The sequence below is a fragment of the Bacillus sp. V3-13 genome, assembly GCF_002860165.1.
Classification (GTDB): Bacteria; Bacillota; Bacilli; order Bacillales; family Cytobacillaceae; genus Bacillus_BJ.
Window position 1 is genome coordinate 1 of sequence record NZ_PGUZ01000056.1, and the last position, 57,671, is coordinate 57,671.

Annotated in this window: 55 protein-coding genes and 2 pseudogenes (1 of these 57 running past the window's edge); 43 read left to right on the plus strand and 14 right to left on the minus strand. The window is 41.9% G+C overall.

Annotated features, from left to right (window positions below; translation table 11 throughout):
- Positions 1-101 precede the first annotated feature (101 nt).
- The 18 genes and pseudogenes from CU633_RS17940 to CU633_RS18020 all read left to right on the plus strand — a co-directional run bounded on the left by CU633_RS17940 (position 102) and on the right by CU633_RS18020 (position 18,344).
- Positions 102-2,045 (plus strand): annotated as a pseudogene (locus CU633_RS17940) (DNA/RNA helicase domain-containing protein).
- A gap of 197 nt (positions 2,046-2,242) precedes the next feature.
- Positions 2,243-3,451, plus strand: a complete 1,209-nt coding sequence (locus tag CU633_RS17945; RefSeq protein ID WP_257959020.1) for a thermonuclease family protein — start codon at positions 2,243-2,245, stop codon at positions 3,449-3,451.
- A gap of 94 nt (positions 3,452-3,545) precedes the next feature.
- A pseudogene (locus tag CU633_RS23680) lies at positions 3,546-3,635 on the plus strand (YHYH domain-containing protein); the annotation flags it as partial.
- Positions 3,636-3,827: 192 nt separating this feature from the next.
- Positions 3,828-4,721 carry a hypothetical protein gene (locus CU633_RS17950; protein WP_257959022.1) on the plus strand — a complete coding sequence of 298 codons (894 nt, stop codon included), beginning with the start codon at positions 3,828-3,830 and terminating at the stop codon, positions 4,719-4,721.
- 15 nt (positions 4,722-4,736) lie between these two features.
- Positions 4,737-5,408 carry a PH domain-containing protein gene (locus tag CU633_RS17955; protein WP_101661953.1) on the plus strand — a complete coding sequence of 224 codons (672 nt, stop codon included), beginning with the start codon at positions 4,737-4,739 and terminating at the stop codon, positions 5,406-5,408.
- A gap of 929 nt (positions 5,409-6,337) precedes the next feature.
- Positions 6,338-8,188, plus strand: a complete 1,851-nt coding sequence (locus CU633_RS17960; RefSeq protein WP_101661954.1) for a BglG family transcription antiterminator — start codon at positions 6,338-6,340, stop codon at positions 8,186-8,188.
- Between the two features lie 4 nt (positions 8,189-8,192).
- A complete protein-coding gene (locus CU633_RS17965) occupies positions 8,193-9,350 on the plus strand; it encodes an amidohydrolase/deacetylase family metallohydrolase (protein WP_101577483.1) in 1,158 nt (385 codons plus the stop codon).
- Entirely contained in the window at positions 9,322-9,651 is a 330-nt protein-coding gene (locus CU633_RS17970) for a PRD domain-containing protein (protein ID WP_101661955.1), read from the plus strand. The genes CU633_RS17965 and CU633_RS17970 overlap by 29 nt, the downstream gene beginning before the upstream one ends.
- 14 nt (positions 9,652-9,665) lie before the next feature.
- Entirely contained in the window at positions 9,666-10,025 is a 360-nt protein-coding gene (locus tag CU633_RS17975) for a glycine-rich SFCGS family protein (RefSeq protein ID WP_101577485.1), read from the plus strand.
- 5 nt (positions 10,026-10,030) lie between these two features.
- Positions 10,031-10,384: a DUF4312 family protein gene (locus CU633_RS17980; RefSeq protein ID WP_101577486.1), complete on the plus strand. Its 354-nt coding sequence runs from the start codon at positions 10,031-10,033 to the stop codon at positions 10,382-10,384.
- Between the two features lie 10 nt (positions 10,385-10,394).
- Positions 10,395-11,180: a DUF4311 domain-containing protein gene (locus CU633_RS17985; protein WP_101577487.1), complete on the plus strand. Its 786-nt coding sequence runs from the start codon at positions 10,395-10,397 to the stop codon at positions 11,178-11,180.
- Positions 11,181-11,239: 59 nt separating this feature from the next.
- Entirely contained in the window at positions 11,240-11,878 is a 639-nt protein-coding gene (locus tag CU633_RS17990) for a DUF4310 family protein (protein WP_101661956.1), read from the plus strand.
- Between the two features lie 11 nt (positions 11,879-11,889).
- Positions 11,890-13,002: a DgaE family pyridoxal phosphate-dependent ammonia lyase gene (locus CU633_RS17995; protein ID WP_101661957.1), complete on the plus strand. Its 1,113-nt coding sequence runs from the start codon at positions 11,890-11,892 to the stop codon at positions 13,000-13,002.
- Entirely contained in the window at positions 12,999-13,721 is a 723-nt protein-coding gene (locus CU633_RS18000) for a KDGP aldolase (RefSeq protein ID WP_101661958.1), read from the plus strand. Before CU633_RS17995 ends, CU633_RS18000 begins: the two co-directional genes overlap by 4 nt.
- 59 nt (positions 13,722-13,780) lie before the next feature.
- Entirely contained in the window at positions 13,781-14,443 is a 663-nt protein-coding gene (locus CU633_RS18005) for an HAD family hydrolase (RefSeq protein ID WP_101661959.1), read from the plus strand.
- Positions 14,444-14,786: 343 nt separating this feature from the next.
- Positions 14,787-15,173: a MerR family transcriptional regulator gene (locus CU633_RS18010; protein ID WP_101662006.1), complete on the plus strand. Its 387-nt coding sequence runs from the start codon at positions 14,787-14,789 to the stop codon at positions 15,171-15,173.
- On the plus strand, positions 15,166-16,671 hold the full coding sequence (locus CU633_RS18015) for a class I adenylate-forming enzyme family protein (RefSeq protein ID WP_101661960.1): 1,506 nt from the start codon (positions 15,166-15,168) through the stop codon (positions 16,669-16,671). Before CU633_RS18010 ends, CU633_RS18015 begins: the two co-directional genes overlap by 8 nt.
- Entirely contained in the window at positions 16,668-18,344 is a 1,677-nt protein-coding gene (locus tag CU633_RS18020; protein ID WP_101661961.1) for an acyl-CoA dehydrogenase family protein, read from the plus strand. Before CU633_RS18015 ends, CU633_RS18020 begins: the two co-directional genes overlap by 4 nt.
- Positions 18,345-18,538: 194 nt before the next feature.
- Here CU633_RS18020 and CU633_RS18025 read toward each other — a convergent pair whose 3' ends face one another.
- A complete protein-coding gene (locus CU633_RS18025) occupies positions 18,539-18,898 on the minus strand; it encodes an STAS/SEC14 domain-containing protein (RefSeq protein ID WP_101661962.1) in 360 nt (119 codons plus the stop codon).
- A 363-nt stretch (positions 18,899-19,261) separates the two neighbouring features.
- Here CU633_RS18025 and CU633_RS18030 point away from each other — a divergent pair, with 363 nt between their 5' ends.
- The 4 genes from CU633_RS18030 (at position 19,262) to CU633_RS18055 (ending at position 24,265) form a co-directional block, all read left to right on the plus strand.
- On the plus strand, positions 19,262-20,512 hold the full coding sequence (locus CU633_RS18030) for an MFS transporter (RefSeq protein ID WP_101662007.1): 1,251 nt from the start codon (positions 19,262-19,264) through the stop codon (positions 20,510-20,512).
- Positions 20,513-21,272: 760 nt separating this feature from the next.
- A complete protein-coding gene (locus CU633_RS23685; protein WP_101662008.1) occupies positions 21,273-21,341 on the plus strand; it encodes an SEC-C metal-binding domain-containing protein in 69 nt (22 codons plus the stop codon).
- An 85-nt stretch (positions 21,342-21,426) separates the two neighbouring features.
- Positions 21,427-22,452 carry a DUF7309 domain-containing protein gene (locus tag CU633_RS18045; protein WP_101661964.1) on the plus strand — a complete coding sequence of 342 codons (1,026 nt, stop codon included), beginning with the start codon at positions 21,427-21,429 and terminating at the stop codon, positions 22,450-22,452.
- Positions 22,453-23,728: 1,276 nt separating this feature from the next.
- On the plus strand, positions 23,729-24,265 hold the full coding sequence (locus tag CU633_RS18055) for a CDP-alcohol phosphatidyltransferase family protein (protein WP_101661966.1): 537 nt from the start codon (positions 23,729-23,731) through the stop codon (positions 24,263-24,265).
- Positions 24,266-24,614: 349 nt separating this feature from the next.
- Here the strand turns inward: CU633_RS18055 and CU633_RS18060 are convergent, their stop codons facing one another.
- A complete protein-coding gene (locus tag CU633_RS18060; RefSeq protein WP_101661967.1) occupies positions 24,615-25,952 on the minus strand; it encodes an APC family permease in 1,338 nt (445 codons plus the stop codon).
- A gap of 397 nt (positions 25,953-26,349) precedes the next feature.
- Here CU633_RS18060 and CU633_RS18065 point away from each other — a divergent pair, with 397 nt between their 5' ends.
- Entirely contained in the window at positions 26,350-26,607 is a 258-nt protein-coding gene (locus CU633_RS18065; RefSeq protein ID WP_101661968.1) for a hypothetical protein, read from the plus strand.
- A 258-nt stretch (positions 26,608-26,865) separates the two neighbouring features.
- Here the strand turns inward: CU633_RS18065 and CU633_RS18070 are convergent, their stop codons facing one another.
- Both CU633_RS18070 and CU633_RS18075 read right to left on the minus strand, forming a co-directional pair.
- Positions 26,866-27,222: a spore coat protein gene (locus tag CU633_RS18070; protein WP_101661969.1), complete on the minus strand. Its 357-nt coding sequence runs from the start codon at positions 27,220-27,222 to the stop codon at positions 26,866-26,868.
- A gap of 17 nt (positions 27,223-27,239) precedes the next feature.
- Positions 27,240-27,521, minus strand: a complete 282-nt coding sequence (locus CU633_RS18075; RefSeq protein WP_101662009.1) for a hypothetical protein — start codon at positions 27,519-27,521, stop codon at positions 27,240-27,242.
- Between the two features lie 306 nt (positions 27,522-27,827).
- Here CU633_RS18075 and CU633_RS18080 point away from each other — a divergent pair, with 306 nt between their 5' ends.
- Together CU633_RS18080 and CU633_RS18085 are read left to right on the plus strand one after the other, a co-directional pair.
- Positions 27,828-29,840 carry a tetratricopeptide repeat protein gene (locus tag CU633_RS18080; protein ID WP_101661970.1) on the plus strand — a complete coding sequence of 671 codons (2,013 nt, stop codon included), beginning with the start codon at positions 27,828-27,830 and terminating at the stop codon, positions 29,838-29,840.
- Between the two features lie 580 nt (positions 29,841-30,420).
- Entirely contained in the window at positions 30,421-30,774 is a 354-nt protein-coding gene (locus tag CU633_RS18085; protein ID WP_101661971.1) for a hypothetical protein, read from the plus strand.
- Between the two features lie 345 nt (positions 30,775-31,119).
- Here CU633_RS18085 and CU633_RS18090 read toward each other — a convergent pair whose 3' ends face one another.
- Entirely contained in the window at positions 31,120-31,992 is an 873-nt protein-coding gene (locus tag CU633_RS18090; protein WP_101661972.1) for an SDR family oxidoreductase, read from the minus strand.
- A 226-nt stretch (positions 31,993-32,218) separates the two neighbouring features.
- On the opposite strand from CU633_RS18090, the gene CU633_RS18095 reads away from it, so the two are divergent.
- The 5 genes from CU633_RS18095 to CU633_RS18115 all read left to right on the plus strand — a co-directional run bounded on the left by CU633_RS18095 (position 32,219) and on the right by CU633_RS18115 (position 35,875).
- Positions 32,219-32,671: an Rrf2 family transcriptional regulator gene (locus tag CU633_RS18095; protein ID WP_101661973.1), complete on the plus strand. Its 453-nt coding sequence runs from the start codon at positions 32,219-32,221 to the stop codon at positions 32,669-32,671.
- Positions 32,672-33,092: 421 nt separating this feature from the next.
- Positions 33,093-33,653 (plus strand): Uma2 family endonuclease, encoded by a 561-nt coding sequence (locus CU633_RS18100; protein WP_101661974.1) that lies wholly within the window; start codon positions 33,093-33,095, stop codon positions 33,651-33,653.
- A gap of 88 nt (positions 33,654-33,741) precedes the next feature.
- Complete coding sequence (aroD, locus tag CU633_RS18105; protein ID WP_101661975.1) at positions 33,742-34,506, plus strand: type I 3-dehydroquinate dehydratase; 765 nt, start codon at positions 33,742-33,744, stop codon at positions 34,504-34,506.
- A gap of 150 nt (positions 34,507-34,656) precedes the next feature.
- Positions 34,657-34,869, plus strand: a complete 213-nt coding sequence (locus CU633_RS18110; protein WP_101661976.1) for a TM2 domain-containing protein — start codon at positions 34,657-34,659, stop codon at positions 34,867-34,869.
- A gap of 502 nt (positions 34,870-35,371) precedes the next feature.
- Positions 35,372-35,875, plus strand: a complete 504-nt coding sequence (locus tag CU633_RS18115) for a DoxX family protein (protein ID WP_101661977.1) — start codon at positions 35,372-35,374, stop codon at positions 35,873-35,875.
- 47 nt (positions 35,876-35,922) lie between these two features.
- Here CU633_RS18115 and CU633_RS18120 read toward each other — a convergent pair whose 3' ends face one another.
- From CU633_RS18120 to CU633_RS18130, 3 genes are all read right to left on the minus strand, one after another.
- Positions 35,923-36,093, minus strand: coding sequence for a YfhD family protein (locus CU633_RS18120; RefSeq protein ID WP_101661978.1), 171 nt, complete (start codon positions 36,091-36,093; stop codon positions 35,923-35,925).
- 95 nt (positions 36,094-36,188) lie between these two features.
- Positions 36,189-36,317 carry a YfhE family protein gene (locus tag CU633_RS18125; protein ID WP_101661979.1) on the minus strand — a complete coding sequence of 43 codons (129 nt, stop codon included), beginning with the start codon at positions 36,315-36,317 and terminating at the stop codon, positions 36,189-36,191.
- Positions 36,318-36,379: 62 nt separating this feature from the next.
- Entirely contained in the window at positions 36,380-37,288 is a 909-nt protein-coding gene (locus CU633_RS18130; RefSeq protein ID WP_101661980.1) for a TIGR01777 family oxidoreductase, read from the minus strand.
- 105 nt (positions 37,289-37,393) lie between these two features.
- On the opposite strand from CU633_RS18130, the gene recX reads away from it, so the two are divergent.
- On the plus strand, positions 37,394-38,203 hold the full coding sequence (recX, locus tag CU633_RS18135) for a recombination regulator RecX (protein ID WP_101661981.1): 810 nt from the start codon (positions 37,394-37,396) through the stop codon (positions 38,201-38,203).
- A 58-nt stretch (positions 38,204-38,261) separates the two neighbouring features.
- The gene (locus tag CU633_RS18140; protein WP_101661982.1) at positions 38,262-38,597 is read left to right on the plus strand and encodes a YfhH family protein; all 336 of its coding nucleotides are present in this window, start codon (positions 38,262-38,264) and stop codon (positions 38,595-38,597) included.
- 124 nt (positions 38,598-38,721) lie between these two features.
- Here the strand turns inward: CU633_RS18140 and CU633_RS18145 are convergent, their stop codons facing one another.
- A complete protein-coding gene (locus CU633_RS18145; protein WP_101661983.1) occupies positions 38,722-38,880 on the minus strand; it encodes a small, acid-soluble spore protein K in 159 nt (52 codons plus the stop codon).
- Positions 38,881-38,987: 107 nt separating this feature from the next.
- Here CU633_RS18145 and CU633_RS18150 point away from each other — a divergent pair, with 107 nt between their 5' ends.
- Positions 38,988-39,257: a YfhJ family protein gene (locus CU633_RS18150; protein WP_101661984.1), complete on the plus strand. Its 270-nt coding sequence runs from the start codon at positions 38,988-38,990 to the stop codon at positions 39,255-39,257.
- A 92-nt stretch (positions 39,258-39,349) separates the two neighbouring features.
- Here the strand turns inward: CU633_RS18150 and CU633_RS18155 are convergent, their stop codons facing one another.
- Positions 39,350-40,330 (minus strand): metal-dependent hydrolase, encoded by a 981-nt coding sequence (locus CU633_RS18155; RefSeq protein WP_101661985.1) that lies wholly within the window; start codon positions 40,328-40,330, stop codon positions 39,350-39,352.
- Between the two features lie 210 nt (positions 40,331-40,540).
- Between CU633_RS18155 and mutY the strand changes: the two genes are divergently transcribed.
- A complete protein-coding gene (mutY, locus tag CU633_RS18160) occupies positions 40,541-41,611 on the plus strand; it encodes an A/G-specific adenine glycosylase (RefSeq protein WP_101662010.1) in 1,071 nt (356 codons plus the stop codon).
- 35 nt (positions 41,612-41,646) lie between these two features.
- Here the strand turns inward: mutY and CU633_RS18165 are convergent, their stop codons facing one another.
- On the minus strand, positions 41,647-41,871 hold the full coding sequence (locus CU633_RS18165) for a hypothetical protein (RefSeq protein ID WP_101661986.1): 225 nt from the start codon (positions 41,869-41,871) through the stop codon (positions 41,647-41,649).
- A 123-nt stretch (positions 41,872-41,994) separates the two neighbouring features.
- Between CU633_RS18165 and fabL the strand changes: the two genes are divergently transcribed.
- From fabL to CU633_RS18185, 4 genes are all read left to right on the plus strand, one after another.
- Positions 41,995-42,744 carry an enoyl-[acyl-carrier-protein] reductase FabL gene (gene fabL, locus CU633_RS18170; RefSeq protein ID WP_101661987.1) on the plus strand — a complete coding sequence of 250 codons (750 nt, stop codon included), beginning with the start codon at positions 41,995-41,997 and terminating at the stop codon, positions 42,742-42,744.
- Positions 42,745-42,834: 90 nt separating this feature from the next.
- A complete protein-coding gene (locus CU633_RS18175) occupies positions 42,835-43,338 on the plus strand; it encodes a gamma-type small acid-soluble spore protein (RefSeq protein ID WP_101661988.1) in 504 nt (167 codons plus the stop codon).
- Between the two features lie 326 nt (positions 43,339-43,664).
- On the plus strand, positions 43,665-44,195 hold the full coding sequence (ntdP, locus tag CU633_RS18180; protein WP_101661989.1) for a nucleoside tri-diphosphate phosphatase: 531 nt from the start codon (positions 43,665-43,667) through the stop codon (positions 44,193-44,195).
- A gap of 102 nt (positions 44,196-44,297) precedes the next feature.
- Positions 44,298-46,052: an ABC transporter ATP-binding protein gene (locus CU633_RS18185; RefSeq protein WP_101661990.1), complete on the plus strand. Its 1,755-nt coding sequence runs from the start codon at positions 44,298-44,300 to the stop codon at positions 46,050-46,052.
- A gap of 454 nt (positions 46,053-46,506) precedes the next feature.
- Here CU633_RS18185 and CU633_RS18190 read toward each other — a convergent pair whose 3' ends face one another.
- Positions 46,507-46,989: a tetratricopeptide repeat protein gene (locus tag CU633_RS18190; RefSeq protein ID WP_101661991.1), complete on the minus strand. Its 483-nt coding sequence runs from the start codon at positions 46,987-46,989 to the stop codon at positions 46,507-46,509.
- 268 nt (positions 46,990-47,257) lie between these two features.
- Between CU633_RS18190 and CU633_RS18195 the strand changes: the two genes are divergently transcribed.
- From CU633_RS18195 to CU633_RS18215, 5 genes are all read left to right on the plus strand, one after another.
- A complete protein-coding gene (locus CU633_RS18195; protein WP_101661992.1) occupies positions 47,258-48,253 on the plus strand; it encodes an ABC transporter ATP-binding protein in 996 nt (331 codons plus the stop codon).
- Complete coding sequence (locus CU633_RS18200; protein WP_101661993.1) at positions 48,246-49,232, plus strand: ABC transporter ATP-binding protein; 987 nt, start codon at positions 48,246-48,248, stop codon at positions 49,230-49,232. Before CU633_RS18195 ends, CU633_RS18200 begins: the two co-directional genes overlap by 8 nt.
- A gap of 94 nt (positions 49,233-49,326) precedes the next feature.
- Complete coding sequence (locus CU633_RS18205; protein ID WP_101662011.1) at positions 49,327-50,928, plus strand: ABC transporter substrate-binding protein; 1,602 nt, start codon at positions 49,327-49,329, stop codon at positions 50,926-50,928.
- Between the two features lie 83 nt (positions 50,929-51,011).
- Positions 51,012-52,016 (plus strand): ABC transporter permease, encoded by a 1,005-nt coding sequence (locus CU633_RS18210; RefSeq protein ID WP_101661994.1) that lies wholly within the window; start codon positions 51,012-51,014, stop codon positions 52,014-52,016.
- 14 nt (positions 52,017-52,030) lie between these two features.
- On the plus strand, positions 52,031-52,930 hold the full coding sequence (locus tag CU633_RS18215; RefSeq protein ID WP_101661995.1) for an ABC transporter permease: 900 nt from the start codon (positions 52,031-52,033) through the stop codon (positions 52,928-52,930).
- A 125-nt stretch (positions 52,931-53,055) separates the two neighbouring features.
- Here the strand turns inward: CU633_RS18215 and CU633_RS18220 are convergent, their stop codons facing one another.
- Both CU633_RS18220 and CU633_RS18225 read right to left on the minus strand, forming a co-directional pair.
- A complete protein-coding gene (locus tag CU633_RS18220; protein WP_101661996.1) occupies positions 53,056-54,138 on the minus strand; it encodes an FUSC family protein in 1,083 nt (360 codons plus the stop codon).
- A 193-nt stretch (positions 54,139-54,331) separates the two neighbouring features.
- Positions 54,332-57,671: the 3' portion of a glutamate synthase-related protein gene (locus CU633_RS18225; RefSeq protein ID WP_101661997.1), read on the minus strand. The gene runs 1,127 nt beyond the window's last position; the window shows 3,340 of its 4,467 coding nt (coding positions 1,128-4,467); its start codon lies beyond the right edge, outside the window; its stop codon occupies positions 54,332-54,334.

Consider the following 57,671-nt stretch of genomic DNA (forward strand, 5'->3'; position numbering starts at 1 on the left):
ACAAGAAAAGTGTCTTTTTTTCATTTATTTTACTGTATAAAACTGGTTAATCAACACGCCTGAAATAATAAAAGAAAACCATTAAACAGGGAATGAATAACATGATTGTATATGAAGCTACAAAATATGAGTTTCTTCAAGACGTCTTCCACGATGAGTTAGTCAATAATATCTGCAAAAATTATAATTCCAAGATCGGCAAGATTAATGAACGGGAAGTTCGTGCATGGGATAACTCTATGCAGTACATGTATAGGGTTTTGAGTGATAGCGATATTCCCGGTGATGCCGGTGTTGCGATTGAGTTTAAGATACCGCATACATCGAGACGAGTAGATTTTCTGATTTCAGGTAGAGATGCTGAGAATAATTCAATAGTTATTGTTGAGTTAAAGCAATGGGAGTCGGTTGAGGCTATCACAGGAAAAGAAGCGATTGTGAAGACGGCGATGAATCGGGGATTGGTGGAGACTACGCATCCCTCTTATCAGGCCTGGTCATATGCTTCTTTGATCAAGGATTACAACGAAAATGCGCAGAACGAAGATATGAGATTATATCCTTGTGCGTATTTACATAATTACTTAAATCAAGGTGAGCATGATCCATTAACGGATCCAATTTATGATTATTATATTGAAAAAGCACCTGTTTTTGTGAAAGGGCAGGCTAAGAAGCTGCGGGATTTTATCAAGCGTTACATACAGTTTGGCGACAATAAAGAAAATCTCTATAAGATTGAAAATGGGCGTATCAGACCGTCCAAGTCTTTACAGGATTCTCTCAATCTAATGCTGCAAGGTAACGATGAGTTTGTAATGATAGATGATCAAAAAGTTGTTTATGAGGAAGCCGTTCATTTGGCAAAAGAAGCGATTCGTACGGATACGAAACAGGTATTGATTGTGAAAGGTGGTCCTGGGACGGGGAAATCGGTGTTAGCTATCAATCTTTTAGTTTCCTTAACCAATCAAAGCTTGGTATGTCAGTATGTTACGAAGAATTCGGCACCGAGAAATATATATTCTGCGAAGCTGAAGCGTGATTTCAGAAAGGGACACATCGATAACCTTTTTAAAGGATCTGGCAGCTATATTAATGCTCCTAAGGATGAGTTTGATGTGCTTATTGTGGATGAAGCCCACAGATTGAATTTGAAGTCGGGGATGTTCAGTAATCTTGGAGAGAACCAAACGAAGGAAATAATCGAGGCTTCAAAGTTCTCAATCTTTTTTATCGATGAAAGACAGCGAGTGACATTTAAGGATGCCGGGAGCTTAAGTGAAATTGAAAGAATTGCAAAAGAAAACAATGCGAACCTGACTATTATGAACTTGGAATCGCAATTCCGCTGCAACGGCTCGGATGGATATTTGGCTTAGCTGGATGATGTTCTTCAAATTCGAGAGACAGCAAACTCGGACTATATCGGCAGTCAGTATGATTTCCGCGTATTTGATAATCCGAATGACATGCGAAAAGAAATTGAAAGCAAAAATGGTAACAACAAGTCGAGAATAGTTGCGGGATATTGCTGGAACTGGGATCAAGAAGGGAAAAGCAACCCTAATTATCATGACATTGTTCTTGAAAACTACGATTTTAAAATGAGCTGGAACCTTGGAAACTCGGATACGTGGGCAATTGACCCCGAATCTGTGAAGGAAGCAGGCTGTATTCATACATGCCAGGGGCTGGAGTTTGAATATGTTGGAGTCATCATTGGAGATGACATGCGGTACGAAGCTGGACAAGTTATCACAGATCATACAAAAAGAGCGAAGACGGATTCTTCACTAAAAGGTTTAAAGAAAATGATGAAGGAAGATCCGGAAAAGGCTAAGAAACTTGCAGATGATATCATCCGTAATACTTATAGAACCTTAATGACTCGAGGGCAAAAGGGCTGCTATGTTTATTGTACTGATCTAGAACTTGCCGCTTATCTTAAAGAGCGTTACCAGCAAAGCAATACGGTATATGAGCAAAATGAATTTTTTAGGAATGAATCCAAAGTTGCAGAATCCAATAGTGAATATTGGTAAGACAATAGATTTGTCCACGTAATTTATAAAGAAGGCAACATGACCAGTTTTGGTTTTGTTGCTTTCTTTTTTTTAAAAGTGAATTAGACTATTCCTTGAAAAATACAATTTTACTATTTTTACTGTTTTTATACTAATATCTGGGATAAGGTGATATAATCTGACTATATAGAGATAAATACTTTAGGGGGAATCATATGTTGAAATCGCATCAACTATTGCTGTTAACTTTCATCGTTCTTATAACGTCTTTTCTTATGCCTAATCAAACATTTGCCCATAATGGAGCAAGAGATGAACTGGGTGGTCATTTTCGTAGAGCAGACTGTGTTTACCTTATGCACAGTCCAACACCTTTAGCACAAACGGCAAATAATGTACAAGAACTCATTGCGCTAATCAAACAAAACAACACCAATAGTGCTTGTACTAGTACATTAAGTGCTAACACTATTGATCTTGAAGGATATTCTTTTCCTACAGGGGAACCTGCTGCAGAACCGGAAGCGGCCCCAGCTTCAGTACCTGCTCAAGCCCCGAAGTCCCAATCGCCTGCGGTTGCCGCACCAGCTGCTGCAGAATTGAAGACGGGAACTAAATATTCTGCGACTTTATCGAAATGTGTTGATGGGGATACAGCGCATTTCATTATTGACGGAAATACATATAAATCTCGTTTTCTATATATTGATACACCGGAAAGCACAAACGAAATCGAACCGTATGGACAGGAAGCCAGTGACTTTACTTGTTCTTTTCTGAATCAAGGAAACATAACCTTGGAGACAGATGGAAGCGAACTTTATGATAAGTATGATCGTTTATTAGTCTGGGTATGGGTGAACGATAAGCTTCATCAAGAGGAAATTACCAAGGCTGGATTGGTTGAAGATTTTTATGATTACGGTTCCTATAAATATGAAGCGGAAGTAAATGCCGCTATGCAATATGCAAAGTCAAACTATACAGGAATGTATGCCTCTTTAAAACCGGCAGAAGAAAGTAAACCTGCTTATGCAGAAACAAGCGCCCAAACAGAACAAGATTCACAGGCAATCGAAACAAATGAGGAATCAAGGAATGATTCTGATAAGTCTAAAGATAAACAGCAAGAATTAACTGTTGATGAAGAGGTTGATTCTGAAATGGCGGCTACGGAAGAAGAGGTAAGTGATGCATATGCCGTTACCGGTTTAATTGTAACTCTTTGCTTCTTTCTTTTACCGTGGATTAAGCGCAGTATTTTTGGAGTAAACCCCATAATTGCCCACAGGTTAAGAGCACGAAGATGGTTTATAAATGTATTTCTGTTTGTTCTGTACGCTTCCATGTGGTGGTTGGTATTGATCGTAATTTTTATTGAACTGATTCATTTGTTCAAAACCCGCAGAAGATTGGTTTCTTAACATGCCATTATAGATTTTTAAAATGATAGGGGGAACAAACATGTGGAAAAGAATTGGTATCTTTATTCTGTTATTTACTTTTTTCTCTGGAACAATGACTTATGCACACTCAGGCGGATTGGACGCGAGCGGTGGCCATAATTGCAGCGCAAAGTCTATTGCTAAGGGGCTATGTTCTGGATATCATTACCACAATGGAGGGGGATCATCGTTAGGAGGTTCATCCGGCGGTTCTTCCACTAGTACACCGGTTACCTCAAGCGATAAGGATTGCTCCGAATTTGCTTCATATGATGAGGTTGTACAATATTGGAACGCAAAGGGTTATTCTGCCACCTATGATCCGGAAAATCTTGACGGTTGGGGGAATGGCCAGGTGGATGACGGCATTCCTTGTGAACCGCCAAGCGGTTATGACAGAACCAAAATCAATAATAGCCCTGAACAAGTCCAATTTAATCAAGACCAGCAAGACAGAGCAAATGGTGAAAAAGAAGGATCTGCTAAAGGTTTAGAGGATGGATATCAGGAAGCGGCAAGCAATAGCATTGCAGGACGTGGATCTATTGCTTATCAAGAAGGTTATTCTGCCGGCTACACTAAAGGTTATGAAGAAGGAAAGAAAAAGATCGAAGCCGAGAAAACTGCTGCAACGAATGAAGGCTATTTACTAGGGCAAAAACAGAATGATATAGCTGTACCCGCTAACTATTCATCGCATGCAGGCCTGAAGAAAGCATTTGAAGATGGTTTTAATAAAGCTGTAGCAGAACGTGTCGAGGTTAAGAAAAAAGAATTTATCGAACTGGGATATACGGACGGCAAGAAAGATACTCATGCCCCTCCTAATGATGTGGAAGAAATATATATCACAGCATATGAAGAGGGTTATGAACAAGCTCAATCGGAGTTAAAAGAAGAGTATTTTAACCAGGGGTACGAGGCCGCATTTACAATGCTGGAATATAAAGAACCAAACCTGGCCAATGAAAAATTTAAGGAATGGTACAAAGAAGGTTTTGAATCAAATAAGGAAATAGTTGAAATTCAAAACGCAGGGCTTGCTTTAGGACAAAAAGGAGAAGAATTGGTTATTCCAGCCGAATATCGCAAAGGTGAACTTATCTTTAAAGAATTTTACGCGATGGGATTTAAAGAATTCGAGGAAAAGAAAACTGCCAATCAAACTGCGTCGGCCGGTGGTTTGGGTGCAATGGTTCTTATCTGGTTAGGAAGAAGATTTTATGTAGCTAAAAAGATGATAAGTTAACAGGAGGGATTAGATTTGGGTATTTACCGGACTGTTTGTCATAAGGTAGAGGACATTTTTGTCAAGGTGCTGGCTAAAAATCAAGACCCGGCTATGGTGAAAGAAAGAGTAGTTCAATATCGCGCTGAAAAAGAAAAGCTCAGTCAGGAACGAAAAGCATCTAAACAACAGAAGAGAGCCGAGCAGCAGCAACTCCAATTGCAAAGACGTGAGGAAAAAGAGGCTCAAAGGAGACAACAGGAAGAACGAGAGCGAAGAGAAGTGGAAGCGCTAATTTCCAAAGTGCTTGATAATAGCGGGCAGGGATATTCGCTATATGAATATAATGAAATTAAAAAAAATAAACCGTTCTTCTTATCGCTGGTGCAGCGAGTCTTTGAACCGAATGAAAAAGCTTTGACCTTTATTTTCTGCGAGTTTGATAAGTCGAGCAAAAAAGAAATCAAAGGATATTTAATTCCGACAAACAAAAGAGTTTTATTTTTGACGAAGGACCTAAATCACATGGATAAATTCCGCTACCAAACTGTGATTAACGTAAACTGGTTTAAAGATGGAATTCTGGAGCGCGGGCTGAAAATTCAATACGGGAAAAGAAAATTGGAATTTGACGAAATATATGATCAAGATCAAATGCAAAAAGTAGGTAACACCATTTTAAATCGTTCGACGAACAGAACTGTGTAATGCTAGTCCAAAAACACAGTAGTAGGTCACCGTATTAACATAAGCAGGAAAGTAGCACATATTATGTGTGTTCACTAATGGTATGTATTCAATATGAGTTTTGACAGGGGGCTGTCTAAAAAGTCCATATTAGAGTAAAATGCACTCAAATTAAAAACCCAAGAATGTTGATTTAACAGCATTCTTGGATTTTACTTTTTTTAAGGCTTCGGCTGAAATACCACTTTTAGGGCAGCCCCTATTTTTATTTCAGAGTTACACGGTGATCCTGATCTTAACAAGTGAGGGTTGCAATTTTTATGTAGACTTTTTCTATATAGTTGATACTTCAGAATGAGCGGGGGATTTATCTCGGTTGTCAAGACGTACGAATAGATAGGACGTAAGACTTGAGGCGCTAAGAGTTGATAATTACTTTCAACTGTGTTTATCCAGACACTTCATTGCACGTATAAGAATGCAATTTTGTTTAATATCGCCATACATAGCTAAATGACGTATGGTTCAACAACGATGGAATGGCCGTAAAAGCATTACCAACTAATGTTGCGACTTGTTTTTAAAAACACGAAACTCGACTAATTTACTAAGGATATTTTCTTCACAAAATGTCAAAACACGATTTCTCTCCATTCGTCCAACATCCCTTTGATGCTGTCAACATGATGACTCCTCAATCGTATCTTCTAAAAATCATCTAAAATAGTAGTTGAGCGTAGTGTCATCAACCTGGGGACTTTAACATCGGCTTAACTTTTTTTAATTTAGCAGTTATGTTCATTACGATAATAATATTTTTGAAAATTCTGATGAATTTTAATTTCACTAATGAAGGTGAAGTAATTTTGTCTGTTCGGTAGCGGAACCTTTTTTTATAATTAAAGTCATAATCGATTATACGCAACAACTACTAGTAGAGCGGTGAGGATATGTTAACGACAAGAACCTTTCAGCTGGCAAACAAGTTATTAATAGCTAAATCTCCATTGAGGATTAAGGATTTATCAGAGGAATATGGGGTTAGTACACGAACGATTAAGTATGATTTGGAAATTGTAAGAGAGTGGTTTAAAGCTCAGGAGCAAGAACTGCATTCACAAACAAATAAAGGGATTTGGATTGAGTGCAGCGATCATGACCGAATGAATTTGCGGACAATCCTTTCTCAGTTTGAACGCTCCAATATTTATCCAGACCAGTCGGTTCGCATAAGGAAAATTATCCTGACGTTGATATTAAGCAATGAGTATATTACTGCTGCCGAACTGTCTGATTCATTGGAAGTTAGCAGGAATACCATCTTGAGCGATTTGAATAATGTGGAAGAAATTCTTTGCTCGTGGGGGTTGATTCTTGAACGCAAACAAAGGACAGGATACAGACTATTAGGGGAAGAGCTTCAAATACGGTTGATGTTTGAATACGTGATTTATAGCGTGCTAGATGATTATGAGATTTATAAAATGACGACTCGTATCACAAAGAAAGACCGTGAAGTGGATGCTGGCCTCCCTATCGAAGATAAATTAAAGGATGTCTATATAGCAATTGAGAACCAAATGAGGGAGTTGTATAATCCTTCATTGGCTCCGTTAATTCGTCTCTCCGATTTGCTGAAGATACTGTTTCGCATTACTTTTTCGGTTGTTAGACTAAATATGGGCCATACCATCAGCAGCTATCGTATTCTAGATCAATCTGAGCTCAAGGATGATGGATCTTACTATGTGGCTTCTGTTATGGAAAAGGTTCTGGCAGATCAGCAGCTGCCATTATTGGAAGAGGAATTTCTCTATGTAACAGGCAGTCTCGAGAAAGAAACCGAACCGGTGGATGCTGTAGATGTAACAGGAAAAATCATCCAATACGTCAGCGATATTGAGGGAATAGATTATAAAAAAGATCCAAAGCTTTACAGCAATCTGCTTGCCCACTTGTCGTTAAGGTTCCACAACGGGTCCCTTTATTTAAAAGAAATTAATCCGATCGAGGACGAGATTAAAAGAAACAATCCCGAGCTTTTTAAAAACGTTCAAGAGGCGTGTCGTCGTTATATAAAACAGCATAATTTGCTTATCCAGGATTCTTTTATTTCCTTAATTGTCCTTCACTTTCTGGTATCTTATGAATGTACATTTAAGCCAAAGCGGAACGTAAGGGTTCTTTATGTATGCTCAACAGGAAGAGGAGTAGCCCGCCTGATAAAGAACCGGGTTGAAAAAGAAATTCCAGCAGTGGATATTGTCGCTTATTGTTCCCTTCTTGAAGTAGAAGAGATATGCGAACAGGAAAAGGTGGATATGATTGTAAGCGTTTTCCATATTGAAACAAGTATCCCTGTTGTAGTCGTAGAACCGCTTCCGGGAAAACGTGATATTGAGGCGATCAGAGAACAAATGAAGTCGCTCATTGGGGCGGAAGCAGACGAAATCAATCATCTTATTGAGAAGCGGGAGTTTCAGTCCAGCCACGATGATACGGAAACCATCAGCCAGGAGATTATTTTAAAGGGCTTTGAAGTAGCCCAGGCATTGCTAGAAGCTTTTCCAATTGAATCACAAGAAAATTGGAAAAATGCTTTTCAGATGCATGTGTTCTTAATGGTTCACCGGTATTATTTTGACAAGCAATATGATCAGTATTTCCACACCAACCATCCGGTATTAGACAGTGATGAGGAAATAATGATTAAGGTCCGAAGTATTTTGAAAGATAAAGACTTGCATGTCCATGATGCAGAAGTTCTTACTCTATTACAATACTTAAAAAAATGGAAGTGAATGTATGAATGAAGCAGTAATCATTCAAGATGGCTTTGTCATTGACCCAGAAGCCTTAACAATTACAAAAATGGATATCGGCATTCTAAACGGAAAATTTGCGTCTATTCAACAGGTGCAGACACAGGATCGCAAAGAGATTCAGTACATCAATGCATCTGGCTATTATGTTTCTCCGGGATTTATTGATTTACATGCTCATATCTTTAAGGATTACACAGAATTGGGCATTGAACCGGATACAGTAGGAGTAGAACAAGGAGTCACAACCATCGTGGATGCAGGCAGTTCTGGTTTTGACAATTACAGTTTGCTCAAGGAAGAGATTATCAACTCAAGCAAAACTGAGATCTTGACGTTGATAAATATTTCCCGAAAGGGGCTATGTCATGGACTTTCAGAACTTGCGAACTTGCGTGATTTGATGACTCTTGAGGAAGCCGAGCAAATCTTCAAAAGAGAGAAAAATATCGTTGGCTTAAAAGCCCGAATGAGCGGATCTGTTGTAAAGGAAAGTGGGATTCAGCCTCTAAAACATGCAAGAAACATTGCAGACCATTTACATAAACCGATCATGGTTCATATTGGGAATCCACCTCCATACTTACAGGAGATATTCCCACTTCTTAAAAAGGGGGATATTGTTACACATGCATTTCATGGGAAAAAACATGGAGTTTTAAATGAGGAGGGAGAATTGATTCCAGAAGCTTCAAGCGCTATTGGAAGAGGTGTCCGATTTGATATTGGCCATGGTACCTCGAGTTTTAGCTATAAAACGATGAGAAGGTTTAAGGAAAAATATGATATGGCTTTTACAATTAGCACAGATATCTACAGGAAGAATTTCTCTTATCCTGTTGGAAGTCTCATGGTTACCATGTCGAAGTTACTTGCGCTCGGGTATTCATTAACCGAGGTGGTGGAAGCCGTTACAAAGCGGGCTGCAGATACTCTTCTATTAACTGAACAAGGGACATTTACGCTTGGCACAAGAGCGGATGTGACAATCTTTGGCCTGGAAGAGGGGGAATCTCTTCTAGCTGATTCGGAAGGTGATGAATTGATATGCCATCAAATTCTTACTCCATATATGACCTTAAAGACTGGAAAGGTGGCATTCAAGAAGGACGATGGAATTAAGAACGCAAGAGCTTTATGAAAAAAGCGAGGAACCGAAATTATGTAAAGAAGTGATGCAATTCACAGAGCAGCTCATGTTACAAAAAAACATCAAGATGACAGAATCACAATTATTGTCTTTGTTATCCCATATTTCAGGGATGGTATACCGTTCCAAACACAGAGAATCGATTGAGCAGGTAGATCCATTGCTTTTTAAGGATGTTTCTGACGATTCCATTGATTTGGCAAAACAGGTCTGTGAGATTTTTTCAGACTTAGATGAAAGTGAGAAATACTTACTTTCGATACATTTTGAAGCAGCAAAAGTGAACAATTAGGAGGAAGAATGGCTATGACTCAAGTTGTTGTGGTAATCGGAGATCGTTTAGGTAAAGGGCAAAATGTAGCTAAAGGGGTAGAAGCAGCAGGCGGAAAGGCGATTGTGATTAATGGCGTTGGTGCAGATATGCGCCTTGGAGATATCATGAAAGAGGAAAATGCGGACTTGGGGATTTCCTTTTGCGGCAGTGGCGGTGCAGGAGCGATTACTGCACAAACAAAATATGGATATCCTGCCCATTACGGAATGCGTTCCATCGATGAGGGTGTTACAGCCGTAAAAGAAGGGAAACGCGTGTTGGGGTTCGGATTCATGGATGTTGAGGAATTAGGAAAGCGCATCACCGAAGCATATATGAAGGCTAGAGTGTAGCTACCATGGAAAAAGTGATTCAGCAAAAAGTCAGAGTGCAAGGAACCGGTAAGACTAAAGAGCATGCCGTCAATTTCGCCCTCGGACAAATACAAAAAAAAGTCCTGGACGAACATAAGGTCATGATGATTCGCATCGAACCGTTAGGGATAGAGGTAGTCAAAGCAATTGAACAGAGTTATATAGAACGGTTTATGCTCTTTTTCTTCCCGAGAAAAAGACAGACCTACAAAGTGGTATTAGACGTCACAGTTCAATGTACATTATTAAACATAAATGACATTGAATTTAAGCGAATAGATGAACCTGGTGGAGTGGTAAATGGTATTTTGAGAAAACAACAAATGACAGAGAAATAGGAGGGGGAACATGGAGGTATTGGAAATAGCTATAAAATCGATCATTATCGGTGCTCTTGTAGGTATAGGAGTTGGAGCGGGGGCTGCCAGAATGTTTCACGCACCGAAAGTGCAGGGGATGGGGGCATTCCGTACTTTAGGGGAGTTGAATGCTTGCGCCGGGGATGCTGCATCCCATTTTTCTTTCGGACTTGGATTCTTCTTTAATGCATGGGCATCTTCTGTTGGTGCCGGTGCTTTCACACAGGATGTGGACCACCGGATCATCCCGAATTGGGCGGCATCCGTTCTTATGCGCAAAGGAAGACGTCCTGAAGATACCCTGCATAATCCTAAAAAAATGGGTATTGCCGGTGCTATCATCGGAATTATTGTAGTTGCTTTCTTAAACCTTACAGCATCCGCAATTCCTGAATCTTTGCAGGCTATTGCTGTTAAAGTACTTGTACCTGCCGCCAATCTATTAATTAATCCGGTAATGCCTGTCATCTTCTGGCTTGCAGCATTGGATGCTGGAAAACGATCCGGTTTTTGGGGAACGATTTTTGGAGGTGCTGCTCATCTGATCATGGGGAATGCAGTTCCTGGTGTTGTATTAGGGATTTTAATAGGTAAAGGCGTGGATGACAGTGGATGGAATAAAGTCACGAAAACATTGATTACTTCTGTTATTCTACTATTTGTATTAAGTGCATTTTTCCGCGGATTCGATGTAAAGCTATTAGAAAGTATGTATATTAATACGCCAGAATGGCTGAAAGACTTGCATAGATTATTGGGATTAGAGGTGAAGTAAATGAGCTCACAAACTGCTCGCATTATGGAACATGAGATAAATAAAAAGGAGAAATTGATATGAACAAAAACTTTTGGTATGCGGACTGGTCCTTCCCGATTTTTGTCGCTCTTTTATCATCAGGAATCTTTGCCGGGACACATATGTACTATGTTTATAAAATCGGTGCTTTTAATGATGTTGCGATCGTTGCAATGCTAGAAGCAGGATTACAAGGGGCAGGCTATGGAGCTGCGGCTGCATTTGGAGCAAGTTTCCTGTTTGCCCGAATTTTAGAGGGTTCACTTGTAGGGATTCTCGACATTGGCGGTTCGCTGCAAACAGGTATTGGTATTGGAGTCCCTGCCATATTGCTGGCAGCAGGGATTACTGCTCCACTTGAAAATTTTATTCTTGCATTAATTACAGGAGCCCTGCTTGGAGTAATTGTGGGGTATGTCATTATTGGAATTCGAAAGTTCACGGTAAATCAATCTAATTCAACGTTTGGAGCAGACATTATGATGGGTGCGGGTAATACCTCCGGCCGTTTCCTGGGACCCCTTATAGTCATTTCAGCAGCAAGTGCATCCATCCCAATTGGAATCGGATCAATTATTGGTGCAGCCATATTCTATGTCTGGAAAAAACCTGTTGCGGGCGGAGCGATCTTAGGGGCCATGATCTTTGGAGCAATCTTCCCAATCTCTTTAGAATAGGTGTGAAAAAAATGAGTGTTTTTGAATCATTTGGATTACGCAAGGTCATTAATGCCAGTGGAAAAATGACGGCATTAGGAGCATCTGCTGTTAGTGACGAAGTGGCGGAGGCTATAAAGCAGGCATCTCAGGATTATGTGGATATAGATGAGATGATGAAATACGCTGGACAGGTCATTGCTGAATACACAGGAGCTGAAGACGGTTGCCCCACCTGCGGGGCAGCTGCAGGGATTGCCATTGCAGTTGCGTCCGTCATTACAGGTAATAATTTAACCTTGATTGAGAGAATGCCAGATTCCGAGGGGCTAAAGAATGAAATCATCATTCAAAAGGGCCAGCAAGTCCACTTTGGTGCAACCATTGGACAAATGATCCGGGTTGGGGGCGGAAAAGTGGTTGAAGTAGGAAGCGCCAATAAAGTGGAGGCCGACCATATTGAGGAGGCCATTACAGATAAAACGGCTGCTTTGTTCTATGTTAAGTCTCATCACGCGGTTCAAAAAGGAATGCAGCCCATCAAAACGATGATGGAAATCGCTAAAAACCACAGTATCCCGTTTATTATTGATGCAGCAGCTGAGGAAGACTTCCAGAAGTATATAAAAATGGGTGCTGACATTGTGATCTACAGCGGCGGAAAGGCCCTGGAAGGACCAACGTCCGGCTTTATCTGTGGAAAAAAAGAATGGATGGAAGTTTGCCGAAAGCAATATAAAGGAATTGGACGCCCAATGAAAATCGGAAAAGAAGGGGTGGCCGGCCTCATTACTGCATTAAAGCAATATCCATTTAAAGAAGACAATGCTGAAGAACAAATTGAACGGATGACAAAGCTATGCCAAGCCCTGGAGGAAGTCAAAGGCCTAAAATGCGCCATAAAGCAGGATGAAGCCGGCAGAGCAATTTATCGGGCACAAATCGAAGTTGATGCGGATTTGGCAGGGGCGACGGCAGAACAGCTGCTTCACCGTCTGGAAACCGGTAATCCGGCCATTTACTTGCGCCATCATTATGTCAATATAGGCATCTTAGCTGTGGATCCCCGCCCTCTACTTAAGGGACAGGAAGAAATTATTGCAAGTACAATTAAGAGCATACTGAAAGAGGAGCAGCTTACATGAAACATAGAGTTATTTTTAATGTATTAGCAAAGGATGTCAATAATGCAAAAGAGCTGGTTGATATAGCCGGAGATCGTGTTTTAGTAGGCATAATGGTGAAAAATTATCCCAATGACGAAGCTGCCATTGAACAAGTTGAATTTTTCAAAAGTAACAGCATTCCTGTTTCAGTAGGCTTGGGAGCAGGTGACCCTGCAATGTGGAAAAGGGTAGCTGATGTTTCAGCCAAGACCCACCCTGAACATATTAATCAAGTTTTTCCTGCGGCTGCTTATACTCTGGGTCGTATTTCACAGCTGAATTTTTCTAACACGATCGTGAATGCATTAATTGAACCATCCGGAACACCTGGGGAAGTAATAATTTCTACAGGACCAAACAGCTGCGAATACAAAGAAAAGGTTTCCTGCGAAATGGCAGCTACGATGCTCGCGGAAATCGGTGTACACTCAGTAAAGTTCTATCCAATTAACGGAGATGAGAGATTGGATGAGGTAGCAGCAATGGTAAAGGCTGCTACCCAGGCTGGTTTGAAGATTTTTGAACCAACAGGTGGAATTGATGTTAATAACGTATATCGAATTGTCCAAACTTGTCTTGAAAATGGGGCTGAGACGGTAATTCCCCATTTATACACTTCGTTAGTTAACAGCGAAACTGGCAAAACCGAATTAGATAAAATAGAACAGTTAATAAGCATGGAATGGAACGTGGATTAAAGAGAAAAGGGGCTTTCATTTGATAGCTCCTTTTTCTTTTAGAGGAGGATTACCAATAAGTGAGATCATTTGCAGTTATATTTGATATGGACGGTGTCATAGTAGATAGCGAACCCGTATTTAAGACACTAAATAAAGAGTTGTTTCAAAAGTTAAACATTATAGTTCCCGATGTAGTTCAATCACAGTTTATTGGCGGCAGTGCCAATCGCAAATGGGCATTAATAAAACAATTTTGTAATGTGACGCAGCCCTTAGATGAGCTTATAAAATACCAAAAAGATTTTTTTAACTCGAAAGAAGTCCGTTTTGATGAAATCTTAAGCCCGGGAGTACGGCCGCTATTGGAAACTCTGAAAAGAGAGGGTGTACCTGCTGCACTGGCTTCATCGTCAGATAGGGACCGAATTAATAACGTGATAGATCAATGTGATCTGCATGGATTTTTTCAGTTCGTAGTTAGTGGAGAAGAGTTTAATGAAAGCAAGCCAAATCCCGAGATTTTCCTTCACACCGCGGCTAAATTAGGAATGGAACCTAGAAAGTGTATCGTTATTGAAGATTCCTTAAATGGATTAACAGCTGCTGACCGGGCAGGAATGAAAAAGATAGGAATTAAACATAAACAGATTCCTATGGACTTATCTATCGCTGATTTTACGATCTCTTCTTTGGAGGAAATTGACGTTTTAATGTTGGAGAAAGTTTTGGAGGAAATGTAAGCAGTATAATATCATTGTGTAGATTTTGAACGGGACTATTACAAGTCCTTCTTTTTTTGTTTCAAAAACCTGTTATGTAACGTAAACATGGTATAGTTTGTCTGAATACAAAGACAAAGTTAATCACAAATCTAAACATCTTATGGTGAGTGATATCGGGACTATTATAAAATGAACTGAATAGGAAACAGGGTATAGTAGGGATGAGGTCAAACCTGCTCTTTTTCTGCTATTTACATTGTTTTTAGAACAGAACACTTATGATATTTCAGATTTTTATAAAAACCATTGAAATTAACGTTAACGTCAATTGTATAATGGGTTATATGCAGGGGGTGAGAAGCTGAAGACGATCACACAGGTAGCTGCACAGTTCGGTGTTTCGGCAAGGACGATCCGCTATTATGAGGAGTTGGGGCTTCTCAGTTCACAGCGCACGGAAGGCAACCATCGCGTTTATTCCAAAAAGGAATGTGCGAAGCTGAAGCTGATTTTTCGTGGGAAAAGGTATGGCTTTTCCCTGGAGGAGATCAAAGAGATGGTGTTGCTGTTTGACTATGACCGCACTGGGAAGGCACAGCTGGAAAGGACCATCCGTTATGGGGATCAACGCCTTCAGGAAATTGATATGAAAATTGCCGAGCTGACAGAAATGAAAACAGAGTTATTGCAGTTGAGGGAAGAGTTTTCTAAAAGATTGAGTAAGCTGGAGGAGGAGAGCGATGAATAGTTCCACTTTATTGTTGCGCAATGCCCGTAAGTACCCTAAGACAGAAGCGATCATCAGCCCACAGGGAAATTATACGTATGCAGAGCTTGATGAAAAGGTAAATCAGCTGGCTAATGCCTTGAGAGCGGAGGGGATTGGGGAAGGAGACCGTATATGTTTGTATATGCCGAACACACCCGAGTTTGTGATCAGTTATTTTGCTGTACAGAGAATCGGCGCAATTGTTGTTCCGGTCAATGCAAAGTTCACGCTCGAGGAAGTGCAGTTTGTCGTCAATCATTCCGAAGCGAAATGTCTGATTGCCCATGAATTGATATTCCCTGTCATCGAGGCGATCACGCAGGTCGATGTAAAAATCAAAACAGGAGAGCAGATAGGTGACTGGCGGAGCATGGAAGCGTTAATAAATAATGCTCCTAGTGCTGAAATCAAATGCACTCTTAAAGAAGATGATCTTTCCACAATCTTATATACATCCGGGACAACTGGCGATCCCAAAGGAGTTTTGTTTAACTACCGCAATATCCTTACAGTAGCGAATATGATTGCTGTTGAATTGGAAGTGAAGCCGGAGAGCAGGCTGCTGATCATGATGCCGCTGACTCATTCCGCACCGCTTCATCTGTTCCTGATGGCCGGCATGGTGGTCGGTTCCACGCATGTACTGACGCCGACATTTACACCGGAGTTACTTTTGAAAACGGTTTCAGAAACAAAGTCTACCCATTTCTTCGGTGCGCCGGTTGCCTACTTGCTGACGGCAGGGCATCCCGATATCGGCAAATACGATCTTTCTTCGATGAAATGGTGGGTGTATGGAGGTTCGCCATTATCGGCCGAACAGGTTGATCTTGTTTCTAAGGCCTTTCAGACAGACAAGCTAACCTGTGTTTACGGATTGACGGAAGCGGGGCCGAGCGGTACGATTTTACATTCGGAAGAGCATGGAGAAAAGACCGGGAGCATCGGTAAACGGGCACCTCTTCATACGGAACTGCGCATCGTTGATGAGAACGGCAATGATGTCGCGGATGGGGAAGTCGGTGAAATCGTCCTGTCCGGAGAAGGCAATATGGTCGGTTATTATAAAAACGATGATCTGACCAAGGCCACATTTATCGGGGAATGGCTCAGGACCGGGGATCTCGCCCGCCGGGATGAAGACGGCTATCTCTGGATTGTCGACCGCAAAAAGGATGTCATTATTTCAGGCGGTGTGAACATCTATCCAAAAGAAATTGAAGATGCGATTGTTAAATTCTCCGGCATCCGTGAGGCAGCCGTGATTGGTGTACCACATCCGGAGTGGGGAGAAACGGTCACCGCATTTTTTGCCGCTGCAGAACCGGTTGACCCCGAAGAGTTAAAACTGTTCCTAAGTCAGCATCTTGCCAAATTCAAAATTCCGCGTGAATTTGAGCAAGTCGAAATGCTGCCGAGGAATGCTTCAGGAAAAATCCTCAAAACTGTCCTAAAAAATAAGGTGGTGCAGGCATGAAAGTTTTAGCAGAGCCAGTGGCAAAGTGTCCATACGCCGATAATTTTTTCGCAGGGGATGAAACACTTCTGAAAATTCTAAAGCAGTATCTATCCACTGAGTTTTATGAATATGCTGTCGCGCAATTGACACAATACGGGCAAAAATGCGCGAATGAGATTGATGTACGCGCGAAGCATACCGACCGGGAAGGCCAACCGGTGCTCAATCGCTATGACAAATATGGCGAAGAAGTGTCGGAAGTATGGGTGAATGAAGGCTATAAGAAAACAGTTGCCGAGTCATATGGAACCGGCATTGTTGGGTATGTTCACAAGGAAATCCCCGAGCTTGGCCGCAAAGGCAATTATGTCTACAGCTACGCATTGGGCTATCTATTGTCCCAGGCAGATCCCGGGTTCTATTGTCCGGTCACCCTGACGATGGCAACCGCGTATTTGCTTGAACACTATGGAAGCGATGAGTTAAAGGAAAGATTTTTGCCACATGTTTGCTCCACAGGCGATGCGGAGTTATACGAAGGGGCGACCTTTTTAACCGAGCGGCAGGGAGGATCCGATGTGGGGGCCAATGTTGTCGAGGCAGTTAAAGATGGCGAGCATTACCGGCTTTACGGAGAAAAATACTTTGCTTCGAATGCTGGCCGGTGCGGTGTGGCAATGGTGCTGGCCAGACGGGAAGGTGCCCCGGAAGGATCGAAGGGCCTGACCTTGTTCGCGGTTCCCTGGAAGGGAGACGACGGGAAACTGAATGGACTGCGGATCCGGCGTTTGAAAGATAAGCTTGGCGTGCGGGCGGTTCCTTCCGGTGAAGTGGAGTTCGACGGGGCAAAAGCTTATGTGGTTGGTGAAGAGTCGAGAGGGTTCTATTACATGATGGAGGCTCTGAACCTATCGAGAATCTGCAACGCGGTCGCGTCCATCGGCATCATGAAGCGCGCTTATCAGGAGGCAAAACAGTATGCCAGCGCCCGTCATGCGTTCGGTAATAGTCTGCTGGAATATCCTATGGTCAAACAGACTCTGTCGAAACTTCAAGCCAAACTGCAGATTGAAGTCGCAGCTGTGTTTGACCTGATTGCCCTTTATGATAAGGTGATATCCGGCAAGGCAAGCGAGACAGAAGTACTGCTCCATCGCCTTTATATCGCAGTATTAAAGAAGGAAACAGCGGAAACGGCGATCCATTTTGCCCATGAATCAATCGAAATGCATGGCGGAAACGGTTATATCGAGGATTTCGTCACGCCAAGGCTTTTGCGCGATGCCCAAGTATTGACCGTATGGGAAGGAACCGCCAATATTTTGGCCCATGAGCTCATCCGCCTCGTCAATAAGTTTTCGGTCCATAAACTGTTTATCGATGGGATGAACAGCCGCCTGAGAGCCATCAAGCAAACGGAGCTCGTTATATTTGCAGAGGAAAAGCTGCATGAAATTGCCGGAGAGCTCCAGGTTTATGCTGCATCCGACCGGGTTACCCAGGAACTGGAGGCCAAACCGCTCATGCAAAAGCTTGCGTATCTATATGAAACGGTGGTCGCACTGGAATGGGCCGAGAAATATGGCAGCCCATATACAGCAATTGCTGAAGTCTACGCAGAAACTACCTGGGGTACAGCTCAATTCGGCAGGACACCTAAGGCAGTGGTGCTGGCGGATGAAATTATTTAAACAGCTTGGAGTTTTTCCAAGCTGTAATTTTCCATAGCAGAGTTTCTTATCTACCGCCGCTGATTAATATATTTTTCCCTTTTCCAAAAGGTTTTGCTCAAGTTCCGCTCATATAGTATTTCAATACGTTGACGTTTTGTTTTAACAAACTGAAAGACGGCAGAGAGTCAGTGCTCCTGCCGTCTAATAATATTTCAATTCGATTCTATCCAGCGCCGTGCCTCTTCAAGCTGACCCTTTGCAAAATGCTTTGCCTCAATTCCCGGCAAATAATTTCCCAGCATTGTTAATGCCGCCAGCCAGTCTTTTTCACTTACAACAGCGAATTTGTTAAACTGCCGCCAGCGTTTAGCATCAAATTTTACCCCGTCGACGACACCTTTTATCGTAGATCCGTCTATATCATGAATAATCGCTATGATGTTGAATTTTTGGTTGTCTGTAAAGTGGGTTTTTACATAGTTATCCAGCTTTTCTGCGTCTTCTTTTGTGGCCTTTCCATCGAACTCCAGAGTAATCGTTGATGAATTGTTGCTGGGCAGAAATGTGATCATAATGACTCCCTCCTAGATTCTTATTTTTAAACACTTACCCAGCAGTATTGCGTTAAAACAAAAGGGGGATTAACTCCTATATTAAAAAATGACTGGGTTATGCATCTTTATTTAATAAACAAGGGCTAGGTTATGAGGTGCAGTGCTTTATTGAGCGATACGTAATATGGATAATTCCACATTATGGATTGTTATATAATATAACCAAATAATATAATGTTTGTGACTGTGGAGAGAGAAATGCATATTCAGAGAAGACAAGAAAAATATAATGAGTTGCGGGGGTTTTATTGCTTTAGAATTGGAAACGCTGTATATTTGAATAAACAATCGAACTGGAATTTAGAAAAGGCAGTGATCTCAATGGACACAACAACTGAGCAATCGACAAGTAGTTGGAAAAAGAATATTGTTCTCTTTTTAAGCAGTCAGACGATATCTCTTTTCGGTTCGTCCTTAGTTCAATACGCGATCATGTGGTATATAACGCTTACTACAGAGTCGGGTGTGATGATGACTTTATACATCATTTGCGGTTTCATCCCTACTTTCATTTTATCTCCGATGGCAGGGGTATGGGCGGATCGCTACAACCGGAAAATGCTGATTATTTTGTCAGATGCACTGATTGCGATTGCAACACTGATACTCGCAATTGTATTCTTAATGGGCTATGATGCGATTTGGCTGCTCTTTGTTATGGCGGCGATTCGCGCAATCGGGACAGGAATTCAATTCCCGGCTGTCAGTGCTATTTTGCCGCAAATAGTGCCGAAGGATCAGCTGACAAGGGTAAACGGTATAAACGGAAGTATTCAAGCAATCATCATGTTCGTGTCACCCCTGGTTAGTGCAGCCTTATTGTCAATGGCATCAATAGAAGCGATCTTCTTTATTGATGTTATTACCGCTGCAATCGCAATCGTGACGCTCTTTGTCTTTTTTAATATACCGATCCATAAGAAGGCAAACGAAAAGCAAACATTTAGCTATTTCAGTGACCTTAAGCTGGGCTTAAAATACATTAACGAAAGCGATTTTCTAAAAAGATTCTTCCTTTTTTTCGCTTTTTTCTTTGTCTTGATGGCGCCTGCTGCATTTTTAACGCCACTGCAGGTTACACGCACGTTCGGCGATGATGTTTGGCGGTTAACAGCTATCGAAATCGCTTTTTCGATTGGCATGATGGCAGGCGGAGGAATTATCGCCTCTTGGGGAGGCTTTCAAAACAAAATTCATACGATGACATTTGCAAGTCTTTTAATGGGAGTTTGTACGTTTGCACTGGGGGTGGTTCCTGTCTTTTGGGTTTACTTAATTTTCATGGCTGTATTCGGAGTTGCGATACCAATTTTTAATACCCCAACAACGGTTTTAGTGCAGGAGAAAGTAGATGAAAACTATTTAGGCAGAATTTTTGGAGTGTTTGGGATGATCTCTACTTCGATGATGCCCCTCGGTATGCTCATTTTCGGTCCAATTGCAGATGTGATCAGAATTGAATGGCTACTTATCGGAACTGGGTTACTGATTCTTATACTCGCCATTTTCTTAGGTCGAAACAAAGTATTAATTGAAACGGGGAAGCCAGTAGCGGAGGAACCTGCAAATTAGGAAACTGATCACGTTGGCATCAAGGATTCCATCTTAGATAAACTTGGAACTTATAGTGTCACAGGTCACGGATTCAGGTACTATTTATGCTGAGTTGGTGTCGTACTAGAAGATGTAAAAAATAAAGGTAATGAATTAGCGCAAGGGACAACTTCGTTTGTAGAATGCGGACGTAATTATTCTATTGAGGATTTAAAAAAATAAAGGACCAAACTATAAAGTTTCTCGACTGTATTCATGATGCAATGAAACAATATTATGAGGCTAAAAGATATTTACATATGATTGCTCAGTAGTTTAAATGTCAGTTAAGTTTGGAATTTAGGGATTTATGGTGAATATATTGATAGAGGAACTCGTTCAAAAGAAATTAAAAAATAAGAAGCCAAAAATAAATACACAGATGGAAGCTGGGCATTGGTCATTATCAGGGTGACCAGTTTTTTTGTCGGCAAACAATGTTATTTTAACATAAGTTATCTTTTTCATGCGCTCAAGGCATGTGGAGTGTGTGGTAAGAATACAAAAGATAAATTAGTTGAAATCCTAGTATTTAAGCAGTCTGCGAGATTTTGTGAATTTAATGCTGATAGTGATAATTGTAGGAATAAAGAGCAAATAAATGAGATTGAAATATGTATTGCTATAAGTTATGGTATGAGTAAACATGTATTATGAAATATGGGTTATTAACAACGTTGTATCTCTTGAAAGAATGAACGATGTAGTGGGATGGAACTTATAGTCTCTCAGGTCACGGATTCAGGAATTAAACCATCCATGTCCATGCGGGAGTGGTAAAAAGTACAAAAAGTGTTGTCTGCCATAGCATGATGAAGAGTGACTCAGATGAGAGAACACAGCAGTTGATTGCAGCAAGGAAGAACCTCAAGATAATAGGAGTGACGTGATACATGCGAAAAGACAATAAACCAACTGATGAACAATTAAAAGAGCTATACCAAGCAGCGTCAAATTTTAAACTGGCACAACCATGGAATTGGCTGTATGATGCTGACATTATCTGCATTGAAAACCCAAAGGACAAGACGATGGGATATTGTTCTATTATGGGTAGAGGCGGGGAGCATTACGCACTTGGTGTATATCTTGGTGATGAAGGTATCTTTGGGTTTTATAATTTGATGGAAAACTCAGACACCATACCCGATCATCAAGTACTACACTTTCAGAACTGTCTGATGTGCTCTTTTGAAGACAGAGATCAGCTAGCCAACGAAGATAGGAAACAAATAAAGACTTTGGGATTATCGTTTCGGGGCAGAAATGCGTGGCCGATGTTTCGTCGGTTTGAACCGGGATATAATCCTTGGTTTATAAATCAAGAAGAATGCATTTTTCTAACCCATGCTCTTAGACAAACACTTTTTGTGGCAACCAATGTGATGACTGGTCAGCTTAGAATGGATATGGAACAAGGGAAAACCATTCTAAGGTATAGTGAAGAGAAGGACGGTAAACTTGAATGGTATTGTAAAGAGATACAATTAGCTTTTCCGACAGTTTCATACAGCCCTGTGACAATCTCTGATGATGTGCTTATTCAAAAGATAAAAAAGGCAGGAAGTATGGGAGATGTTTCTCTCCAGGCGGATACCTGTTACATGCCTTCTGCCGTACAGGAGAATAAGGATAAACGCCCGTACTTTCCCAGAATTTTCATCCTTGCAGAGCAAAAATCCGGGCAGGTGTTGGATTTTGAAATATACGGAAGCGTTCGTGATGATGCCAATGTTACCCTTAATAAGCTAATCGGTATGTGTTTAGAAAAGGGCATTCCCAAAGAAATACAGGTACGAAGCGAGGCGATGGCTGCTATATTGGACGACTTTTGTAAAAAGGCCGGTATTAAGTTAAAGGTTGTTAAACGTCTTTCGGGTATAGATCAAGTGATTGAAGAAATGGCATACCGTTTTTAGGAATAGTACAGTCGCATGGGGGGATTATTGTATTATCACCGGAAAAATTGAAAAAAGAATTTAAAAAAGTTTAAGAAGAGAATTGGATGTTTAGAGGAGCTTTGGAAAAATAATATTGAATATAAAATGCTCGATAGTCGGACTCCTCAGAAGCATAGAAGAAGCATATGGTATAAAATGAAATCGTGTTGAATACCGGCAATACTGTTGAAAAGGATGATAGTATGGGAGAAAAACTTTAAAAGAGTATCCGGAATAATTACAAAAAAGATGAAAATTGCCGGGTTTAAGTATACGGGACTTGATAAGTCAGCTATTGCAGGTATCCTGGATGAGTATTTTACAGAATGAAGAAAACATCGGGAAGATATGGAGTTGTCTAGGCTCTTTTGAAAGGGAATACCTTAATGAATTTTTGAAATATGAAGAAAATCCTGCATATAAAAGTTAGAAAGCATGTACCAAAGGTATGGTATAAAAGGAAGCTATGTCAGGGATCCATGGGAAGAGCAGTCAAAAATGGTTTGCTTTTTATTGGCACCGTTAGCGTCAAGTTGACATATTTCCAACCTTGTCCTAGTCTGTTTGGGTACATATAGCACACTTCATCGTATCCAAAACAATAAGATGCCCGGGAATACCTGTTCATTGGCATTCCAATCTGATCATATATCCTCGTGTTTTGAAATCGAAGTTGTCAAAGGTCACGGCCTGGTCAATCCCAGCAGCTTTGGCACATACCTGCCATGTAACCTTGACTTGCGCAGGCTTGGGGTTTTTCCCCGGATTCCCTCGTGGCCTTTTTTCGGTTCTCGTTTCGTTAAACTGCACCTCCAGCTTGTATAAGTTCTTTTTATGGGCCTTCTCAAACCGTTCCCATTCCTTTTTTGCATCTGCTTCACAGGCAAAGATCTTCTTCGGTAATGTCGCTATATCCTTTTCAAGCTCCTCTTGTTGCTTCGTGATTAATTTGTGGTAAGCTAAATACGTTAAATCTCATAAATCAATAGAACAGAATATGTGGAAAGGCCTGTAAAAAATAGGGACTTGCAGGTCTATTGAGCAAGCCTGAAATCAAGGATATTTGGGGAATTAATAAACATTTACACGTTTTTAATTTAAAGATTCCATATTGGATAAATTTGGAAATAGCAGTGTCTCAGGTCACGGATTCAGGACAAAGTTAAAGCAATTAAAAATGAGTATCAATTTATGAAATACGGAGGAATTGTAGAATTATGTGAAGCAAGATTGCTTATTTAAGGCGAGGTACGAGATGAAAGTAATACCAAATTGGATATCGTTTAGTAGAATAGTTTTATCTATGATTTTGATTTTTATTAAGCCGTTAAGCTTAGCCTTTTACGTAATATATATTACTTGTGGATTCAGTGATATGATTGATGGATTTATTGCCAGAAAGACAGGAACAACAAGCAGGCTTGGTGAAAAGCTTGATTCCTTAGCTGACATGATGATGGCAGGTGTATTATTAGTTGTACTTTTCCCAATCGTAAATCCTGCCAACGAAATCATTATTTGGGCTATTTCAATTGGTATTATCAGATTATCATCGATGGTTGTAGCCATGAAAAAATATAAAACCTTTGTAAGTATTCACACTTACGGAAATAAAATCACCGGCTTGGTTTTATTCATATTTCCAATATTGATTGCCTATATTAATACAGATTTGTTGATGTATATAATTTGTGTTGTTGCAAGCATTTCAGCAATTGAGGAATTGATTATCCAAGTAACATCAAATGAGCTACAAGTAAACAGACAAAGTTTATTCGTGAAAAGAGCATAAACTAAAAAACTAACTTGAGTCTTGCAAAAAATCCTTCGTAAAAAATGTCGGTTTGTGACTTGTTTTGAAAAGTTTCTAAAAAATAAGAATGACACCCCTTTAATCGTGGAATTGGAAGGTTACCACATACTACCAAAATTCAAAAAAAGAAGATGTCTTAAGGTCATGGTATCCTTCTATTCAGCTATCGTCAAGTTCATTATGATTCATTATGCCATATAGTACAGCACATTTTTTATGACTCAAAAAAGGGCGTCTCCTGCTTAATCAAGCTGAGGCGCCCTTTGAAACTGAGGCTACATATTAGTCTCGGTCTTTATAAAACTCGCACTTTATTAATATCGCTTGTTCACGCTTCTAATTTGACACTGTTCAATTTGTCATCATTTTTCTTGATTATCATATAAACCGGCACTCCGATTAATACAATGCAGACAGAAAATAGCGAATCTACTGGACTGCTAATCAGTGTGCTTCCAACAATATACACCGCACCGATGATAGCGACAATTGGCGTGATCGGGTATAAAGGCACCTTGTATCCTTGATAAATCCGATTGTCTTTTTTACGGAGCAAGAATACGGCATAAAAAGCCAAACCGTAAAATAAAAACACGGTGAAAATGGCAATATTAGAGAGTCGGTCAGCGTTGCCTGTCAGCATGAATAAAACCGTAAGGGCCAATTGAAACACTGTCGCATTGACAGGTGTTTTGAATTTCGGATGAACCTGAGACAATGATTTAGCACCTGGAAATAACCCGCTTTCAGCCATGGCAAAAGGTATTCTGGGAAAAGTCAGGATCTTTCCATTTAAACAGCCAAAAATCGAAATGAGAATTCCAATCGCAATCAGCTTGCCGCCTAGATCACCGAACAGGATCGTCGCAGCTTCATTTGCAGCGTTTGGCCCAAGCTTCACAATTTCTGATGCAGGCAAAACATGCAGCATTGCAATATTGATCGATAAGTAAGCTATCATAACAATCAAAATCCCGCCAATGATCGCTCTTGGAAGTGTTTTAGCAGGATTTTTCATTTCTCCGGCAATAAACCCTACATTCATCCAACCATCATATGCCCAAAGGGTTGCCAGAATGGCCGCCCCCATATTAATCGTACCAGCAGCGCCGCTGTCCATATTAAAGATGGTTACTTCGCCCTGCGCAATACCGAAAACAGCGATAAGAATAACAGGAATTAGCTTTGCGACCGTTGAAAGCGCCTGGATAAAGCCACCATACTGAGTTCCCAGCAAATTAATAATACCAAGAAATACAACAGCGATAATGCCTATGAGTGTTGCGCGGCTTTCTGAAAATCCGAAGAAATTGGCAGCGAGTACACCAAAGTACAAACCAAGCGCGCCCATGAGTGCCGGACCGTATACGAGCGTCTGGACCCAACCGCATAAAAATCCCCAAAGCTTCCCATACACTTCTTCAAGATAAGCAAATAATCCGCCTGTTCTGGGGATTTTAACACTAACTTCCGCAATCGTTAATCCACTTGCCAAGGTAATGATACCGCCTATAAACCAGGCCAAAAGGGCCAAGGTGGAATCGCCGGTTGAGGACAACACGACTCCAGGCTTCATGAAAATTCCCGAACCAATAACGGTACCAACGACCAACGAAGTAGAAACAAAAAAGCCGATATTTTTCTTTAACTGGTTATGATTCTCCACTGTCTATCCCTCGTGTACAATTGTATTTTTTATATTATACGAATTATACCACACATATTTTTGTAGAATAGTTATTAGAAAATTAGAACTTTAATTGAATAAAGGATTGTGCAATAGTTTTCCATGTGCACTTAATGCAGATTGACTGACCTTATCGCTGCCAGCGTGGAGAGTATAAATTCCCGCAACATACTAAAGTGTCCCGAAATGTCTTTATACCAATGTTTTTGAGGATTTTGTTAATTTTGAAATGAACTGTTATTTCCGCTAGTCTTGTATAATATGTGACCAAAATGTTACCAGTGTTTGATCAATATTTTGTTTGAAAAATATATTTTTTGTACGGGAAAAGTAAAATCTTGAGATGTGATAGTATGCCGAAAATTGGACGAACTTGTTGGCACGCGAAGCGAAGGGCTATTTTGATCAATATGAACGCGTGGAGATCAGCATTTTACTCGGATTGGGAGATGAATGCGGGAAAGCTGCGGTTGAGTGGACTGCAGATCAATTCAATACTCATTACTTGGTTACCGAGAAAGGAAACAAAAGAACTGTCGAAAGCTTTAAAGACGGAAGAAAAATAGATTTCGGCGGCGATTTGGGTGTACATCAGTTACTGCTCGCATGCTCAATCAGCCTGAAAGATTTGTAATACGCAGCGAAACGTTTAGAATACCGGGAAGGTGCTTTGCAGTTTTGGAAGGCAAAGCGTTCCCGACAGAAGTTGTAGTTCTCCCTATTTTGTTAGGGATGTTTTCGCTTTTGATTGTAATATTCCTGGATGTACGTTACTTTAGAGGCAGGAAATCACCAAAATAGCCTTTTAGCACAGCCGCGGTTCGTCTCCATCCACCTAATAAAGGTACTGACCTCAGCGGACAGTGCCTTTTTCTTTGTACAACTTGCTTCGTTATTGGAACGTCGTTCTTGGATAAGGAAACTGAGAGGAGTAGTTGCTGAATTGGTTATAGCTTTGGTCAAGCGTAGCCTGCTGCTCAGCCTCCAATTTATAGTGGCCCTTGCGAAACATCAATTCATACATTTCATACTGGCATTGATGCGTCTCATTCAACACTGTCATGATGTCTTGGTGAAGACTTGGGTGGCTTGCTTCTCTCGCAGATATATTAAAGCTGTCAGTTAAATATTTCTCTAACGCTAGAATATCATTGACACGATCACGATCGTTCATATCGGGACCTTTGACTTTAGGCTCATTTGGGGGTTTAGGGTTCTTAATCGTATTTGAGCTTTGATTTTTGATCATTCCAAGTACACTCCTTATTATTGTTGTAACTGATGCACCTTTTGCATTTCTGTCTTATTATTGTTTTGCAGATGTTTCAACAAGAGCTCATAATGACGTTGGTGCATCTGCCCTGCTTTATCAATGGCTTGGATGATTTCCGGATCGGAGCATTCGTTGGCAAAATGGCGGCATTTCTTCATAGCAATGAGCTCCCATGATAACTGATCTTTCAAATATAGATGGTCTTTTGTTGTAATAACTTGTGGTGGTTGCTGCATGACAGGCTGCTGTTGTTGTTGAGTTTGCATTTGTTCCATACTGGACCCCTTTCCTCTTTGGAAGTTTATAATTAACCTTCCACTATAGAAGAGAAAATATACATTTTCAACGGGTCTGAAGTCAGCTGCCACTAAATTCTTTGCTATATACGCTTCATAACGTGCCTGATGTTGCACCTTTTCCTGCTGCTTCCGTTCCTAGTAGTCACGGTAATTCCCTTTATGGCATAATTGATTGATTCTTAAATCCATGCTAGCTAATCCGAGGCAGCCATAACAGAGATTCGAAATTAAGGTTATGTTATTATAAAAAATAGAATAACTATTTTGAAGGATGATGCGGTAATGGTAAAGATCGGACGAAATGATTTATGCACTTGCGGGAGCGGGAAAAAGTATAAGAAATGCTGTGGAAAGAACAATGTTGTATCATTGGAGCTTGTTATGGAGCAGGAACTGCAGGAAATCCAGCTCGATATTATTCGTTTCGCCATGACAAACTACCAAGAGGAAATGGAAGAATATTTGGAGCAGCGTTACGAGGAATTTGATATTCCTGATGATGCAATGGACATGTTTCACTTTTATGCATGCACGTGGTTCACTACCTCAGTTGAGTTAAATGAAAAGACGATATTGGCAGAGTATATAGATCGGCATATAGATCAATTTAATAGGCAGAGAATCAAGGATATTTTGCAGTCTTGGAAAAGTGCAAGACCGTCTGTTTCAATCATTCAGCAGGAAGAGAATGAGTATGTAATCTTAGAAGATATATTCACGAAAGAGGTCCGAAAGGTAAAAGTAACCGAAGAGGAAAGAAACTTGGATATTGGCGGATTGGTACTCGGAACCATTTTGCCTGTCGGGGCAACATCAATATTTTTCACTACTTTTTTTGATTTGCCAGCAGATGAATCAAAGAAAGTGGAAGAAGACGTATTAACTTTTTATGAAAACAGTGGGGAAACAGACCCTGTCAGTTTTATGGAAACCTTTTTTCTTGAAGTGCTTGATCTCTTTTTGTTCGGAACAGCTGATGTATCCATCGAAGATTTAGAATGGCTTTCTCCTAAGCATATGGAAGTTGCAGTAAACTACCAAAAATTCATGGAAGACAGTGGGAGTGGGGAAACGCTAATTAATGTAGGTATACTTCTTTGGCATAAGTACTGTTTGCAAAGAGATCCAACAATAAAAAAACCAAGTGTATACGTAGCAGCGCTCATCTATTTAGTTGATCAGTTACTCTTGTTCGGAGGGCTGGTTTCACAAAAAGATTTAGCCGAGGCATTTGATGTCTCCAGCGGCAGTATTTCAGCAAAATATAAAGATTTGGAGGACATCCTTTCTGATGAAATTGATGATCTGCGGAACATAATCGAGGACGCTGATTATGACTATGAAGACATTTATGGGGACGACCTTTTTGACGAAGATGATTTCGATGAGGACGACTACTTTTTTGAAGAGGAAAGCGGCAATCCTTTCATGAAGTCAAGGATCGCCATGGAACGGGAGCTTTTAAGCATGGAGCGTGAAATGGCTGATCGAAATTTCAAATCGATCGATGAAGTGAACGATTTTATGAATAAAAGGTTAAACAGCCGGCAATCATCGCGGAAACCATTATCTGACAAAGAAAAAGCGCAGGAACTTTTATTTGATGCCTATGAATCGACAGGAAATAAGCGAAAGCAGCTCGCAGAAAAAGCATTAAAATTATATCCAAACAGTCCGGATGCTTATAATATTTTAGCAGAGTATGAAAAAAACCCCGAAGAACAGAAGAAGCTTTACTTAAAGGCCATGGAAGCTGGAGAAAAAGAGCTCGGGCCAGCATTTTTCAAGGAAAACAAAGGCCATTTTTGGGGCATAGTAAACACGCGTCCATATATGCGGGCAAAATATAACTATGCACTGCTTTTACATGGGATTGGAATGCTTAAAGAAGCGATTGAGCAATATGAGGAACTTCTGGAATTAAATGATATGGATAACCAGGGAGTTCGCTACCAACTATTTGTTGCTTATGTAGAAAACGGCTTGCTTCAAAAAGCGGAATCTCTATTAAAACAATATAACGAAGACATAACAGCACATGGATTATACAACAAGTTACTCATTGAATACCTGCAAAACGGCCCATCACAGAAGGCCAAGAAACAATTAAAAAAGGCAAAGGACAATAACCCATATGTCATCGATTATTTAATACAAAAAAAGAAATTTCCCCGATCCAGTCCGGCTACATATGGGTTAGGTGATGAATCCGAGGCTATTGTTTATGCAGATCAGCATCTGCATTTATGGAGAGGCAATGTTGAGCTAATTGAATGGTTGAAGAAGTCCAGGTAACCGTTGTTGGTTGACCTATTATAAACGAAATGAAACTTCGAATCATCGCCCGCTAAGTTGTTGCTGTTTTCTTAATGCGAACTTATCTCAATGCTTGGGTTGAAGCAACTTTATTGTCCAGCTGGCTGTATGTTTCCAGATAATATCGCAATTACCTAGAAAATGTTTGCTCAAAAGGAACACATAAGCAAAAAGGTAGCGCCCGGAGTTTGTTGCAAAACCTGAGCGCTATCAACAATATATAAAAAAGGGGGAGTTGGATTACGTCTCCAACTGCGCTAAATATATCACTTTTGTTCGAAATTTAGGGTCGATTTTTGAAAATCAGATGTTGGGAAAATTTTAGTCAGACAAAATGAAGAAGCTTGAGCCAGGAATTAAAATCCGCATTCTTGATTGAAAAATGCGGATTTTTAACGTAGTTGTTTTATGACTAACATCCAATCGTTCACGCTCCAGTCAGCCCTTGCATGAGGATCGAAATTTAAGGTTTATTGTCTTTTTTTACTATAGTACGGCAGCTCACCAAAATTAGGCAGAATGCGTATGAATAAGTGTATGACAAATAGGGAGGCTTTTTATGTATTACTTCGAATATGATCCACTGTATCCTCACCTTATGAACCGTCAACAGTATGCGTTCCCTCCAGTTGATGTTACTACTTTCGCTCATTCAGTAACTGCGTTTCAGAAAATTGCCAATGAGGCCAGTGTTATACTTAAAAAATTGGCTGACCGAAAATTTGCTCATAGTTTAATGGCAGCAGCTCAGGTTGGAAATCAGATGGAAGTAGATCGTTTGATAAAATCGATAGGAACGACTACACCAGTAACAACTACTTATACCCCAACAGGTGTTTTATTAACAATTCACGCTCAGGCTCAAGGCTCACAATGTTGTACTTTAACGATGTTTCTTAAATGGGGGCAATAGAATGGAATATTTGGTTTAAGCCGCATTCTTCATTGAAAAATGCGGCTTTTTGAAAATATATTTGTTATCAATTACTTTTTCTGAATAAGACCAAAACCAAGTCCAACAGGGTCAACCAGGTATGCAGAAAATACGGTGCCTGACCCCTGGTATGTTGAACGTTGTTTTCCTGCATCAACCATCGTCCTTTTATTAAAGGCTCTGTTAAATAATTGAGTTGATTTTAAAATTATATTTGGTTACTAAACTATTGCTCCGCTCTTTTATAAATAAATACAAAAATACCATTAGTGTTTACGCTAATGGTATTTTTGTATCTTGAAACTGATTAGCTATGCTTTATTCTTATTTTGTTTGAGAGATTTCGTGAACAATTTGGGTCAGTGCCTTGTTAATTAGGGTCACTGGACGACCGAGCACTTTTTCGAAATCATTGCTTGCAATTTCCAATGCTCCGTCTCGAATACCTTTTTGGATGTCAACGAGCATAGGAACGATGAAATCTGGTACGCCAGCACCTTTCATAATTTCAGCATAAGTGGCATCATCGACCTGTTGTACAGGTACTTCTTTGCCTAATACAGTACCAAGAGCAGATGCCAGTTCTTCCTGAGTCATTAGCTTACCAGAAAGTTCGTAGATTGTATTTTCGTGACCGTTGCCAGAAAGTACAGCTGCTGCTGCTTCTGCATAATCTTGTTGTAGTGCCCAACCTACCTTGCCAGAACCTGCAGATGTTACCCAAGGGGCTCCTGCCAGGACACCCTGAATGCTCGAAATTTCGTTCTCCAGGTACCAGTTGTTGCGTAAGAAGGAGTAAGGAATGCCTGTTTTCAAAATGGCTTCTTCCGTAGCAACGTGTGGTGGGGCAAGGAACATTGTGCTTTCACTTGCATTCCCTAAACTGGTATAAGCAATAAATTTAACTTGAGCACGCTCTGCCGCAGCTACTGCATCTGTGTGTTGTCGGATTCTTGTTTCGTTGTCTCCATCCGCAGAAATAATTAATAAGCGATCGATACCTTCAAAAGCTGAAACCAATGTTTCGGGACGGTCAAAATCTCCGTGCCGAACTTCTACGCCACGAGACCGAAATCCTTCTGCCTTCTCTGGATTTCGAACACTAACAACTAATTGACTTGCTGGTACAGTTTTCAATAATGTCTCTACAACTTTCGTTCCTAATTTTCCTGTTGCACCTGTCACTAACATTTTCATTTTCTATTCCTCCAATATATGTTTTGTTAAAATCTTTCTTATTAAGTTGTAATAAATTTGATTACCTGTAATCATGATAGTTACTTTATGTTTTTTTGTCAACAAATTCAAAAAACCTTTTTTAATTTTGTTCTTTATTTTAAGGTATAATACATTTGTAATTGAATTAATTACATGATACAACGTGGAGGTATTTTGTTATAAACATAAGGAAGGTGACTGAAAATTGTTTATAAGTAGTCGATTTGCCGTTGGAATTCATATATTAGCTCTTATTGAAATAAATAAAGAGGGGATAAGCTCATCAGAATTTTTAGCAGGTAGTGTAAACACGAATCCTGCCGTGATAAGAAAAATTATGGGGATGCTTAAAAAAGCAGGGTTAGTAGAAGTACATCCTGGTATTGCGGGAGCTAAACTAGCTAGGGATTTATCTGACATTACATTACTGGACATATATAAGGCGGTTAATGTTGTACAAGAGAAAGAATTGTTTAGTGTACATGAAGATCCAAATCCAGCTTGCACTGTGGGAAGGAATATCCAAGATACAGTAGGTCCATTATTTACAGCTGCTCAATTAGCATTGGAGAAAACTTTGGGAAATGTAACCCTTGAAGATGTTGTAAAGGATATTGTTAATAAAGAAAAATTAACCAGTAATGAATTAAGCAATTAATAGTAGACGTTCTTTTCAAGAATGTCTTTTTTTATGTTGAAGATATGGTACAAAACTTCATTTCTACACCTATCCTATAATAAACTTTGACTTTCTGAGACTATCATATGTTTCTTCCACAGGAAAAAGGCATGCGAAAATAAGCATATCTTTCATAATAGATTCGATCTTGGTGTGGCTTGTCTACGCAGAAACGTATTGAAGTAAATTACGGAAACCTTTGGCACTCATGGAAAAACATCCCGTACATACGTTCGTGTTAATTAACTGAATTATAACAACTATTGCACAGAAGGACAAATATCAACATAGATCTTTAACACAGCCTTATTAAAATTAAGTTGCTCGCGATAGATAGGCACACATCAATACGAAAAATGGTAAAATGGAAATAATAAGTTTAAGTAGGGGAGTGAACATAATGGCTCTACCCGGAGATTCCTTTGTTACATTAGAGGAGTACTTTAAAATGAGGGAAAATAGCGAAGACATATTGGAATATATAGACGGTAATGTTTTTATGTCGCCATCTCCATCGACAAAACATCAAAGAGTGTCAAGCAAGCTTCAAACTAAATTCGGAATATTCCTTCAAGGGAATCTGTGCGAAGTGTTTGCTGCACCTTACAACATTGAATTAAAAAAAGATGGGATTGAAGGAACTAAGATTGTCATCCCGGATTTAAGTATTATTTATGATAAAACTGGTTTTACTGATGCCAGATATATCGGCGTTCCAACTCTAATCGTTGAGATACTGAGTCCCTCTAATCAGTCTCATGATTTGGTTACAAAACTAAACATTTATATGGAATATGGTGTGAAAGAGTATTGGATTGTAAATCCCATACTGAATGTGATAACGGTTTATATTCTGAATGCTGAAGATATGTATGAACAATATGACATTAAAGCACAGTCAGGCAAAATTAAATCAAAAGTGCTCAACGGATTAAATATTGATTTACAGGATATTTTCTAATTTTTCTCTGGACGCAGAATAAGATGAGAGTAAAAAACCGTGCCTGCCCTATATGTTAACGAGTTAACGCAGTGAAGGGAATGGAAATATGAAAAAAACAGTAACCGTCAAAGGAATCACAATCGGGGAAGGTGTTCCAAAAGTCTGTGTCCCGATGGTGGGCGAAACGTTATCGCAATTAACGGAAGAAGCCGAATCACTCTTAACGCTTGATTTGGATGTAGTTGAATGGCGGGCCGACTTTTTTGAAGACGTGGAAGATATTGATAAAGTGAAATCCGCACTTAAAGAAATTCGTGCCATTCTACCGGACACGCCGCTCATATTCACATTTCGCAGTGCTAAAGAAGGCGGTGAAAAAGAGGTCAGTGCAGCTTTTTACCAGGCTTTAAACAAGGCAGTTGTCGAAACAGGCCTCGTTGACATTATTGATGTGGAGCTATTCAATGATGAAAAAGATGTCAAAATGCTGATTGATGCGGCCCATGCCAACAATGTGTACACGATTATTTCCAATCATGACTTTGATAAGACACCGCCAAAAGAAGAAATTATTTCGAGGCTGCGCAAAGCTCAGCAATTGGGTGGTGACCTGCCTAAAATTGCGGTGATGCCAACCAGTCCTGCTGATGTAATTGTTTTACTTGACGCAACCTATACAATGGCAGAAAAGTATGCAGACCGTCCGATCATTACGATGTCGATGGCCGGAAAAGGTATGATCAGCCGATTGACAGGCGAAGTTTTTGGCTCGGCAATGACTTTTGGAGCAGCAAAGAAAGCCTCAGCACCCGGCCAGGTCGCTGTTTCAGAATTAAGAAATGTATTATCTTTGTTACACTCAAACTTATAAAAAGTAAAGGCACCTGCGTCCGAAGCATGGAACCAGGTGCTTTCTCATTTCTAAACTGCGAGAACTGTGGTTTTAATGATGATGGGGATTTTTCCTCTTTACATAGAGGTTTAGGCAAGGTAAGATTTTCTAAAAGGGGAGGTGAAAAAAATGAAAAGCAAAGTTGTTGCCGGTGTTTTAGGTATTCTATTAGGCAGTTTTGGTGCGCATAAGTTCTATCTCGGTAAGATTGGAATGGGAATTCTTTATCTTGTTTTCTCCTGGACGGGAATACCGGGAATTATTGGTCTAATCGAAGGAATTATATATTTAGTTAAATCCGACGAAGAATTCGAACAAAAGTATGTTAAAGCATCACATTGATATTATTTATAATTCTTATTTTTAATCCCCGCGTTTTTGAACGCGGGTTTTCTTTATGTTTATGACTTAATTTATGTTCTGTTAATAACACTTCCTGTGTTTTCATTATAGATGGAAACACGCTATACACTTTTTATCCCCAAGCAAAATGTTAATTTGCTAACTTTCCACAGGTTTATCAACAATATCCACAAGGTTATAAACAGAACTTGTCCACAAAATAAAAATGGCAAGGGATTTTTTGTCCCCACACCCAAAGATTAAGAAATAGGGTGTTCACAGTTAAGACAAATACTGGATTCTTTTTTGTGAAAGAAATGTGAAGTGCATTGCCGGCTGGAACGTTACCGAGTATATTATAAGTGTAAAGAGAATCGGTGATATAAATTGCCCATTCTCCTTCATAAAAAGCTGGCCGGCTTTAAAAACGCATTAATAGCATAAGATTTTTTGAATATTTTGTGAAAAATTTCACAAATAAAAATTTTAGGAGCTGGTAATCATGAAATGGTGGAAAACTCCTCAAGCAGCGGTAGCCTGGACAATTATTCGGATTTGGTTAGGCATCCAATGGATAGAAGCAGGTTGGCACAAAGTAGCAGATGGATTTGATGCAGGCGGATTTATGCAAGGGGCAATTGCAAAGGCTGGTGGCGAACATCCGGCGGTTGCAGGATGGTATGCAAGCTTTCTTGAAAGTGTAGCTCTTCCAAATTCTGAATTATTCAGCTTCCTTGTAGCATGGGGAGAAGTTTTAGTTGGACTTGGACTTATTCTCGGTGCAGCGACTATCCCAGCTTTAATTGCGGGAGCATTTATGAACTTGAACTTCATGCTGGCTGGAACAACAAGTACCAATCCAGTTCTTTATACAGTAGCCTTTATACTCCTCTTTGCGGGCAGCGGTTCTTATTACTGGGGTGTTGACCGGTTTGCAATCCCATATTTGAAAGAGCGCTTTACTAAGAAAACTGGTGGGGCCGGAAAAAATACGGCAGCCCAATAACTCGTAATAAGGAAGGGAGCAGGAGAGATCATTCTCCTGCTTCTTTGCTATTCTCCGCTTCTCTTTCTTGCACGCTCGTCTGCGGCTTTCGCGCGTGCTTGTGCTTCCAGATCTTCATGATCGGCTAATTCTCTTGAAAACTCTACATCGATCCCGTCCGATGGAATTGGTGAAAGTGCAGCTTGTTCCCTTTGTTTACGCTCGTTAGCACGACCCATGATCATATCCCCTTTCAATCTGGAACATCAGGAAAACATTTGTTTTCCTAACTTTAGGTTGTGAGTTTGGAAAGGGGAATATAAATGGAAAATCTTTAATGGCGTGATTTTTTTCCGGAAAAGCCGCCTGCCTGATCAGCCAGCTTGAATTCTCTCGAATAGGTAATTTCTTGAGCGCTTGAAAGTGTATTCTTCATTTTATCCCGCTTTTTCTTCTCCATCATAAACCCCTTTCGATAAAATTTGCTTCTGTTCCTATATTTTCCGAAACCAGTTTAAAACATACTTATTGAAGAATATCGGCCAATGCTCCACGTAATTTTGGATATTCAAAGCTGAAACCGCTTGCTTCAAGCTTACCTGGCAACACCTTTTGCCCTTCCAAAACAAGCGTGCTCATTTCTCCCAGCAGCATTTTCAGAGCGAACGCCGGAACCGGCATCCAGTGCGGACGCTTTATGACAGAAGAGATTGTTTCACCGAACTCCTTCATAGTGACCGGATGAGGGGCCGTGACATTGATTGGTCCCTCGAGTTGTTCGTTTTTAATGGCGAATACAATCGCTCTGACGGCATCGCGGATATGTATCCACGAAACCCATTGCCTTCCCGATCCAATTGTTCCTCCAACAAAGAGCCGATACGGAAGTATCATCCTTGGCAGAGATCCTTCATGTTTGTCCAAAATGATTCCAAACCGGCAAAAAACCGTACGAATCCCGTATTGTTTGCGAGCCTGTGCAGCTGTTTCCTCCCACTGTTCCACCGTTTTCGCCAAAAAATCGTTCCCCGGCTCTGTTTCTTTTTCGGTAAAGGTTTTTGATTCAGAAGCACCGTAAAATCCAACAGCACTCGCATTAATTAATACTTGTGGTTTTTTGTCCATCTTGCTGATTATATTTAAAACCCCGGCAGTTGCTTCCAGACGGCTATTCATAATGCGCTGTTTTTGTTCAACTGTCCAACGGCCGGCGCCCAGCGATTCCCCGGCCAGATTTATAATCATTTGCGTTCCTTCCATCTCTGTTTCCGGGTGATCACCTTCATTGAGCCATTGCACATACTTAATGTTTTCTTTATTCGTTTTTCCTTCAACATTGCGTGTAAGAATGACAATTTTATGCCCTTCTTTTAAAAGCTCATCCGATAGTGCTTTGCCTACAAATCCCGTTCCACCTGTTAGAGTGATTTTCAAAGTATTCCTCCTCGCCGTTGACGTTTTTCCTAATTATTAAATTTACGACATATTTTTTTAAAAACCTTTTTTCAATATGTTACATTAAAGTTGAGGTGACAAATGATGGCTGTCATAACGAAAATATCGGTCCAGCAAAAGAACCGTGATCGCTACAATATTTTTGTGGATGAAGGAAAAGGTGAAAAATTCGCTTTTAGCGTGGATGAAGATGTGCTGATAAAATTCCAGTTGAAAAAAGGGCTGGAGCTTGATGACCTCATGTTAACCGAGGTTCACTTCCATGATGATATCCGCAAAGCTTATAACCTTGCCATCAATTATTTGGCAAGAAGAATGAGATCGGAAGGGGAAGTACGCGATTATTTAACCACCAACGGAGTAGAAGCTCCTGTCATTAAGGAAGTAATCGGCAAGCTTTATCAAAATCAATTTTTGAATGATGCGGAATTTGCCTCAGCATTTGTTCATACGCAAATAAATACAACGGATAAAGGCCCATTACAGATCAAAAGAGAGCTGACAGAGAAAAAAGTCGATCCCAGGATAGCGGAAGATGCGCTTAAGGAATACTCATTTGACGAACAAGTTGAAACCGCTCTGAAGCTGTGCGGGAAATATACTGAAAAAAATAAACGCGAGTCGTTTCGGGCCGTGAAGCTGAAGATGGAGCAACAATTAATTAGAAAAGGTTTTTCTTTTGATGTAATCCAGCAAGTATTAACCAATTTTCCGGAGGAAGAGAATGATGCGGGTGAACTTAAGGCCATTTCATATCAAGGAGAAAAGCTGCATCGTAAATACGAAAAATACTCCGGCTATGAATATAGGCAAAAAATGAAGCAAGCTTTATATAGAAAAGGATTTCCCGTCGAGCTGATTGAACGCTATTTACAGGAGACGGAAAAATTTTAACGATCTAACACTTGTCCCTTTCACTATACTAAAAACAATTATCCCTGAGGTGATGGTAATGCAGCAGGAAAAGAGATACAGCCAAATGACCCGTTACGAACTGCAGCAGGAGATTGCCAGGCTCAATGAGAAGGCAAAAAAAGCAGAACAAATGGGCATGGTGAATGAATTTGCCGTGCTTGACAGAAAAGCGGTAATGGCGAAATCCTATTTATTAAACCGCGATGATTTTAAACCTGGTGAACTGTATGGGATCGAAGGGGATCCGGGAAGCTACTTTAAAATTGAATATCTTAATGGGGTATTCGCCTGGGGCTACCGGCTTGGCGGTGATGGCCGCGAGGAAGCACTTCCGATAGCAATGCTGAAGAAAATAGAGGAAAACCAGAGCTAGAGCGCTCTGGCTTTTGAAGGCTTTATGAAGCTTCCAGATGGTTGGTATCCGGGATGGCTGTATGAAAAGAAACTGGAATTGGGATAAGGTTGCCATACATGTTCACCAGTCCATCCTATTTAAACTAGTCATTTTCACGGTGTGAGGATGCATACATTCGTTCCTGCGGATGAGTATTTATCGTTCCATCGGCACGTTTGGAAGCATACTCTGCTTTCGCCCGTGGTGTACCTTCAATTCTCCTGATGTTGGTATACGGGAAACCTGTCAACTTATTCCGCATTCGAAATCCTCCCCTGACAAGAAGTAACACGCGAGAGCACATGGCTTCTTGCGTATAAATAGTATTTGCTTTATTAAATAATAAACATATGGAAAGAGGTGGACGCAATGGAGGAGTATTATAAAAGGTTGGCCGCATTGCTCATGGAAAAAAATCCAATCCTTTCGTATGAACAGGCTCTAACATGGGTTGAGCTTTTCTGGGAAGATTTTGAAACAACGTATGCGAAGGCGGGCAGGGAATATCAAGGCAAGGAAATGACCGAAAGAGTGGTTCGGCAATGGATCGAGCAATATGGTGAAAGACTTCATGAATTTGTAGCCAGCAACCCTAAATATAAGCATCTCTTAGAACAAAATAACAATCCCGCTCATTAACCCTTTGAGCCAAATAAGCAGAAAAAGCGCCTCGATTACAACCAAATCCAGGCGCTTTTTCTTTCTTGTGTTGTCCGAAAAATTCAACGGTTTCAACCGGGAATGATCTCGAGTTTTTTCCGGAGCTTCTCCTCGCTGAAAATCCAGCCTGTGTAAGAACCCATAATATTGTAGTCCTCATCGAGCTGCACAACAGCAACGAAAGGGTAATGACCGTTGCTGCGGTAGCGTAAATCGATAAACCTGACTTCATAATAATCATCGTATTCATCAAGCTCCCAGCGAAAAACAGGAGAAAATGACAGGAACGCGGAAAGGTTTTTATCTTTTTTCGCTGCTTCGAGAACAGGCGATTCCGGAACAGGTACACGGTTGAATTGATCCAGGATTCTGACATGGTCATAATGTGCTCTGCCAACGAAAAACTGGCGTTGATTCATGACGGCAATTTTCCAATGATGAAACTTCATCGTTGGTGCAATAATGATATCCGTAGCATCAGGTATCATTGTTTTTACAGATTTTAACACTTTTCTCCGGTAGTAAAAGCGAATAATATAATAAGCGAAAATGACCGCATAAATAGCTGAAAACGTGTAACCCGGATGGGCTCCAAAAGCCCACAAAAACAGCCCGGCGACATGAATGCCGAAAATAAACGGATCAAAGGTGTTAATGACGCCAAGAGCGACCCATTTGTGCGAAAACGGTCTTAATGCCTGTGTTCCATAAGCATTAAAGATGTCGACAAACACATGCAGGAATACGGCGAGAAATGTCCACAGCCATAAATGCAGCAAATTAGCCTCTGGAAAGAATGGGTAAACGACAGCAACTATCGCAAGCGGCCATAAAAGGACAGCCGGGATTGAATGGGTGATTCCCCGATGATTTCTTATATAAACAGCATTGTTTCTTAATTTCAAAACTGTGTCTATGTCAGGTGCTTGAGAGCCGACGATCGTCGCAATCAATACACTGCTTGCTGTGGCAGAGCTCTCGGCTACAGCGGGATCCAGAGTGGCGAGCCCGCCAAGTGCGAGTCCCATGACCACATGTGTGCCAGTATCCAAAAGGAATGTACCTCCCTTACAGGTATATATACAAGTATACTCCACTTTATTTAAACAATAAATTACTTGTAATTAAAAAATGAATCGTTTAATTTTAAAAGGAGCTGAAATCAACATATTCAAACGAAATTTAAAAGATACGGTAGTATTATATTCCCATCTTTCGTTAATGTTTAACATCATGGAGGCACAAAAGTGGTTCATATAGACATGAAAAATCTGGATGTAAGTTCTTTTCAAAACGATTTAATTAGCTGGTTTACAAGGGAACAAAGAACGTTGCCATGGAGACAAGACACGGACCCGTATAAGGTCTGGGTTTCTGAAATTATGCTGCAGCAAACGAGAGTCGATACGGTTATTCCTTACTTTAATCGTTTTATCCGGCAGTTTCCGTCTATCGATGCTCTGGCGGAAGCGGATGAGGAGAGGGTGTTAAAGGCATGGGAAGGCCTGGGTTATTATTCTCGTGTCAGAAATCTGCATGCTGCGGTGAAAGAGGTGAAAGAGAAGTACGGCGGAAGGGTTCCTGATACTGCTGAAGCAATTTCAAAATTAAAAGGGGTTGGCCCATATACGAGCGGGGCTATTTTAAGCATTGCGTATGGAGTTCCTGAGCCGGCTGTCGATGGAAATGTGATGAGGGTGTTATCGCGGGTTTTAACGATCCGGGATGATATCGCAAAGCCATCGACAAGAAAAATTTTTGAAGAAGCAGTCCGGCGCCTCATTTCACACGAAAACCCCTCTTATTTTAACCAGGCATTAATGGAATTAGGCGCAATCGTCTGTACACCTGCATCGCCTTCCTGTTTGTTATGCCCGGTGCGTGACCATTGCCAGGCCTTTCATGAAGGTGTCCAGACCGACCTGCCTGTTAAAACGAAAAACAAAAAGCAAAAAAGAGTTCAGCTTGCCGCAGCGATTTTAACGAATAAAGAAGGGAAAATTCTTATTCATAAGCGCTCTGGCAGCGGATTGCTCGCCAATCTATGGGAGTTTCCCAATACTGAGATGATTATGCCGCTCCGCAATGAAAAAGAACAATTGGGCGATTTCCTTTTCAGCGAATGGAAAGTTGAAGCAGAATTGAAAGATGATATCGGACAGATTGAACATATATTCACGCATCTGATCTGGAACATCAATGTTTTTTCCGGGACGATTCGTTCCAATGTTGAAGAGCAGGCTGATTTAAAGCTCGTTTCCCTGCAAGAGCTCGAGCAATACGCCCTGCCGGTTTCGCATCAAAAAATGCTGAAATTGTTTCTTGGCGATTAAAAACGCCGTTTGCCGGCGTTTTTTGTTGACTTCTATCAGTCATATGTTGTTTTCGAACCGTGCGTGTAGTCCGCCTGCTGTTGGTTAAGGCCGCCCCTTTGCACAATTTCTTCAACAATTTCCCGATGAATCGCCTGCCCCTCAGAATTTAAATATGGAACCATTTGCTGCAACGAATGGTGAAAAAATGCGAGCTCACTGTCCTTCCATTCGGTTAAAGGCATCATCGAAAGCTCAGTCATATCGCGTCCAACATACATAAAGATCGTCCTTTCTGGCACGAAATTTTCAAATCGTTATGATGCGTTTAGTTTTCATCCTTCATTGTCTTATATACCTGAAAAAGCTAAAATAAAAACAAAACAGATTGAAGGAGTTATTATATGGCACAAAAAGTCGCATTAGTAACCGGGAGCAGCCGTGGCATTGGAAAAGCAACGGCGTTAAGATTGGCAAGCGCAGGTTATGATATTGTTATAAATTACGCGAGAAGCAAATCAGCAGCAATGGAGACAGCAGCCGAGGTGAAAGCGTTAGGAAGAAAAGCGCTTGTCGTTAAAGCAAATGTTGGGGATGTCGAAAAAATAAAAAACATGTTTGCGCAAATCGACCAGGAATTCGGCAGGCTTGATATTTTTGTTAACAATGCTGCCTCGGGTGTGCTGCGGCCGGCAATGGAGCTGGAAGAGTCACACTGGGATTGGACGATGGATATAAACAGCAAAGCCCTGCTGTTCTGCTCTCAGGAGGCCGCAAAGCTAATGGAGAAAAGCGGCGGCGGGAAAATTATTAGCATTAGTTCCCTTGGTTCGATCCGCTACTTGGAAAACTATACAACAGTCGGAGTGTCGAAAGCGGCGCTTGAAGCATTAACAAGGTATTTAGCCGTTGAGCTTGCTCCTAAAAACATTGTCGTCAACGCCGTGTCCGGCGGGGCAATTGATACGGATGCACTAAAGCACTTTCCAAATCGGCAGGAACTTTTGGAAGATGCCCGTGCCAAAACTCCGGCTGGAAGAATGGTTGAGATTGAAGATATTGTGAATACGATTATGTTTTTGATTACAGAAGAGGCAAGTATGATCAGGGGGCAAACGATCATTGTCGATGGCGGAATATCGCTGTTAGTGTAAAACGAGAGTGTTCCGTTCAGGTGTGGAATGAATATGCAGCATAGTCCCCTCCCGAAATGGACAAATTAAGGTTTGGGAGGTGATATCACAATGGCAGACAACCAACAGCCAAACCGAACAATCGCTGGAACCAACATTCAAAGAGTGAGGCAACAGAATGCACAAGCTGGAGCAGGAACCCAGGGAGCATTCGGCACTGAGTTCGCAGGTGAAACAAACGCTGCACAAATAAGGCAGCAAAACCGCCAGGCTGGAACGCAGAACGCACAAGCTGGTGCGGGAAACCAGGGCCAATTCGGCACTGAGTTCGCAGGCGAAACGAATGCCCAGCAAATAAGACAACAAAACCGCCAGGCTGGAGCGCAGAACGCACAAGCTGGTGCGGGAAACCAGGGCCAATTCGGCACCGAGTTTGCAGGTGAAACGAATGCCCAGCAAATAAGACAACAAAACCGCCAGGCTGGAGCGCAGAACGCGCGGGCTGGTGCGGGAAGACAGGGCCAATTCGGCACTGAGTTCGCAAGCGAAACAAATGCCCAGCAAGTGAGACAACAAAACCAGCAGGCTCAAGCCCGTAAAGATCAAAACATGTAAGTGGACCGAGACAAAGCCGCTAATTTTATAAATCGAAGGGCGCTCTTTTTTCGCAAGGGCGCCCTTTGCTTTGAATAAGGGTTTGGACGGCATTACACACTTAGGACCGATCGGTTGTGGTTTCACCATATACTATAAAAGTGATCATTTTATTATGGCGGGCGACTAAGTGAATTTCAATGGCTCATTGTTTTAAATTCTTTAGCGAACCGTTATAATAGTAGAAAATAGGAATTGTTCTTTGTTGCCTTTTGTCGATTGATCATCTCTTACATTAAATCATTTATAGGTTGCAAAGCGTCCAGGAATGAAAGTAGGGGAGAAAAATGGGCGTACCCACAGAAGGTGAGCCGATACAAATTCATAGCTATAAACATAATGGGCACATCCATCGCGTTTGGCAGGAAACGACCGTTTTAAAAGGAACACAAAATTTGGTGATTGGCGGAAATGACCGGACAATCGTTACCGAATCCGATGGACGGACATGGATTACAAGAGAGCCGGCAATTTGTTATTTTCACTCCCAATACTGGTTTAATGTGATCGGAATGATTCGGGAGGACGGCGTATATTACTACTGCAATATCAGTTCACCATTTATCTTCGACGGCGAAGCGTTAAAATATATTGATTATGACCTCGATATTAAAGTATTTCCCGATATGACATTCAACCTCCTCGATGAAGATGAATACGAGCGGCACCGCATTGAAATGAAATATCCGGAAGTGATCGATCAAATTTTACACCGGAATGTTGATAAATTAATTCGCTGGATTCGCCAGAGAAAAGGACCGTTTGCCCCTGACTTTATTGACATTTGGTACGAACGGTATTTGACCTACAGACGCTGATGATCCGGATAAAAGCTGCCTGTTGAGACAACATCAACAGGTTTTTATTTGTGTAAACAGGAAAAAAGATAGAGAGAAGTCTTCTTTTTAGGGGGAAAACCATTGGACAGCATACGCAGATACTTACAATTTGTTAAACCATACAAGCTGCAAATTATCGGAACGATCGTGATTGGCATTATCAAATTTGCGATTCCCCTGATGATCCCACTGTTAATGAAATATGTCGTAGATGATATTATTAACAATAATGTCATGACGACAGCCGAAAAAACAGACCAGCTAATTTTTGTGATGAGTATTATGATCATCGTTTTTGTCATCATTCGTCCGCCCGTTGAATATTACCGGCAATATTTTGCCCAATGGACCGGAAGTAAGATCCTCTACGACATCCGGGATCGCCTTTTTACCCACATCCAAAAACTGAGCTTTAAGTATTATGCAAACACAAGAGTTGGCGAAGTGATCTCGAGGGTCATTAATGATGTGGAACAAACAAAGAACTTTGTCATTACAGGATTAATGAATCTTTGGCTTGATATCGCCACCATTCTGATTGCTGTTGCAATCATGTTTACGATGGATGTGCCGCTGACGATTGTCTCGCTCATTTTATTTCCGCTTTACGCTTTTTCGGTGAGATTTTTTTTCGGTAATCTGCGAAAGCTGACAAGAGCCCGATCGCAGGCACTCGCCGAAGTCCAAAGCTATCTTCATGAACGGGTTCAGGGAATGTCCGTCATTAAAAGCTTTGCGCTTGAAGAGTATGAGCAAAAACAATTTGACAAAAATAATTACAATTTCCTAAAGAAAGCACTCGACCACACAAACTGGAATGCAAAAGCGTTTGCTGTCGTCAATACAATTACCGATATCGCTCCATTAATTGTAATTGGGTATTCTGGATACCAGGTAGTCGAGGGGAATTTATCAGTAGGATCGATGATCGCGTTTATTGCGTATATTGACCGCTTATACAACCCGCTAAGACGGCTCGTCAATTCTTCTACAACCTTAACGCAATCAATCGCTTCGATGGACCGGGTGTTTGAACTGATGGATGAGAAGTACGATATTGATGATGCGCCTAATGCCAGGGAGTGCGATTATGTCCATGGCGATTTGAAGTTTGATAGTGTCAGCTTCTCATATGAAGAAGATGAAGAGCCGGTATTAAAAAACATTTCCCTTGATGTCAAAAAAGGGGAAACGATTGCGCTTGTCGGAATGAGTGGCGGGGGAAAATCTTCGCTCGTAAGCCTGATTCCGCGATTTTATGATGTGACCGAAGGCAGGATTCTCCTTGATGGCAATGATGTCCGCGATTTTAAAGTCAGAACGTTGCGCGATAAAATTGGCGTCGTATTTCAGGACAATATACTATTCAGCGAATCGGTAAAAACGAATATTTTGTTGGGCAACCCCGAAGCCAGTGACGAAGAGGTTTATCGGGCCGCTAAAGCAGCGAACGCCGATGAATTTATTCTTAATCTGCCTCAAGGCTATGATACGAAAGTCGGAGAACGGGGTGTAAAGCTATCTGGCGGCCAAAAGCAGCGGGTCGCCATTGCCAGGGTATTTTTGAAAAATCCGCCTATCCTAATTTTAGATGAAGCTACTTCTGCACTTGATCTTGAAAGTGAGCATCTGATCCAGGAAGCGCTTGAGAAGTTGGCGAAGGACCGGACCACGTTCATTGTCGCACACCGCCTCTCGACGATTACCCATGCTGATCGGATTGTCTTAATCGAGCATGGAGAAATCGTCGAAATCGGCACGCATGAAGAGCTGATGGCGAAGCAAGGGAATTACTATAAATTATTTCAAGTCCAGCAGCTTGAGCCGTCCATTTAGGAAATCCCTGTCAGGCGACAGGGATTTTTTAATCGTTTTTAAACTGGCTGGGAGCTTCGATGCCAGAGCAGGCTGACCAGGAAATATGGAGTTACCGACAGACCCCGTTTTATCCTTCATTTCCCGGATGAAGGACATTTCGCCGGCTCCAAGACCTTGTTTTGACCTTCATCACTCGAATGAAGGACATTTCGCCGGCTCCAAGACCCCGTTTTGTCCTTCATCACCCGGATGAAGGACATTTCGCCGGCTCCAAGACCCCGTTTTGTCCTTCATCACCCGAATGAAGGACATTTCGCCGGCTCCAAGACCCCGTTTTGTCCTTCATCACCCGAATGAAGGACATTTCGCCGGCTCCAAGACCTCGTTTTGTCCTTCATCACCCGGATGAAGGACATTTCGCCGGGCGCACAGCACGCCTGAGTTTTTGTGGGCTGGTGCTTTGCCTGAGTCGCTACTGCCACACTTCATCGAGATGGTCAGCGTAAAATAAAATTGCCCGTCGATAACTTTTGATGCCAGCATCGGTTGTCGTTTCAGCAATTTGTTTCAAAAGAATGGAAGTCGATTTTTCATGCTCACCTAAATTGTATAAGGTGATCGCGAGAAAAATTAAAAATTCCCGGGCTTCCGGATATTCCGCAATGCCGGCGGCAAGCATGGATTTCGCATCCTCATACTTCCCCAGGGCCCGATAAGTGCTTCCAAGCCCAAGCATCGCACCGCGCCTCTTGCCGTCATCCAGTCCAAGTTCCAGCGCTTTCTTATAATAGGGTACAGCCTCAAGCTCCAAGCCCAGTTGATCATGCACCACAGCGCACTCATATAAAATTGTGGCATTTTCACTTTCCTTCTCAGCCAATGCCTTTAATAGATCCCTGGCCTTATCAAGCTGGCCGCTTTTTTTAAAATCCAATGCCTTCTGCAAATCTCTCATATTGAAACCTCCTTTGTTTTGATTATCATATGCTGGTACAGAAAGATCAAAAAATAACAATGAAAGGCTCTTTAAGTAATTGGATATAAAAGGGGATAAGCAAAAAGTACTATTCTCAATATTTTATATATTTATAAAATTAAGAAAAATCAGTAGACTAAAATCTTGTTTTTTTATAAAATGATAAATACAGGAAACGAGCATCGTCCTTTTAAAAGTAGGTGAAGGGTGAAATCCTCTGCTTAACACGAAGGGAAGGGAGTCAAAGTTGGCAGAAGCTCCAGTATTAGACGTGAAAGATCTAAAAACATCGTTTTTTTCGTCAGACGGGGAAATTCCTGCCGTCGACGAAATCAGCTTTGCCGTCCATAAAGGTGAAATTATTGGGATTGTCGGTGAATCAGGGTGCGGAAAGAGCGTTACATCCTTATCGATTATGAAGCTGATTCCCCAGCCACCGGGAAAGATTGTTGGCGGGCAAATATTGCTTAATGGCGAGGATATTGTAAGTGCATCTGAAAAAAGAATGCGCCAGATCAGGGGTAATGAAGTGGCGATGATCTTTCAGGAGCCAATGACTTCTCTTAATCCGCTCTTTACGATAGGTCAACAGCTGACCGAAGCCATTTTAATACATAATAAAACCAGTAAAAAAGCTGCCTTTCAGCAATCCGTTGACATGCTGAAATTGGTCGGTTTGCCAAGGGCAGAACAAATTATGAAGGAATACCCCCACCAGCTTTCAGGCGGGATGCGGCAAAGGGTGATGATTGCCATGGCTCTTTCCTGCCATCCAAAGCTTCTCATTGCAGATGAACCAACGACCGCTTTAGATGTAACGATTCAGGCACAAATTCTGGCCTTGATGAAAGATTTAAACGTGAAGCTCGACACAGCGATCGTGATGATTACTCATGATCTCGGGGTCGTTGCCGAGTTATGCGAGCGAGTCATTGTCATGTATGCCGGGAAAATCGTTGAGGAGGCTTCTGTTCAAGCCATTTTTAAAGAACCGAAACATCCATATACACTCGGCCTGCTTAAATCAATTCCTGATATACGCAACAAGAAAGAACGGCTCTATTCGATTCCCGGAAATGTCCCCAAGCCGGGTTCGATTACACAGGGCTGCCGTTTTGCTGCCAGGTGCGAATATGTATTCGACCGCTGCCTCTCGGAAAACCCGCCTCTCTATCATGCTGGTGACGGTAACCATCAGGTTCGCTGTTTCTTGCATGAATCAGGAGGTGTGGCGAATGGCTGAGGTTTTATTGCAAGTAGACGGCTTGAAAAAATATTTTCCGATTTCCGGAGGCGTCTTTGGCAAAAAGGTTGGCGAAGTAAAAGCAGTTGATGATATCAGCTTTTTTATAAAAAAGGGAGAAACTCTCGGACTTGTCGGAGAGTCGGGTTGCGGCAAATCGACAACGGGCAGGATGCTGATGCGCCTGATAGAACCTACTGAAGGAAACATCGTTTTTCAAGGGGAGAACTTAACAGAGCTAAAGGACGGCGAGATGAGAAAGCTGCGCAAGGATATGCAAATGGTTTTTCAAGATCCTTTCGCATCATTAAATCCACGCCATACTGTAGAAAGGATATTGGAAGAACCGTTAATCGTCCATGGAATCGGAACTGCGAAGGAAAGAAAACAAAAAATAAGGGAAATGCTCGAAGTGGTCGGTTTAAGCAGCTATCATGCAAAACGCTATCCTCATCAATTCAGCGGCGGGCAAAGGCAGCGGATCGGAATAGCGCGCGCGCTGATGACGAAACCAAAGCTGATTATTGCGGATGAGCCTGTATCCGCCCTTGATGTCTCGATTCAATCGCAAGTGCTGAACCTTCTTGCCGATTTGCAGAAGGAATTTCAATTAACATACCTTTTTATCGCCCATGATCTCGGTGTCGTTAAGCATATTAGCGACAGGGTAGGCGTCATGTATCTTGGTAGACTCGTAGAAATTACGACTGCTAACAGGCTCTACGAGCGTCCCCTGCATCCGTATACACAAGCGTTGCTGGCTGCTGTTCCGGTTCCGGACCCAACTGTCCGGAAAGAACAAGTGCTTTTGGCGGGGGATATGCCGAGCCCTTCCGATCCGCCGGTAGGCTGTGCTTTTCATACAAGGTGCAAAGAATGCATGGAGGTCTGCAAATCCGTCAGACCTGAATTGGTTGAAATTGAACCCGGTCACTATGCGGCATGCCACTTATATACCGAAGCAGCAAAAAGCTTATAACGGTATGAAATTGGACAGAGCAGCATTGATGATAAAAAACAAACCAAAGCCGGAAGCTGCCTTAAGCTTTCGGAATAAAAAGAGGGGGTTAAAAATGAAGAAACGCAATGGCATTTTGTTTTTTGTGTTTGCTTTAATTTTGTCTTTGGCGCTTGCCGGCTGCAATTCACAATCATCAGGAGACAATAAACCTAATGATGCTGGAACAGGGGACGAAAAAGATTCGGCCAATGATACGCTCATTTTTGGACGGGGCGGCGATTCTGTTTCCCTTGATCCGGCCATTGTCACAGATGGTGAATCTTTTAAGGTGACAAAAAACATTTTTGAAACGCTTATTGAATTCGGGGAACAAGATACGGAAATCCATCCAGGCCTTGCCGAGGAATGGAGTAATACGGAAGATGGTTTGAAGTACACTTTAAAGCTGCGCAAAGGTGTGAAATTCCATGATGGCACGGATTTCAACGCCGAGGCGGTCGTGTTTAATTTTGAACGATGGAAAGCTGGAAATAAAGAAAAATTCTATTATTATAATTCCCAATTCGGAGATATCATTCAGTCGGTAACAGCAGTTGATGAACATACGGTCGAATTTACTTTAAACCGGCCGCTTGCCCCATTCTATAAAAACCTTGCAATGTCGCCATTTGCCATTGCCAGCCCTGCGGCTATTGAAAAGCATGGTGATAAGTTCGGTGAAAATCCCGTCGGAACCGGGCCGTTTGTGTTCAAGGAATGGAAAAGGAACGATCGCATTACAATCGTGAAAAATGAGAATTACTGGCAGGAAGGCCTGCCTAAACTAAACCAGGTTATTTTCCGGGCCATCCCTGAAAATTCAGCAAGGTTGAATGCTCTTTCCTCAGGGGAAGTGGACTTAATTGATGGCGTAAACTTCAGCGATTTAGGACAAATCGAAGCAAATTCCGACTTGCAAGTATTCAATCGCCCGTCATTGAATGTAGCATATGTTGGCTTGACGAACACGCGCGGGCCGCTCAAAGAAAAGCTTGTCCGCCAGGCCTTGAACCATGCAGTGGATAAAAAAGCGCTTGTTGATGCTTTCTTTGCAGGAGCGGCAGAACCAGCGATCAATCCAATGCCGCCGGTTGTGGCGGGCTATAATGAAGAAGTTGAAGATTATCCGTACGATCCTGAAAAAGCAAAAGAGCTTTTAAAAGAAGCAGGCTATGAAAATGGATTTGAAATGGAGCTATGGGCAATGCCGGTTCCTCGTCCGTATATGCCGGACGGCCAAAAGGTAGCCGAAGCCCTTCAGGCTAATTTCGAAGCAATTGGTGTTAAAGCAAACATTAAAACATACGAATGGGCTACGTATTTAGAAAAAACCCGTTTGGGAGAAGCGGATTCGTTCCTGCTTGGCTGGACAGGGGACAATGGAGATGCAGATAACTTCCTGTACGTATTATTGGATAAGGACAACATTGGCAGCAATAACTACACTTATTATGACAATCAAGAAGTTCATGATTTGCTTATTAAAGCACAATCTACTGCCGATCAGAAAGAGCGGGAAGAGCTGTACAAACAAGCTCAAGTCATCATTAAAGAGGATGCTCCGTGGATTCCGCTTGTCCACTCCAAGCCGGCATTGGCTGGAAGAGCGGATATTACTGGCTTCAAGCCTCACCCAACAGGTTCCGACTTACTTGCAACTGTTGAATTCAAATAATTGTAAGCAGGGAAGGGAGTGCAGGTAATGGCTCCCTTTCGTTTATGTAATAAGAATAAGGTTCCTTGAAACGAGGTGGAAAAATGCTGGCTTACTCTGTGCGAAGGATATTCCTCCTTGTCCCGGTTTTACTGGGGCTGACGCTGATCGTCTTTTTTATCATCCGGGCCATTCCCGGGGATCCGGCTCAGGTGATACTTGGGCAGCAGGCTACGAAAGAAGCTGTTGCCGCATTAACCAAGCAGCTCGGTCTTGACCAGCCATGGTACATTCAATATTTTCAGTATCTTGGCAAGCTTTTGACAGGAGACCTTGGTGAGTCGCTGCGAACAAACGCACCGATAAGCGAGGAAATTTGGCCCTATTTAGCCGCGACGATTGAACTTTCACTTTGCGCTATGCTGATCGCTGTCGTAATTGGTGTTAACGCAGGCATCATCAGTGCCTGGCTGCAAAACTCCTGGTTCGATTATGCCGCGATGGTTATGGCATTAATTGGGGTTTCGGTGCCGATTTTTTGGCTCGGTCTTATGGAGCAGTGGATATTCGCGATAAATCTCGAATGGCTTCCGACATCAGGCAGGGAAAATGTCCGGAACCCGGTCTCATCGATAACGAATTTATATTTGATTGATACGTTACTGCAGGGAAGGATCGACCAGTTCTGGGATGTGGTTAAGCACTTGGTGCTGCCAAGTGTTGCCCTCGCGACAATTCCAATGGCGATTATCGCCAGAATTACGCGCTCAACGATGCTGGAAGTGATGCGCTTCGATTTTATTCGTACCGCCCGCGCGAAGGGGCTAAGGATGTTCTGGGTTGTTTACAGGCACTCTTTAAAAAATGCGATCATTCCAGTGCTGACGATTATTGGCTTGCAAACAGGATTGCTGCTTGGCGGCGCGATTTTGACAGAGATGATTTTCAGCTGGCCCGGAATCGGACGCTACATATACGAAGCAATAAATTTTCGCGATTATCCCGTTATTCAATCTGGCATTTTAATCATTGCCTTAATTTTTGTGACGATTAATCTGATTGTCGATTTGCTCTATGCGGCAATTGATCCGCGAATTAAATATGATTAAGGGGGGAGCCTGACATGGAACTGTCAACGGATAAGGAGTTTGAGCCGCTGAACCCATTTGCTGAGGACAAACCGGTTTCCCCGTGGCTCGAGGCGTGGAGAAGCTTTCGGCGAAATAAACTGGCGTTAGCCGGCACAATCATCGTTTTGTTTTTTATCGTGCTCGCGATCTTTGCTCCGGTGATTGCCCCTTCCGGAATCAATGAGCAGGATTTCTCCAAAAAGCTTCAACCGCCATCAAGCCAGCATTGGTTCGGGACCGATGATTTTGGCAGGGATATTCTTTCGCGCGTTATTTTTGGGGCGAGAATATCGCTTCGCGTCGGTTTTATTTCAGTGCTGGGATCGATTGTAGCCGGCTGCTTGCTAGGAATTATCGCAGGGTATTATGGGAAATGGGTTGATACGGTTATTTCCAGACTGTTTGATATTATGCTTGCATTCCCGAGTATTCTACTGGCGATTGCGATCGTTGCGGTTCTCGGCCCATCTTTAACAAATGCGCTCATTGCGATTGCGATTATCAATATCCCGAACTTTGGCAGACTGATTCGTTCAAGGGTTTTAAGTGTAAAACAAGAAGAGTTTATCGTCGCCGCAAAGGCGGTAGGCATGAGTGATCAGAGAATTTTATTTGTGCATGTGCTCCCAAACAGCATGGCGCCGATCATCGTCCAGGGAACACTTGCGATCGCGACTGCGATTATTGAAGCAGCTGCTCTTGGCTTTCTTGGTCTTGGTGCCGGAGCGCCAAATCCGGAGTGGGGGAAAATGCTGTCAGATGCAAAGCAGTTTATGATCCAGGCACCATGGACGATGATCTTTCCAGGGTTGGCGATTATGCTGACGGTGTTGGGCTTCAATCTGATGGGGGACGGGCTTAGAGATGCGCTGGACCCGCGGATGAAACATTAAGAAAGCAGCTGACAAATGGTCAGCTGCTTTTTGGCAATAGCACTAAGGGTAGTTCCGGCAAACCAATGGTTTCACTTAAATCAATGGCATTTTGTGCTTGAATCCTTTTCCAAAGGTAAACTTAATTATTGTTCAGCTTCATCCTCAATTGCAACCTCATTCTCATCCTTATGAAACGATTGAAAACTGCTGATTAACAGGTCCAGATGCTCAAGCTCTTCCCCATATTCAATGATGGCGGAGACAATTTGCATCGTATGGTACATCAGGGCATCATCCGGATCATCCAATTCCTTTTGCTGGGCCAGAAATAGATCAAATAGCCCTTTTTTATTGCGGCAAATATCGTTTTCCGTATGCTCGGAATAGTATTTTATTTTACCGATGAATCTTAGTAAAAGCTGTTCATGGTGATTAATTAAGCAGTCCAGCTGTTCCTGGACGGCTTCCTGAAACGGGGCTGGCATATGGTTGAGTTCATTTTCAAAGCGATGAAGCCGCCTCAATGTTTGAAGAGAGCGTTTCAAGGCAGTGATCATTTGCCGATAAATGACCAATTTTCTCGATTTCGCCAAATCATTTCGTTTTAAATAGTTTCGCTCTTCCTTGTACATTAGATAGAGCTGATCCAGCTTTATGATGTCCTCTTTAATTTCTTCGATATCAATTTTCAATACTTTATGCTCCGCAGTGTTCCTGGTATTCAATCGGATCCACTTAGTGACCTCTTCAGTAATGCCAGAGATCTTGTAATAAAGCTTGTTTTCATATTTAGGAGGCAAAAACACCAGGTTCACGATAAAAGCAGAGAATATACCGAGCATAATCGTCGAAAAGCGGATCATCGCAAAGTCGATAAAATTGCCTTGCGTATATTCCATGATCGCAATTAATGTAACTAAGGAAAGGGCGATGGTGTTGCCGATTTTGAGCTTAAGATTAATCGTAATGACGATTATTGCAGCCAGGCCGATGATAAAAATATTGTTCCCAAACAGCAGCACAAATGCAATGCCGATAATAGCACCAATGATATTCCCCTGAACCTGTTCGACAATGGATAAATAAGACCGGTAGATGGTTGGCTGTATGGCAAAAATAGCTGCAATTCCGGCAAATACGGGTGATGGAAGATTAAACATTTCAGCCAGAAACAGCGCAAGAGTAATAGCGATTCCCGTTTTTAAAATGCGGGCACCAAGCTTCATAACAAATTAAATCCTTTCTAAATCATAATTACTGAAGATGAGTTAATATAGATACTTTTAACCGAAAGTTAGTAAACTAAACAATATTGTACTATACAATGATTATGCCCGAAGATCAAGGGTTATTTCTATGAAGATGTTTTTCGGAAAAAACAAAAAGCCCGTGCCAATTTGGCAACGGGCTTTAAAGTGATTATTCTGTTGAAACGGAAGGGTCTGCCTGTTCTTTTACAGGGACAACCTGCACAAAGTGTTTTTCCGGATTTTCCAATAGAAGGGCGAGCTCGGCAGCTTCATCATGCTGTTCCTGAGCGTTCAGCATTTGCAGATAATTTTGCAAAAGCTCTGCCACATCCGCTTTTCCTTGTTCAGATAAAGCTGTTACCGAAACTTTAGCACCTTTGGCAATCCTTCTTTGGATCGCTTCTTTTGTTAATCCCATCTCTGGCTGGTGGCGCAAGTATACGACACCGCCAGTCATTCCGGCGCAAATCCATGGGCCCGGATCACCGAGAACAAGGCCCCTGCCGTTTGTCATATATTCGAAAGCAAAACCTTTAATATTTGCTTTTGCACCGATATTGCCAAATTCTTTTTCAGGCAATGGCTCTTTAATAAGGCCGCCAATAATCATATCTGCCCCTGACAATCTGATTCCGGCACGTGCATCGGCATTTCCCTGGGCAATGAGAAGCCCTTTCTGCGCTCCATAGCCAAAGCCTTTCCCAACGGCGCCATTATAAAATTTGCCGTCCTTGCCTTTTGACTTGGCGATCTGGATGCTTCCGCCAAACGAGGTTTTCCCAACACCGTCCTGACCACCGCCGCTCACCTGGATGCGAATGCCTTCGCTGTTATAGGCTCCAAGCCCGTTTCCTAAAATCGATCCCTTATATTTCAAATCAACAGGAGGGAGGTTTTTATAAGAACCGTCAAGACGGCCGCGAACGCGATGGCATGATACGCGGCTCGCCAGCACTCTCTGCCCCGAATTCACACTGTGGAACTCGCGGGAATGGTGAAGCTCAGAATCAACTCCATCCAGATATTCGGCGCCAACCGCAACCTGAAGCTGTTTCGTTTCCAATGCCGCGGCAGCTTCTTTCTGGTTAAGCTGGCCGATTTCGAGCGTTTTCAGCAAATAGGTTAAATCGAGCTGATCCTTGCCTTTAACCTGTTCAAGCAGATCGGAACGGCCGACTGCGTCCTGCAGGTTTTTAATTCCAATCGAAGCAGCCAATTCTTTTAATTCCTGGCCAAATGCTGTAAACAGGTTAACAAGCCCCTGTACAGCTAAATCATACTGTCTTGGCACAAAGCGGCGCAAACCATGCTCTTTTGCCTGGGCTTCAGAATCAATTTGCGTTGCGATACCGACATGGCATGTGTCAAGATGGCAGCCACGGCATGTTGTACAGCCGATTGATATCATCGTAAGGGTGCCAAAGCCAACCCGGTTGGCGCCAAGAAGCATCACTTTCAGGACATCGAGTGCACTTTTGATTCCGCCATCAGCCCATAGCTCAACTTTATCGCGCAAACCTGCTTCAAGAAGGGCGTTATGGGCGGCTTTTACGCCAATTTCCACCGGCAGGCCAACATGCTGGAGGGCGTGGATTCTTGCTGCGCCCGTTCCGCCATCAAAGCCGCTCAGTGTAATAATATCAGCTCCTGCTTTTGCGATTCCGACAGCAATCGTTCCGATATTCGGAACGACCGGCACCTTTACGGCGACCTGTGCCTGGTCATTAGCCGTTTTTAGCTCGTGAATCATTTGCGCGAGATCTTCGATAGAATAAATGTCATGGTTATTAGAAGGAGAGATTAAATCGGAACCGATTGTTGCGTTCCGCGCCTCTGCAATCTTTGCTGTTACTTTCGATCCAGGGAGGTGGCCACCTTCACCAGGCTTGGCGCCCTGGCCAATTTTAATCTCGAGCAAGTTCGTTGAATTCAGCAGTTCGGCATTAACCCCAAACCTTCCGGAAGCGATTTGCTGCCCGCGTGTTCTTGGATATTTGCCGAGCATATCTTTGATTTCGCCGCCTTCACCATTCAAGCTAACCATATTCAGACGGTCCGCTCCTTCAGCGTAAGCCCGGAAGGCCGTCTCATTTTGTGAACCAAACGACATCGAGGCAATCACAAATGGCAGGCTGTGTTTTCCAACGCCGATATTGACTTCCTCCGGCCGTACAGGTGCCGCCGCTTTTTTCAGGCTTGTTAAATGGCGGATCGTTGTAGGATTTTGTTCTTCCTGCTCGCTGATTTTCTCCCGGTAAGCATTGTAATCACCAGTTGACGCTACTTCGCCGATTGCTTTCCAAATGCGCGGGAACAGGTGGAATGTTTTGCCGATGCGCTCTTTTTCATTTTGATAATCAGCTGCCCGTAAGATCGCATCTTCTTTCAGCGCTTCAAAATTACTGGCTAAATGTGTTGCGCCAAAGAAGTTGACAATGTTCAAGTATTCAGCGACTTGCTCATTCAAACCGATGGCAGAGAAAAGACGGCCGTATCCGCGCAATTCATGGATGCCGATCGTTGAAATGACTTTTTCAAGCCCCTTTGTCATAGCGCTGTATAAGTTTACGAGCGGCTTTAACGATTCGTCCAGCACGGTCGTGAACATATAGTAAGGGCTGATCAGGTCAGCGCCCAAACCAAATGCGGTAATGATATCGTGCAAGGAACGAATCGCGGCTGAGCGAAGTAAAAGAGAGCAGTCTCTTCTCAGCTCTGCTTTAACAAGCGCCTGGTCGATCGCAGAAATGACAAGATGCGGATCAAGCCAGTAATGGCCGTCTTGATGGGAATCGGCATCATCGATAATCAACAGCGTTTTCCCGTTTTTGACAGCAGCGACTGCGGCATCAGCGAGCCGCTGTAAGGCATTTTCAACCGTTTCTTCGCTTGTAAATGTCGAAGACAGATATGAAGCAAGCTTTTGCTCCTGGAAAAGATGCACGATCTGGTCATAACTAGGCTGCCCGAGCTGCCGGGAACATTCGAAGCCTGCTTTTCCTTCAATTAAAATAGGTGTTAAAAGCTCAATAATGGTGCTTGTTTCATCTTTGGCAAATAAATTAGGACGCTTTCCGATAATCGTTCTTGTTGAAAAATGTTCGGTTTCCCTGTCGCGGTCGATTGCCGGATTTGTAACAACAGCAACGCTTTCTTTTATATAATCCGCAATGTTTTTTCGCTCTGGATTCAAGGCTGCCAGCGGAGCATCATGGCCAAGCGACCGGATTGGTTCGGCTCCTTTTTCTGCCATCTGTTCAACAAGCTGAACATGATCGCGTTCCCAGCCGAACGCTTTATACTGGCCGTTATGAATTTTGATCGGATAATTCATTAGGACCGTTTTAGCCAGAGCCGGAGGGTTTAACCTCTTTCTCGTATCTGTAAAGTTGACTCTTTGCGAAAAGCGGGTGTAAACTTCAGCCTGGTATTGTTCCTGCTCATAAACCTTCAAAGTTTGTCCGTCCCATTTAAAGCCAACCTTTTCCCCTGGTGCCAATGGTTTTGGA

Bases quoted from the DNA above. Each gene is read 5' to 3' on its own strand.
- CU633_RS18015 (WP_101661960.1), top strand. From the start codon at position 15,166: ATGAATAGTTCCACTTTATTGTTGCGCAATGCCCGTAAGTACCCTAAG.
- CU633_RS18100 (WP_101661974.1), top strand. From the start codon at position 33,093: ATGGCTCTACCCGGAGATTCCTTTGTTACATTAGAGGAGTACTTTAAA.
- CU633_RS17970 (WP_101661955.1), top strand. From the start codon at position 9,322: ATGGAATTAAGAACGCAAGAGCTTTATGAAAAAAGCGAGGAACCGAAA.
- CU633_RS17965 (WP_101577483.1), top strand. From the start codon at position 8,193: ATGAATGAAGCAGTAATCATTCAAGATGGCTTTGTCATTGACCCAGAA.
- CU633_RS18085 (WP_101661971.1), top strand. From the start codon at position 30,421: ATGTATTACTTCGAATATGATCCACTGTATCCTCACCTTATGAACCGT.
- CU633_RS18120 (WP_101661978.1), bottom strand. From the start codon at position 36,093: ATGGGTCGTGCTAACGAGCGTAAACAAAGGGAACAAGCTGCACTTTCA.
- CU633_RS18190 (WP_101661991.1), bottom strand. From the start codon at position 46,989: ATGAGAGATTTGCAGAAGGCATTGGATTTTAAAAAAAGCGGCCAGCTT.
- CU633_RS18045 (WP_101661964.1), top strand. From the start codon at position 21,427: ATGCGAAAAGACAATAAACCAACTGATGAACAATTAAAAGAGCTATAC.
- CU633_RS18165 (WP_101661986.1), bottom strand. From the start codon at position 41,871: ATGTATGTTGGACGCGATATGACTGAGCTTTCGATGATGCCTTTAACC.
- CU633_RS18025 (WP_101661962.1), bottom strand. From the start codon at position 18,898: ATGATCACATTTCTGCCCAGCAACAATTCATCAACGATTACTCTGGAG.
- CU633_RS17995 (WP_101661957.1), top strand. From the start codon at position 11,890: ATGAGTGTTTTTGAATCATTTGGATTACGCAAGGTCATTAATGCCAGT.
- mutY (WP_101662010.1), top strand. From the start codon at position 40,541: ATGAAAAATCTGGATGTAAGTTCTTTTCAAAACGATTTAATTAGCTGG.
- CU633_RS17980 (WP_101577486.1), top strand. From the start codon at position 10,031: ATGGAAAAAGTGATTCAGCAAAAAGTCAGAGTGCAAGGAACCGGTAAG.
- CU633_RS18020 (WP_101661961.1), top strand. From the start codon at position 16,668: ATGAAAGTTTTAGCAGAGCCAGTGGCAAAGTGTCCATACGCCGATAAT.
- CU633_RS18090 (WP_101661972.1), bottom strand. From the start codon at position 31,992: ATGAAAATGTTAGTGACAGGTGCAACAGGAAAATTAGGAACGAAAGTT.
- CU633_RS18070 (WP_101661969.1), bottom strand. From the start codon at position 27,222: ATGATCAAAAATCAAAGCTCAAATACGATTAAGAACCCTAAACCCCCA.
- CU633_RS18220 (WP_101661996.1), bottom strand. From the start codon at position 54,138: ATGAAGCTTGGTGCCCGCATTTTAAAAACGGGAATCGCTATTACTCTT.
- CU633_RS18110 (WP_101661976.1), top strand. From the start codon at position 34,657: ATGAAAAGCAAAGTTGTTGCCGGTGTTTTAGGTATTCTATTAGGCAGT.
- CU633_RS17990 (WP_101661956.1), top strand. From the start codon at position 11,240: ATGAACAAAAACTTTTGGTATGCGGACTGGTCCTTCCCGATTTTTGTC.
- aroD (WP_101661975.1), top strand. From the start codon at position 33,742: ATGAAAAAAACAGTAACCGTCAAAGGAATCACAATCGGGGAAGGTGTT.
- recX (WP_101661981.1), top strand. From the start codon at position 37,394: ATGGCTGTCATAACGAAAATATCGGTCCAGCAAAAGAACCGTGATCGC.
- CU633_RS18175 (WP_101661988.1), top strand. From the start codon at position 42,835: ATGGCAGACAACCAACAGCCAAACCGAACAATCGCTGGAACCAACATT.
- CU633_RS18000 (WP_101661958.1), top strand. From the start codon at position 12,999: ATGAAACATAGAGTTATTTTTAATGTATTAGCAAAGGATGTCAATAAT.
- CU633_RS18200 (WP_101661993.1), top strand. From the start codon at position 48,246: ATGGCTGAGGTTTTATTGCAAGTAGACGGCTTGAAAAAATATTTTCCG.
- CU633_RS17945 (WP_257959020.1), top strand. From the start codon at position 2,243: ATGTTGAAATCGCATCAACTATTGCTGTTAACTTTCATCGTTCTTATA.
- CU633_RS18150 (WP_101661984.1), top strand. From the start codon at position 38,988: ATGGAGGAGTATTATAAAAGGTTGGCCGCATTGCTCATGGAAAAAAAT.
- fabL (WP_101661987.1), top strand. From the start codon at position 41,995: ATGGCACAAAAAGTCGCATTAGTAACCGGGAGCAGCCGTGGCATTGGA.
- CU633_RS18080 (WP_101661970.1), top strand. From the start codon at position 27,828: ATGGTAAAGATCGGACGAAATGATTTATGCACTTGCGGGAGCGGGAAA.
- CU633_RS18115 (WP_101661977.1), top strand. From the start codon at position 35,372: ATGAAATGGTGGAAAACTCCTCAAGCAGCGGTAGCCTGGACAATTATT.
- CU633_RS18030 (WP_101662007.1), top strand. From the start codon at position 19,262: ATGGACACAACAACTGAGCAATCGACAAGTAGTTGGAAAAAGAATATT.
- CU633_RS18140 (WP_101661982.1), top strand. From the start codon at position 38,262: ATGCAGCAGGAAAAGAGATACAGCCAAATGACCCGTTACGAACTGCAG.
- CU633_RS18075 (WP_101662009.1), bottom strand. From the start codon at position 27,521: ATGGAACAAATGCAAACTCAACAACAACAGCAGCCTGTCATGCAGCAA.
- ntdP (WP_101661989.1), top strand. From the start codon at position 43,665: ATGGGCGTACCCACAGAAGGTGAGCCGATACAAATTCATAGCTATAAA.
- CU633_RS18215 (WP_101661995.1), top strand. From the start codon at position 52,031: ATGGAACTGTCAACGGATAAGGAGTTTGAGCCGCTGAACCCATTTGCT.
- CU633_RS18145 (WP_101661983.1), bottom strand. From the start codon at position 38,880: ATGCGGAATAAGTTGACAGGTTTCCCGTATACCAACATCAGGAGAATT.
- CU633_RS18205 (WP_101662011.1), top strand. From the start codon at position 49,327: ATGAAGAAACGCAATGGCATTTTGTTTTTTGTGTTTGCTTTAATTTTG.
- CU633_RS17975 (WP_101577485.1), top strand. From the start codon at position 9,666: ATGACTCAAGTTGTTGTGGTAATCGGAGATCGTTTAGGTAAAGGGCAA.
- CU633_RS17985 (WP_101577487.1), top strand. From the start codon at position 10,395: ATGGAGGTATTGGAAATAGCTATAAAATCGATCATTATCGGTGCTCTT.
- CU633_RS18125 (WP_101661979.1), bottom strand. From the start codon at position 36,317: ATGATGGAGAAGAAAAAGCGGGATAAAATGAAGAATACACTTTCAAGC.
- CU633_RS18055 (WP_101661966.1), top strand. From the start codon at position 23,729: ATGAAAGTAATACCAAATTGGATATCGTTTAGTAGAATAGTTTTATCT.
- CU633_RS18210 (WP_101661994.1), top strand. From the start codon at position 51,012: ATGCTGGCTTACTCTGTGCGAAGGATATTCCTCCTTGTCCCGGTTTTA.
- CU633_RS17960 (WP_101661954.1), top strand. From the start codon at position 6,338: ATGTTAACGACAAGAACCTTTCAGCTGGCAAACAAGTTATTAATAGCT.